Raw genomic sequence first — 57,045 nt, forward strand, 5'->3', positions numbered from 1 at the left:
CCGTCGCCGGTCATCGCGACGAGCTTGCCGCCCCCCTGCTCGCGCTTGATGAGGGCCATCTTGTCCTCGGGGGTGGCCTCGGCGAGGAAGTCGTCCACCCCTGCCTCCTCGGCGATGGCGCGCGCGGTGAGCGGGTTGTCGCCGGTGATCATGACCGTCTTGATGCCCATCCGGCGCAGCTCGTCGAACCGCGCCCGCATGCCCTCCTTGACGACGTCCTTGAGGTGGATGACACCGAGGATGCGGGCGCCGGGCGTGTCACCGTGCCGGGTCACTTCGCCGACGACCAGCGGGGTGCCACCGCTCGCGGAGATGCCGTCGACGATGCCGCCGACCTCCGCCGTGGGGTGGCCGCCGTTGTCACGGACCCAGCGCATCACGGCCGTCGCCGCTCCTTTGCGCAAGGACAGGTTCTCCTGAGGATCGTTGAGGTCGACACCGCTCATCCGGCTCTGGGCGGTGAAGGGTACGAACCGTGCCTGGGCCAGCTCTCCTTCGCTGCGGCCGCGCAGCGCGTACCGCTGCTTGGCGAGGACCACGATCGAGCGGCCTTCGGGTGTCTCGTCGGCGATCGAGGACAGTTGGGAGGCGTCCGCGAGTTCCTCGGTGCTCACACCGTTCACCGGAAGGAACTCGGCAGCCTGGCGGTTGCCGAGCGTGATGGTGCCCGTCTTGTCGAGCAGGAGGGTGTTGACGTCGCCCGCGGCCTCCACCGCGCGCCCGGACATGGCCAGCACGTTGCGCTGCACGAGCCGGTCCATGCCCGCGATGCCGATCGCCGAGAGGAGCGCACCGATCGTCGTGGGGATAAGGGCCACCACGAGGGAGACGAGGACGACGATGGTCTGCTCCGCCCCCGCGAAGATGGCGAAGGGCTGGAGGGTCGCCACCGCGACCAGGAAGATGATCGTGAGGGACGCCAGCAGGATGTTGAGCGCGATCTCGTTCGGCGTCTTCTGCCGCGCGGCCCCCTCCACGAGTGCGATCATCCGGTCGATGAAGGTCTCCCCCGGCTTGGAGGTGATCTTCACGACGATCCGGTCCGAGAGGACTTTGGTACCGCCCGTGACGGCCGACCGGTCGCCGCCGGACTCGCGGATCACCGGTGCCGACTCGCCTGTGATGGCCGATTCGTCGACGCTCGCGATGCCCTCGACCACATCTCCGTCCCCGGGGATGGTCTGCCCGGCCTCGACGACGACGTGATCACCCAGGCGGAGAGCGGCGCCCGGGACTTCCTGTTCCGCGGCGTCGGTCGCGCCCGGCCGCCAGCCGGTGAGACGGCGGGCCGTGGTGGTCGTCCTGGCACGGCGGAGCGTATCCGCCTGGGCCTTGCCGCGTCCCTCGGCCACTGCTTCGGCGAGGTTGGCGAAGACGGATGTCAGCCAGAGCCACCCCGTGATCACCCAGGCGAAGACACTGGGTGATCCGATGGCCGACAGTGTGGTCAGTACCGCCCCGACCTCCACCACGAACATGACAGGGTTGTGGACCATCACGCGCGGGTCCAGCTTGCGCAGGGCGTCGGGGAAGGACGTCAGAAGCTGCCCGGGATCGAGCAGTCCGCCCGAGACCCGGTTCTGCTGACGCCCGGCGCCCGGCGGGGTGGGAGCGGGGGTGGCGGTCGTGGTCATCGGTGCAGGCCTTCCGCGAGGGGGCCGAGCGCGAGCGCGGGGAAGTAGGTCAGGCCGACAACGATGAGGATCACCGCGCTCAGCAGTCCGACGAACTGCGGCCGGTGAGTGGGCAGGGTGCCCGCGGTGACCGGAACGGGCTGTTGTTCGGCGAGCGAGCCGGCGAGCGCCAGGACGAACACCATCGGCAGGAACCGGCCGACGAGCATGACCACACCGAGTGTCGTGTTGTACCAGACGGTGTTCGCGCTCAGCCCCGCGAACGCCGAGCCGTTGTTGTTCGCCGCCGACGCGAAGGCGTACAGGACCTCGGAGAAACCGTGCGGTCCGGAATTGAGCATGGCCGCCCTCTCCCCCGGGAGCGCCATCGCCAGCCCCGCGCCCACCAGTGCGACGACGGGTGTGGTCAGGATGTAGAGCGAGGCGAACTTCATCTCCCGGCCCCGGAGCTTCTTGCCCAGGTACTCGGGGGTCCGGCCGACCATCAGTCCGGCGACGAAGACCGCGACGATCGCCAGGATCAGGATCCCGTAGAGCCCGGACCCGGCGCCGCCGGGCGCGATCTCCCCCAGCATCATGTTGAAGATCGTCATCCCGCCGCCACCCGGCGTGTACGAGTCGTGGGAGGAGTTGGCCGCTCCGCACGACGTGAGGGTGGTGGACACGGCGAACAGGGCCGAGGCCCAGATCCCGAACCGCGTCTCCTTGCCCTCCATCATTCCGCCGGCCGCGTGACCGGCGGTGCTGCTGACGCTGTGCAACTCGTTGGCGGTGACGATGGCGGCCGATGCGCCCCAGATCAGTGCCATCACGGCGACGACGGCGTATCCCTGGCGGTTGTCGCCGGCCATCGTCCCGAAAGTCCGCGGGAGCGAGAAGGCGATGACCAGCATGAGGTAGATCTCGATCAGGTTGGTGAAGGCGTTGGGGTTCTCGAAGGGGTGCGCGGAGTTCGCGTTGTAGAAACCACCACCGTTGGTGCCCAGTTCCTTGATGGACTCCTGGGAGGCGACGGGGCCTCCGGTCACGCCCTGGTGCCCGCCCGCGATGGTGGTGATGTCGTGGATTCCGTGGAAATTCTGAACGGTACCGGCAGCCACCAGAACGATCGCGAAGACGAAGGCCAGCGGCAGCAGAACGCGAAGCACGATCCGTGTCAGGTCCACCCAGAAATTCCCGACGCGATCGGTCTTCTTCCGGTTGAAGCCCCGGATCAGTGCGGCGACGACGGCGATGCCCACGGCCGCGGAGACGAAGTTCTGCACCGCCAGGCCCGCCATCTGGACCAGATGCCCCATCGCCGACTCACCGGAATACGACTGCCAGTTGGTATTGGTGACGAAGGATGCCGCGGTGTTGAACGACTGGTCCGTGGAAACCGGCTTCATTCCCAGGGACAGCAGGAGATGGTTCTGCAGACGCAGAAACGCGTACAGGAACAACACCGATACGGCCGAGAAGGCCAGGATGCTCCGCAGGTAGACCGACCACTTCTGGTCGGCGCCGCCGTCCACCCCGCCTGCCCGGTAGATCAGGCGCTCGGCCCGCCCGTGGTGATCAGCGGTCAGGACGCGGGCCATGTAGTCGCCCAGCGGGCGAAACGAGAGACCCAGCGCGACCATCAGGGCGAGTACCTGGAGCCAGCCCGCGAGGGTGTCGTTCATCCGGGATCTCTCCTAGAACTTCTCGGGGAAGATCAGACAGATGACCAGGTAGATCACGAGGCACGCGGCGACGGTCAGGCCGACGGTGTTTTCCACGTTCACAGGCGTCCGACCCCCTTGGCGACCAGGCCGATGAGGGCGAACACCGCTACCGTGAGGCCGATGTACGCGATGTCCGACATGCGCGAAGCACCCCCGCAGAGTCATGAGGGACGGGACTTCCAGGCCCTCCCGACCGGCAAATGGGGTTGGTCCGGAGACGCGATGGATTCGCTTCTGACGCTATATCAGTTGGTGAGGCGATCACCCCGCAGCCGTGTGCGCCGATGGGATGATGCCGAAAGGCGTGTATTCACTCGTCGCGGCCGGATGTCGCGGTGCGGCCGGGCGCGGAACTCGGAAAAGTGAGCGTCACCGCGAAACCGGGGCTCTCAGCGGCCGTCTCCAGGGTCCCGTCCATGGCCTCGGCCAGGTCGCGCGACAGCCGCACGGCCAGGCTGCCGGCCCTGGGGCCCGGAGCCCGCAGTGCCTCGGGGCTCGCTCCTCGGCCCGGGTCGGACGTACCGTCCTCCACCCGAATCCTCACGCGGCCGCCGTGGACCTCGGCGGTGACGACGGGAGGCCGGTCCGGCGGGCTGTGACGCAGTGCATCGGCCCCCAGGGCGGTCACAGCACGGGTGAGGAGGGCCGCGTCGGCGATCACGTCGGGCAGGCGCTCCGGCAGGCGCACGATGATCGAGTGGCCGCCGGGCCCCAGGTCGTCCAAGGCGGCACCCAGCATCTCGTTGAGGTCGACCGGGCGGAGGTAGAGATCGAGTGCCCCGGCGTGCAGACGACTCACATCGTCGAGATCGGTGACCAGCTGCGCAGCACGGTGCACCGCCGCGCGGGCAGCTTCCAGCAACTGCGCTTCCTCCGGGACCGGCGCGCCGGTGCGCCGGCGCCGCAGGCGCACGAGCGCCGCTTCGGCCGTGTGCAGCGGTGCACGAAGATCACGTCCTGCCGCGAGGAGCAGGGACGCCCGGGTCCGTTCGGCGTCAGCGAAGGTGTCCGCGCCACCGGTACACCCGGTGATCCGTCCCCGGACATGTGCCAGCCCCAGTTCGGCGGCGCATGCGGCGAGAACGCGCCGGTCCTCCGTACTCAGTCCCGAGCCGCACACGGCCAGCGTGAGATCGTCGTCGACGGGGCTTTCCACATCCGCCTCGTAGGGCTTCTCAGGTGGCCGCTCCCCGGCGCTGGCGACCACGTACCAACGGGGCACGGGAGATGCTTCCGGATCCCTTTCGAGCAGGCTGATCGCACGGAGACCGAAGTTCTCCCGGATCTGCTCCACCAGTGCCGTCAGATCCTGGCCACGCATCATGGCGGCGGCCAGGCGGCTCAACGCCCTTGCCTCTGATGTCGCGCGCACGGCCTGATGCGTGCGCTGGGCAGCCGTTCCCGCTGCCGTACCGACGAGAGCGGCCGTGGCGATGAACACCACGAGCGCGGCAATCGCGTCAGGGCGCTCGATGGCCAGCGAGTGCACCGGTGCGATGAAGTAGTAGTCGGCGAGCAGCGCGGCGGCAAGGGCGGCGAGCAGCGCGGGGTAGAGCCCTCCGACCAGGGCGACCACGACGACGGCGAGCAGATAGATGATCAGGTCGCTGGAGAGGTCGAGGTGGCCACGCACCGCGGTCAGCAGGAACGTCAGTACAGGCAGCAGCACCACGGCTCCGGCCAGCGACGCCCAGTACCGTCTCGGGCCCGTGCCACGGCTCGGACGCGGAAGCCTCAGCACAGCCGACCCCGCCGCCTCCCTGTGGGTGACGATGTGCACGTCGATGGGGCCGGACCCCTTGATCGTCCGCTCTCCCACGCCGGCTCTCAGGAGGGAGGCGAGGCGGCCGTGCCGGCTCGCGCCCAGCACGATCTGCGTGACGTTCTCCGCCTCGGCGAACTGGAGCAAGGCATCGACCACATCCTCGCCCGTGGTCTGGTGGAAGCTGCCCCCGAGCGACTCCACAAGGGTGCGCTGGGCGTCCAGTACCGCCGGTTCGACGCCGGCGAGTCCGTCCTCCAGGACCACATGGAGGGCCAGCAGCTCGGTTCCGGGGGTACGAGTGCTGATCCGCGCGGCACGGCGGACCAGCGTCTCGCCCTCCGGCCCGCCGCTCAGGGACACCAGGATGCGCTCCCGGGTCTCCCAGGGAGCGACGATGCCGTGTTCCGCGCGGTAGCGCTGCAGCCCTTCCTCCACCCGGTCGGCCAGCCACAGCAGGGCGATTTCGCGCAGGGCGGTGAGGTTGCCGACCCGGAAGTAGTGAGTGAGGGCGGACTCGATGCGGTCCGGCGCATAGATGTCGCCGTGGACCATGCGGCGGCGGAGCGCCTCCGGCGGCAGGTCGACCAGTTCGATCTGGTCGGCACGGCGGGCCACCTCGTCGGGCAGGGTCTCCCGCTGCGTGACGCCCGTGATCTGCCGTACCACGTCGTTGAGGGACTCCAGGTGCTGGACATTGAGCGTGGTGACGACATCGATGCCTGCGTCCAGGAGCTCCTCCACGTCCTGCCACCGCTTGGCGTTGCGGGCCCCCGGAACGTTGGAGTGGGCCAGCTCGTCGACCAGCGCGACCTGAGGACGGCGGGCCAGCACCGCGTCGAGATCCATCTCGGGGAAGAGCGCACCGCGGTGGCTCAGCGTACGGCGGGCCACCGTCTCCAGACCGTCGGCCATGGCCGCGGTCGGCCGACGCCCGTGCGGTTCGACGAAGCCGACGACCACATCCGCGCCCCGCGCCCGCAGCCGCTGCCCCTCGGCGAGCATGGCGTACGTCTTCCCGACCCCGGGGGCGGCCCCGAGGTAGATCCGCAACCGTCCACGTGCCACCCGCTGACTCCTGCCCAGGTCACCCCCACTGTCGTGTTCGCGCCCTTCCATGGTGCGTCCGTCGAAGCCGTTCCACTCGACGACACCTGCGACGGGGACGCTCCGCTGTCGGCACCGGGCCCGCGACGCCTTCGGGGGTGACGCGGTGAGCGACTCGCGACGTGGCGGAAACAGCCTGGCCGGAATGGACCGTCACAGGGCGCGAACGCCTGCCGTTCACTGGGTGGAAGTGGTACGGCGGACGAGAGGTGTTCACAGTGCGGCCCACCCTGAGGTGCCTGTTATTCATGGCCGGGACCGGCCTCGCGGCCCTCGCGGCGGCGGCAGTGCACGACATCGCCGCCCCGCCGCTCGCCGTCACCGTGTACGCCGATGCCGTCATCGGCCTGTCCTGGCTCGTCGTCGTCCTTCTGCTCCTTCGCGGTCACCGTTCCCCGGACGCGCCCGGCGACCATGCCGCTGGTCCCCGTCACCACCGCGCCGTACGGTTCTCCACCGACGGCGAGCCGGTCGCCCGTTCCCACTGGAACAGCCGCCACCGCCACTGATCCGGCCAAACTCCCGGCACACCGAGGTCCGTCGGTCCGCGCTCTGCGACCATGACCGACGACCACCCCTGCCGAGGAGCGCAGAGTGACCAAGGTGACCAAGCCCCATGTGAGTTCGGCCGTCATGACCCACCCCGTACGCCTCGCCCAGGCCCAGGACCTCGCCGACCGGCTGCGGCTCGACGGCCTCGCCATGGACCCGGCCCCGACGGGCCCGCCCTCGGCCCTGCGCACCGCTCTGGTCGCCTGGTCGGCCGCGGGCCCGGAGGCCAGTCACCACCTGGTCGTCCAGGACGACGTCGACGCCCCCGCCGAGCTCCTGGAGATCGTCACCGCGTCCGCCGGCCGGTTCCCCGACGAGGCGCTGGTCTTCTACACCAACTGGCACGCCCGCAACGGTGCCGCCGCCCGCCTCGCCGCCCTCGCCGGTGCCTCCTGGGTACGGGCCGTTCCCGACGAGTTCACGCCCTCCCTCGCCGTGTGCCTGCCGGCCCGGAGCGCCGCCGGCTTCCGCGCGTACGCCCGTGACAGCACCGAACGCCATGACGACGAACTGCTCTCCGTCTTCTTCCGGGGGCACGGCCGGATGAGCCTGCTCGCCGTACCGAACATCGTCGAGCACATCGGCACGACCAGCATCAACGACCATGCCGCACAGGGCATCCGGCTCGCCGTCTGTCCCACCTCGGCCGCCGATGCCGCACCCCTGCTGGCCCGGGGCCGCGTCCTGGAGGAGCCGGGCTGGATCCCGTACATGCGGTACGGCGAGGGCTACATCCGGCTGGTCGGGCAGGAGCAGGACGCCGACGGCGGGCGCGGCCACCACCGCTGGCTCGACGCACTGCCCGCGACCGGCCTCACGCAGGACACGGTGCGTGCCGCGCGGGACGCCCATCTGCCCGAGGACCTCGCGGCGGCGGTGGCCCGGACCTTCGGCGGCGCGTTCGCGCAGGAGCTGTGGACCCACTGCCTGCTGCTCGGACGGCAGGCCGCCCATGCCTCCCGCCGCCTGGGGCCCCTGCCGGACGGGGTGCCCGCCGACGCGCTCGACCGGCTGCGGCACTCCGCCGTCGCCACCGCCGGACCCGCCGGACTCCCGCCCGGGCGCCGCCCCGAGGCGGGCCCGGACGAGGTCCGTACGATGGCCGCGTTCGCGTGGACCGCCGTCCACGCGGGCGAAGGTCTCGGCTAGGGCCTTTCGTTCGGATCAGGACGGATCAGGGAGCGGGACCCGGTGCGTGATCCACACCCCCGGCTCCCAGTACGAGGCCAGGTCCCGTGCCCGGTCGACATGGAGCGGCGCGAGGCCGCCGGGGAAGACGTACTCCCCGTCCTCCGGGAGGGCCAGACCCGTCCAGCTCTCCCACTCGGCGACCGTCCCGCTGATCCGCGAGGAACGCCCGGACGCGGCCGCGAGGGTGCCGCCCGCGCCCACCTGGGTCCGGATCCACGGGTCGAACGGCGTTCCGTCGTCCCGGGTCCATGCCGCGTACCGCTCGATCGGCACCAGCGGATAACGGTCCTTCCAGGTGGGACGCACCGGCACCAGGACCGTCGCGAGCCCGGCGCGCCGCGCCGTTTCCGCCATCGCGTCGAGCAGCACCTTGGACAGTCCCCGGCCCTGATGGTCCTCGGCGACCTCGATGCCCAGCGCGCACAGCGCGTCCGGGGCACGCCCGGCGTCGCGGTCCGCGAAGGCCCGCGCGATCGAGTCGTCCAGTCCGGGGCCGAGGTCCGCCGCGGTGCCGTCCCAGGTGCGGGGCAGCGAGCGGCCGGCGCCCGCGATCACGTCCTGCTCGTCGTCGTGGAGGACGAACTGGAACTCCGGGAAGTCGTCGAACAGCCGGTTCCAGTAGTCGCCGTTGATGTCTCCGTGCAGGTTGTACTCGGGCACCACGCCGGCGAACCGCTCGGGGATGCGGTCCCACAGCTCGGGTTGCTCCGAATGGCGTACCAGTGCCAGGGCCATGGAGGCTCCTTCCTAGGCGGGGACCTCGACGTCCCAGACGACGACGATCGGGAGGCCCTCCCAGGCGGCGCGGGCTGCGTCGGCGATGAACTCCTCGTAACCCCCGGGCGCGAGACGGCCGTTGAACAGTGGTTCGTGGCAGCCGCGCACCCGCAGTCCCGCCCGGCCGAAGGCCTCCAGATAGTGGCTCGGCAGATGGACGTGGTTGCGGACGAAGGCGAGTTCCTCGGAGCCGTGCACGAAGAGGCACTGTCCCTGGAGCGCGATCACGAACGGGTGCATGTCCGAGACGATGATCCGCCCGCCCGGCCGGACCACCCGGGCCAGCTCCTTCATGCCGGGGGCGAGGTCCGGAAGGTGCGTCATGGCCAGCGTGCAGACGGCGAGATCGACGGAGTCGTCGTCGAGCGGCAACCGTTCCAGGTGTCCGACGCGGAACTCGGCGTCCGGGGCGTGCTCGCGGGCCTTGGCGATCATCTGCGGCGACTGGTCGACGCCGATGACGTGGTGACCGAAAGCGGTCAGCGCCCTGGTCTGGCGGCCGGTGCCGCAGGCGGCGTCGAGCGCCACTCCCGGTGCGATCCCGTCCAGGATCGTGCGGACGACCGGCTCCTCCACCTCGATGTACGAGCTGGGCAGCGAGTCGTACACCGCCGACCAGGAGGCGTAGCCCGCCGCCGCATCGAGCTCGCTGACCACGGCGCCGCCGTCCGGAAGCTTCTCCCCGTCGAGGGCGAAGCGGCGGATCTCCGCCACCCGTTCCTGGAGGAATTTCTCGTCACCGTCCACGGCGTGGCGCAGCAGCGCGAGCCCCTCGATCCCCAGCACCAGTTCCCGTACACGGAATTCACCGCGGAATTCATTGCTCATGCGAGCCCCTCACCGGTCGACGGACGGCCCGTGCTCCATTCCGGATCCCGCCCTACCCAGAAGGCGGGACAGAGAGTCTCGATCCACTCGCCGTGTCCGAAAACCGGGCATGGAATGGCCGGTTGGCAGCACCGTTGTCGTACCTGTGACACCTGCCTAGCATGAGCGGCATGATTGAGGGATATCTCGGACGCGAAAGCGTCACCGTCGGCGGGGAAGTGACACTTCATCTCTCCACCGACGCCCCGCGGTTCCGTCTTCGTTTCTACCGGCTCGGCCGGGAACTCATACCCGTCGGGGAATCCGAGGAGTATCCGGGCACCCAGCACACCCCGCCCGGTCATCCCGACGGATTACCCGGACTGGCTTCGCCCGCCGACGACTGGGACTGGCCGCCGCTCACCGTTCCCGTACCGGAGGACTGGCAGCCGGGAATCCATCTGGTCGAATTCGTCGAATGCGGCCCCGGGCGCCCCGGAAATCCGCCCCTCCTCGGCGCGGAGCAGCTCGAAGGGCATGCGCGGGAGTTCTTCGTCGTACGCCCCCGGGCCCCCGGCAGCCGTTCCCGCATCCTCTACAAGAAGTCCACCTTCACCCGGCACGCCTACAACCGCTCCGACCGTCCCGGTCTGGAACGCGCCGTCAGCCTCTACGACCACCCCGTCCACCGGGCCGGCGGTGGTGGGGAACCCCGAGGCCACAAGGTCAGCCTCCACCGCCCCGGGGGCGTGATCGACCTCGCCTACTGGGACGCGCCCTTCATCGCCTGGCTGGAACGTCACGGCTACCCCGTCGAGTACTGCACCGACCTCGATCTGCACGAGGACCCCGGGCTGCTCTCCTCGTACGACCTCCTGCTCAGCGTCGGGCACGACGAATACTGGAGTGCGGCGATGCGGGCCCACGCGGAGCGATTCGTCCGCGACGGCGGGAACATCGCCTTTCTCAGCGCCAACACCTGCTGGTGGCGGGTGCATCCCACGGACCGGAACACCGCTTTCGTCTCGGACACCGACCACCACGTCGGCGACGAATACCCTCATCTGCCCGCCACCGACCAGTGGTGGGCACCCGTTCCCGACGGGGTCGGGAATCCGGAGAACGCGCTCACCGGGGTGAGTTTCCGGAACGGTGGAATGTGGCCCGCCACCGAATGGCCCGGCGACCGGCCCCGCGTCGGATACACCGTGCAGCACGCCGATCACTGGATCTACGAAGGCACAGGATTGCGCGACGGATCCGACGGGGGAACGGCGGACCGGCTGGGGGCCGGTACGCCTCTCATCGGATACGAATGCGACGGAGCAGCATTCTCGTACGACGGGGAAGGAATCGCCCGTGCCACCGGGGAGGACGGGACTCCGGACTCCTTCCTCATTCTCGGAATTCACGTCCTCGAACCGGTGCACGAGGATTTCCATCATTTCAAATGGGGTCACTGGAACGGCCCCGTGCGCGAACCGTCCATCAGCAGCCCGCGTGCCGCGACGATGGGCCTCTACACGGCCGGCGGCACCGTCTTCACCGCGGGCACCACGGACTGGCCCGTGGTCTGCGGACACGAACAGGACCCGGCCGTCGTCCGTGTCACCCGGAACCTCCTCGACCGTCTCCGTCACCGGAGTCCACTGCCGGGATGAGCTCCCGCAGGCCGGTGATCCGCGCCGCCCCCTCCGGCAGGGGCGGCGCGACACCGTCCACCGCCCGGTCGGGCCGCCACAGGTGCACCGCCCGCATCCCCGCCGCCAGTGGGCCGAGCACATCGGGCACCCACATGTCCCCGACGAACAGCACCCGGTCCGCCGGCAGCGCGCAGCGCTCCACCAGCGTGCGGTAGATCAGCGGGTGCGGCTTGCGGGCGCCCGCCCGCGCGGAGCCCACCACCACGTCCACGGCCCCGCCGATCCCCACCGCCGCGACACACTCCTCCAGGTTCCAGAACCAGTTGGAGCACACCCCGATCAGCAGGCCCCGGGCCCGCAGCTCTGCGAGCACCCCGGGCACATCCGGGTAGAGGTCGAGCCGGACCGCCTTCATCGCCCGGTCGAGCTCGGCGACCAGGCCTTCGAGCCCGGACTCCGGCACACCGCAGGCCCGCGCCCGGCGCCGCAGCCGGTCGCGCTCCCACGTCACGTACGCCGTCTCGTCGGCCGAGTGCGCGGCGTGCTCCTCGCCCTCGCCGGGGCCCACCGACCACTGGTCGCCCCAGAGTTCGGCCTGCGCCGTCAGGCCCCGGCGGGCGAAGATGCCGCGGTGGTCCGGCGGCAGCGGCTCCACCATCCGTACGAGCGTCCCGTAGAAGTCGAGGACGACCGCGCCGATCCCGTCCCTCCCCACCGCGGATCCGCCTAGAACCGGCCGTACCGCTGCGGGAAGTAGTCCTCCATGGTGCCGTCCCGCTCGATGTCGACGGTCGCGCAGTGCAGCCCGCCGCCGAACGGCCCGACCGCCCGGAACGGCACCGGCACGATCTCGAATCCGTACGAGGACAGCTGCTCGGCGAGCCGCACCTCCTTCTCCTCCACGCACAGCGTGTTCGCGTCGAGGTTCAGCATGTTCCCGGCGAGCCACGGACTGCAGAAGGACAGCTTCGGCGGATGGTCCCAGCTGGCCGGCTGCACGGCCTCCACGATCTCCCAGTCGTTGAGCTTGAAGAACTCCATCAGCTCGGCGTCGGCGAGCCGCTCCCCGCAGTGCAGCACGAGGCCGGGGCGCAACGGCACCCAGGTCGCGTCGATGTGCAGCGGATGCGTGTTGGTCGAGGTCACCGCGTGCACCCGGTGGTCGGGGAAGTGACGGCGCAGCCACTCGTAGCCGCTCCTGTTGGTGACGAACGACAGCTGCACGAAGAGGTCCTTGCCGAACCGTGCCACGTCCGCGGCGTCGAAGAGCGGCTCCGCCTCCGTGAGCACCAGGTCGTAGTCGCGGACCCGGGCCAGCTGCTCCTCGGTCGGCAGGTCGTTGTACGTGTCCCAGAACCCGGTCCTGTAGGAGGCGTCCGTGAGCCGTGGCTTGGGCGCGGCCTCCCAGCGCATCCGGTCGTCGGCGTCGAACAGGCTCTGCAGCACCGGCCGGTAGCACAGGTACTCGAACCAGCGGCTGCGGTACGACATGGTCGCTTCGAGGACCTCGTTGCCGACCGTGAGCAGCAGGTCCCGGGGCGGCATGCAGCCGAACATCGAGTCGTGCGTCCACTCCGGCGTGGACACCTCCTGGGTGAAGTCGACCGGGGTGGGGCGGTCCACCCGGATGCCGCGCCGGCGCAGCATGTCCGCGAAGTCGTCGAGCTGCTGCTCGGCCTCGGCCACCATGTCCGCCGGCATGGGGCCGTACGTCCCCAGCGGGAAGCCGTCGTCGGGGTAGTCGCGGCGCACCGCGTGTTCGGGGGCCTGCACCACGGTGCCCTCCGCGCGGCCGACGATCACATGCCGCAGCGGGTCCCAGCCGTTCCATGCGTTGACCCGCACGGGGCGCTCGGAGCCGGCGGGGGCGGAGGTGTCGGACGCGGTGGTCGTCTGCTCGGTCACGTACAAGCCCTTCGATCGGGGTCGTGGAGTGCCGCAGGGGCTCAAACTGCGGGCAGCGCACCGTCACCGTCAAGAGTCACTCGGCTACGCACCGGGGCATTCGCGTCACCGTGGCCTGAGTACGGCCCCCGTCCCCCGGGCGGCCGATGACATCGGCGCAGCGCAGCGGGGGAACGCTGGGCCCTTGGTGGGAAGCACACCGTTGTCTTCCGGCCGAAACTCCGTGTCGTGGCGGGGAGCCCCGGTCCGCGGGGTAGTGAGAAGACCGTCGCCCGAGTCCCGTACGTCTCGATGAATCCCGCACGGAGGAATCCATGACACTGCGTCTGCCCCGCCGATCCGGGATCCTGGGAGCCCTGTTGCTGTTCACGGTGGTGGGGTGCAGCTCGGGAGAGGGCGGCGCGCCGGGCGGGAGCGCGGGCGGCGATCTGAAGGTGTGGCTGACCGTGGACGCCCGCGAGAGCTGGCCGGAGATGGTCGCTTCCGCCAACAAGCGGTTCGCGGAGCAGCACCCGGGCGTGAAGGTCGATGTCCAGTACCAGCAGTGGACGACGAAGAACCAGAAGCTGGACGCCGTCCTCGCGGGCCGCAACGTGCCCGACGTGGTGGAGATGGGCAACAGCGAGACCACCAACTACATCGTCAACGACGCCTTCGCGCCACTGGACCCGAAGACCTTCGAGCGGTCCGGGCAGTGGCTGCCCGCGCTCGCCGACGCCTGTCGCCACGACAACCGGACGTACTGCGTGCCGTATTACGCGGGAGCGCGCGTCGGTGTCTACCGCACCGACTACTTCAAGGGCGCCGGGATCACCCGCGCCCCGCGCACCTACCCGGAGCTGATCTCCGGCCTGGACCGGCTCAAGGCGAAGTACGGAGCCGAGGACCGCGGCTTCTCGGCCTTCTACATGCCCGGCCGCTACTGGTACGCCGCCATGGGCTTCGTCAAGGACGCGGGGGGCGAGATGGCGGTGGAGAAGGACGGCCGCTGGCAGGGTGCCCTCTCCTCGCCGAAGTCCGTCGCCGGGCTCACCGCCTGGAAGAAGCTCCTGGACGACTACTACGTCGGAGACCGGGCGAAGGACAACGGCGACCAGCCGGCCGTCGTCGGGCAGGGCAAGGTCGGCGTCTTCTACGGCAACACCTGGGAGGCGCAGGCCGCCGCCGACGCCCGTTCCGGAGGCGACCCGCGTCTCAAGGGCAAGTTCGCCACTTTCGCCTTCCCCGGCCCCTCCGGGCAGCTGCTTCCGCCGTTCCTCGGGGGATCCACCCTGGCCGTGCCCGCCAAGTCGCGGAACCAGGAGCTGGCCGCCGACTGGATCCGTCTGTTCACCGACGGCGAGTCGCAGCGGAAGCTGATCGCCGCCAACACCCTCCCGAACAACACGGTGCAGCTGGCCGATGTCGCCGCCGGTGGTATCAACGGTCCGGCCGCCCAGGCCGCCGCGCGGGGCTGGGTCACCCCGCTCGCCCCCGGCTGGACCTCGGTGGAGAAGTCCAACGTCCTGCCCGAGATGCTGGAGCGCATCGCCACCGGAAAGGCGTCCGTGCGGGACGCCGCGCGCGAGGCGGACGGCAGGATCGACGCGGTGATCAATGAGCGCTGATCCGGCCGGGCGGAGGCCGCGCCCCCCTCTGCCCTACCTGCTGATCGCCCCGTCCTTCCTCGCCCTACTGGTGGTCCTCGGCTACCCGCTGGTCGACATGGTGACCCTGGCCTTCCAGGACATGACCCGCAAGGAGCTGTTCAGCGGTGCGACGCCGCCCTGGGCCGGTCTCGGACAGTTCCGGACGATCCTCGGCGACGGGTTTTTCTGGACGGTGGTGGCCCGCACTGCCCTGTTCACCGTCGTCTGCGTCGCCCTCACCATGGTGCTCGGCCTGATCGTCGCGCTGCTGATGCGGCGGACGTCGCCCTGGGTGCGGGCGGTCCTCGCCGGTGTGCTCGTCGCGGTGTGGGCGATGCCGGTGATGGTGGCCGCGGCCATCTTCCGCTGGCTCTTCGACGCGGACTACGGGCTCGTCAACTGGCTCCTCTCGACGCTGCCCGGAGTCGACCTCGCCCGGCACAACTGGTTCACCGATCCCTGGCAGGGCTTCGCCGTGATCACCGCGGTCGTCGTGTGGGGTGCGCTGCCGTTCGCCGCCGTCAGCCTGCACGCGGCGCTCACCCAGATCCCGCCGGAGCTGGAGGAGGCCGCCCTCATCGACGGCGCCCGCCCGTCCCAGGTGTTCCGGTACGTCACCTTCCCCGCGATCAAGCCCCTCTTCGTGATGGTCACCACCCTGATGGCGATCTGGGACTTCGGCGTCTTCAACCAGATCTGGCTGATGCGCGGCGGACAGCCGGAGCGCGAGTACTACCTGCTCGGCGTCTACTCCTTCATCGAGTCGTTCGCCGTCAACCGCTACAGCACCGGAGCCGCGATCGCCGTGGTCACCGTGGTCCTGCTGCTCGCCGGTGCCGTCGTCTACCTGCGGCAGATGCTGAGGCTGGGTGAGGCCGAATGAGCGCGGCACGCAAGGGGCACGGGGCAGCGGCCGTACGGCGGCCCCGACGCCGTTACGACCTGCTGGGCCTCGTCGTGGCCGCGATCCTCGGATTCCCGGTCTACTGGATGGTGCTCACCGCGTTCCGGCCCGCGACCGAGATCCTCAGTCTGCCGCCCGAGTTCTGGCCGAGCAGCCCCACGCTCGACAACTTCGCCCGCGCGATGGGTACGGAGACCTTCTGGCCCAACGTCCGCTCCAGCGCGGTCATCGGCCTCGGCACCGTACTCGTCTCCCTCGTGGTCGGGACCCTCGCCGCGTTCGCCCTGGCCCGTTTCCGCTTCGCCGGCCGCAAGGCCTTCGTCGTGGTGATCCTCACCGTCCAGATGATCCCGCTCGCCGCCCTGATCATCCCCGTGTACCTGCTGCTCAACGACGCCGGTCTCACCGACAGCCTCGGCGGGGTGATCCTCGTCTACCTCGTCTTCACCCTGCCGTTCACCGTGTGGATGCTGCACGGCTTCATCGCCGCGATCCCGGCGGAGCTGGAGGAAGCGGCGATGGTCGACGGCTGCGGCCGGTTCGGTGCCTTCGTCCGCATCGTCCTGCCGCTGCTCGCGCCCGGACTCGTCGCCACCTCCGTCTTCGCGATGGTGCAGGCGTGGAACGAGTACGTCCTCGTCTACGTCCTGCTGTCCACCCCGGAGAAGCAGACCCTCAGCATCTGGCTGGTCTCCTTCCAGACCAGCTTCGGCACCGACTACGGCGGGCTGATGGCGGGCGCCACGCTCACCGCCCTGCCCGTCGTCGTCTTCTTCCTGGCCGTCCAGCGCAAGATCGCCGCGGGGCTGGCCACCGGAGCGGTCAAGGGCTGAGCGCCGCCCGGCCGGATCCGCTGCGCCCCGCCGACGAACCCCGTACACCCCACAGAGGAGAACCCTGTGACGCACGACCGTCTCGACCTCGTCTCCAAGCTGTACCAGCCCACGGGCTGGCCCCGGATCCTCCAGGCAGCCGCCGGCGAGCCCTCCAGCGCCCCGCTCGTCGTGGACCTCGACCCGACCACGTTCTGCGACCTGGCCTGCCCCGAGTGCATCAGCGGAAAGCTCCTCAACCAGGGCCGGTTCACCCCGGAGCGGCTCGCCGCCCTCGCCGAGGAGCTCGTCGCCATGTCCGTACGGGCGGTGGTCCTCATAGGCGGCGGGGAACCCCTGGCCCATCGCGGCACCCGCAAGGTGTTACGCATCCTCGGTGAAGCGGGCCTGGCCGTCGGGGTCGTCACCAACGGCACGATGATCCGGCAGAACCTCGCCGAACTCGCCCGTTACGCCAGCTGGGTCCGGGTCTCCGTCGACGCCGGCACCGCCGGGACGTACGGCGTGTTCCGGCCGGACCGCAAGGGCCGCAGCGTCTTCGACAAGGTCATCGAGAACATGCGGCTGCTCGCCGCCGAGAAGACCGGTGCGCTGGGCTACTCCTTCCTCGTGATGTCCCGTCAGGAGCCCGGCGGGCAGACCGTCACCAACCACCACGAGGTGCTGCGCGCCGCCGAACTGGCCCACGACATCGGCTGCGACTACTTCGAGACCAAGGCCATGTTCGACGACGACCACCACATCGTGCAGGTCCCCGGCGAGATGCTGGAGTCCGTCGACCGCCAGCTCGCCGAGGCCGCCCGCCTGGAGAGCGAGCACTTCCAGCTCGTCAACTCCTCCACGCTCACCTCGCTGCGCGGCCACACCGGCCCCGTCCAGCCCAAGGAGTACGACCGCTGCCGGGTCGCCGAACTCCGCACGCTCATCACCCCGTCCGGGGTGTACGTGTGCGCCTACCACCGGGGCAACCCGCTCGCGAAGATCGGCGACGCCGTCACCGACGACCTCGCCACCATCTGGCAGGACGCGGACCGCCGGGGAATCGTCGACCCGAGCCGGGACTGCCGGTTCCACTGCGCGCGCCACCGCTCCAACCTGGAGCTGGAACGCATCGCCCGCGGAACCGGCGAGCTCCCGCCCGCGCAGGACTACGACCCCTTCCTCTGACCTCCCGCCACCGGCACCGGCTCCCGCCGGGCGCCCGGGGCAGCCGTGGTGGGCACGACCCGGGCGCCGGGATGGGAGACGCGCAGGACCCGCGCGAGGCGGTCCACCGTCCCGGCCGCCCCGTCCGCCGGGCAGATGCCGACCAGCGCACCGCCCCCGCCGGCCCCGCTGAGCTTCAGCGGCAGGCCGGCGGAGCGCAGTGCGACCGTCCGCAGCTCCTCCAGGAGCGGCGTCGACATCCGCTGGTGGTCCCGCATGGCCGCGTGGGCATCGGCCATCGCGGCCCCGAGCGCCGCCAGGTCCCGGCGGCGCAGCGCCTCCCACACCCGGCCCGAGGCCGCGTCGGCCGCGGACCGGTAGGCGGCCAGCGCGGGGTCGCCCGCCGCGAGCTGCGCCCGCACGTCCCGGATGTGGTGTCCGGTGTCCTTGCGGGTGCCGGAGTCCACGACGACCACCCGCCACTCCTCGGGGAACTCCAGCCGGTCCCGTACGGCAGGGAGTCCTTGCTCGCGGCCGTCGAGGAGGAGCGCACCGCCCTCGACGACCGCCAGATGGTCCATGCCGCCGCCGTTGAAGACGGCGAACTCGAACTCGTACGCCCACTGCGTGATCGTGGCGTCACCGACGCGCCGCCCGCTGAGGGAGACGTCGGCGAACGCCCGGAACAGCGCCACGATCCGTGCCGTGGACGACGACAGACCGCTGGCCGCGGGTGCCTCGCTGCGTACCGTGACGGCGGGCGGGCGCGGGCCGAGTCCGGGCAGCCGCTCGCGCAGGAACGCCCACACCTCCCGCTGCCAGCCGTCCTCGGCCCCTTCCCCCGGCGCGGGGCCGGGACCGGTCTCCACGGTCGTCATCAGGCCGAGCGCGAGACTCACCGACCGGCCCCCGCCGAGCCAGTCCAGGTCCTCGCCGGACAGGCAGGCCCGGCAGGGCGCCACCGCGCGTATCGGATCCATGGCGTTCACCGGGCTTGAAACCTGCCTTCCACGCGGAAACTCTCGTACATGGACAGCACCACCTCCGTGGGCGGGTGCAGTGGCCGGGGCGGGGCGTCGAGCGGCCGGAACAGGGCTTGGCGCACCTCGTCGGCGCCGGGCGACAGCTCCCCCGCCCAGCGCCGGGCGACGAAGCAGAGCGCGAAGCAGTGCGTCACGTCCCCGTTCGGATAGGTCAGGGTGTGCACCCGGGGGTCGGAGAGCGTCCCGAACGCCACCAGGTCCTCCCGCTCCAGCCGCAGGCCGGTCTCCTCGGCGACCTCGCGGACGGCGGCGTCGGTGAAGTCGCCGTCCTCCTCGCAGGAGCCGGCCGGGAGCTCCCAGACCCCGGTGTCCGCGCGCTGCTGGAACAGCCCGCGGCCCTCGCTGTCGATCAGCAGCACCTGTGCGCCGGGCACCAGCAGCGTCCTGGAGCCGACCTGCCGGCGCAATGACCAGATGTAGGAACCGGTGTAACTCATCGTGTGCGTGTCGCCTTCGTCGCAGTCCATGCGCCGCATGGGCGCGTCGGTGCGCAGCGTGTCACGCCCCTTCCGGATCAGCGGGCTCCTCGGCCAGCCAGCGTGGCATGGCCTCCGGCGTCTCCAGCAGCCACCGCACGTACCGGTCCACGCCCTCCGGGACCCCGATGCGGGCCTGCCAGCGCAGCAGCTCGCGGGAGCGCTCGACGCAGGCGTAGCCCCCGAGCGGATCGCCCTCGGGGCGCGGGGTGACGATCCGCCGCGATCCGGGGAAGTACGGGGCGATCAGATCGGCCACCTCGCGGACCGAAGTGGGGCGGCCCGTGCCGATGTTGACGGTCTGCCCGGCCATCTGTTCCTCGGTCAGGGCGAGCGCGGTGGCCTCGGCGATGTCGTCGACGTGGACGAGGTCGCGGACCTGGTTCCCGCCGCCGTTGAGCCGCATGGGCCGGCCGAGGCGCGCCTGGAGCGAGAGCCAGGGCACCATCCAGGAGTGGCTGCCCGGTTTGGGGATCTGGGGCTCGCCGTACACGGAGAAGTAGCGCACCACCGCGTACTCGGTACCACTGGCGGCACCGAGCATCAGGCGGGTCTGGTGCTCGGCCCAGAGCTTGCCGTTGGCGTACACGGACACCGGGTCGAGCGGCATGTCCTCGTGGAAGACCTGCGGCCCCTCGACACCGGGTGCGCCGTTGCCGTACACGGACGCCGAGGAGACGAGGACGAGCCGACGGACCGGGAATCGCGCGGCCTGCTCCAGGACGACCTGGGTTCCCTCGACGTTGGCGCGGAAGGCGATGTCCGGGCGCCGGGTGCAGGCCGCGACGTCCGCGTAGGCGGCCGCGTGGACCACGAAGTCGGCGTCCCGCAGCAGTGTCCCGACGGTGTCGGCGTCGCGGATGTCACCGACGACCAGCCGGGCGCCGCTGCGCGCCACGCCGAAGGTCTCGTGGCCGGACTCGGGGTAGGCGTCCATGCGGTCCAGGACGGTGACGGCGCATCCGGCGCTCCGGAGCAGCGCGACCAGTCTGCTGCCGACGAGTCCGCCGCCGCCGGTCACGACGACGCGGGCATCGCGGAGCTTGTCGAGCCGGGAGCGGACGGTCTCCTCGGCGGCGACAGTGGTCGGGTGGGGTAACGCAGGCATGAAAGCCTCTTTCCGGCGTCGGGGGAGATGCACGCGGTTCACGGACCCGGCGTGCCGGGCCCAGCATCCATGGGCCCGTCGCCCGCCTGCCAGAGGGCCATTTCGGCACTCTTGCGGGCCGTCGGCACCGCCCGTACTGTCCGAATCCGGCTGGCGGACGGGCTCCGGACGGATACCCCGGTGCGGTCCGGGCCGATCCGGACAGAGGGAGGACGTATGGCACGCCAACGGCTCAGCGCGGTGGTCATGACCCATCCCAGACGCCGGGCGGCGGCCGAGAAACTGGCCCTGAGCGCGCCTTCCGGCCTTCTGCGGGTCGTCATGGACCCCGACCCCACCGGCACTCCGTCGGTGCTGCGCACCGCTCTCGCCGCTTGGTCGGCGATCGAGGAAGGGGCCACACATCAATTGGTGGTCCAGGACGACATGGTGTTGTCCGAATCCTTCCTGGACCGGGTCCGGCTCGCGATCGAGGAACTGCCCGACGCGGCGCTGGCCCTGTTCGCCCTCTGGGACTCCCGCAACGGGGCGGCCGTCCGGCTGGGGGCGATGGCGGGCGCCCGCTGGGTGGGCGCCGTCAACGAGTACTTCCCGTGCGTGGCGATCGTGCTGCCGCGCCGGATCGCCGAGGGCTTCGTCGCCTACGGCAGACGGCGGCTCGGCGGCTGGCCCGACGACATCCTGATGCACCGCTATCTCAGCGCCCTCGGTGTTCCTCGCTATGTCGCCGTGCCCAGTCTCGCCGAGCACGAGGACCGTGGCTCGATCTCCGGGAACGCCTTCCGCGGCCCGCGCCGGTCGGTCTGTTTCGTACCGCGGGACCGGCCCGGGAAGGAGGGCGCGACCCTCACCGGTCTGTCGGTGCTGCCGTTCTTCAAGCACGGCGTCGCGCAGTGCGCGGTACGGGTCCCGGGCCCCGGGCCGGAACGGTGGCTGCATCTGGAGGCGGAGCAGTACCTCCGCGGTGCCGGACTGCCCGCCGCGCTGCTGCGCCCGCCCGGCGCCGCGTCGGCCGAGGCGGATGTGCGAGGGACCTGGCTGACGGCTCTGGCCATGGGCTTCGAGGCCGCCCGCACCGGACTCGCCGCGCCGCCCGCTGCCTCGGAGGCGTACGCGGAGGCGGTGGCGACGATCGGCCCGGGCGGCATCAGCAACGCCAGTACGGAGGACCACATCGCACGCCGCCGCGAGCCCTTGGCCGAGGTGGCGCGGCGCGCGCTGCTGGCCGGGCGCGAAGCGGCCGCAGAGCACCGCACCCGCCCGGGACGGCCGGGCGGCCTCGTCTGGCGCGGGGCGGCGACCCCGCTCGGTGAACACCTGGCGCGCAGGCTGGCCGACCGGCACGAGCGGTCCGCCGCCGTGATCGATCTGACGCGGCTCCAGGATGCCGAACGGGAGGTGACGGTCCATCCGCGGGGCGCCCCGGCCCCCTACCGCCTGCGCGTGGGTGAGCTGTACGGCCCCGGCTGCTCACGCCGCACGCCGATCGGCCGCATGGTGTGGGACGCGCTGCGCAGCCACCCGCTCGCGGCCGAGGGCGATCCGGACGCCGAGGTGTGGCCCGTCCACGTGAACGACCTCGCCGACGCGATCGAGGCGGTGCTGCGTTCCCGGCCGGAGCACCACCGCATCGCGGTCGTCGCCGAGAAACCGTGCACGGCCGCCGAACTGGCGCAGGCCGTGCACGGTGCCGTACGGCCCGTACCGGTACGGGCCGTGCCGGACGCCGAGCCCGGGTGGCACACCCCGGCCGGCACGGTGCGGCCCCCCGGCTGGACGCCCGCGACGGGCCTGGCTCGTGGGCTGCACTCCTTCGCCCAGTGGCTCGCCTACGAGGGAGTGCTGCTCGAATCGGACTGACCGTCACCCGGTGCTCCCGGGGGCGGCCCGCTCAGCCGAGGACGAGTTCGGGCTCGTACAGCTCCAGCCACGTGGCGAGGTCCAGGGTGCGTTCCAGGCCGCGGCGGGATGCCGCGGTGATCTGCGGGGCGCCGTGGTCGGCGGCCTTGCGGAGGCGGTCGCGGTCGATGAGCTCGAAGACGCGGTGGTCCGGGCGGGCGAGCAGTGCGCGTGCCTGCTCCTGCAGCGCGACGGCGTACTTGGGGTCCTGGGTCGACGGATAGGGGCTCTTCGTCCTGTCGTACACCGAGCGGGGCAGCACATCGGCGGTTGCCTCGCGCAGCAGGCTCTTCTCCCTGCCGTCGAAGGACTTGAGGGACCAGGGTGCGTTGTAGACGTACTCGACGAGCCGGTGGTCGCAGAACGGCACCCGGACCTCCAGGCCGACCGCCATGCTCGCGCGGTCCTTCCGGTCGAGCAGGACGCGCACGAACCGGGTCAGGTGGAGGTGGCAGATCCTGCGCATGCGGTACTCGAAGTCGCTCTCGCCGGCGAGCCGTTCGATGCCGGCGACGGCGGTCTCGTAGCTGCTGCGGATGTATGCCCCCAGGTCGAGGGCCCGGTTGAGGTCGTCGCGGAGTATGTCCGAGTCCTCGCCGAAGTCCTCGGCGAACCGCACCAGCCAGGGGAAGGTGTCGGCGTTGCGGGCCCGCTCGTCGAAGAACTGGAGGTAGCCGCCGAAGACCTCGTCGGCGGATTCGCCGGACAGTGCGACGGTCGAGTGCTCGCGGATGGCCCGGAAGAGCAGATAGAGCGAGGCGTCCATGTCGCCGAGGCCCATGGGGATGTCCCGGGCCCGGATCATCCGGGCCCGTACCTCCGGGTCGGCGAGGGTGTCGGGGTCGAGCACGATGTCCCGGTGGAGGGTGCCCGACTGCTGGGCCACGTCGTGCACGAACGGGGTGTCGGGGGTGGTGCGCAGTTCGTCGGCGACGAAGTTCTCCGTGCGTCCCACGAAGTCGACGGCGAAGGTGCGGACCTTCTCGCCGCTCTCGGCGAGCTGCCGGGCGGCGAGCGCGGTGACGGCCGACGAGTCGAGTCCGCCGGACAGCAGGACGCAGCGGGGGACGTCGGAGACCAGCTGCCGGCGCACGATGTCGTCGAGCAGCGACCGTACGGTGGCGACCGAGGTGTCCTGGTCGTCGGTGTGCGGGCGGGTCTCCAGCCGCCAGTAGACGTGCCGGCGCAGGCCGCCGCGGTCCACGGTGACGACCGTGCCGGGCTCCACCTCGTACATGCCGTCCCACACGGCGTGGCCGGGGGTCTTGACCATGGTGAAGAGCTCCCGCAGCCCGTCGAGGGTGACCCGGGGCCGGGCCAGCGGATTGGCGAGGACGGCCTTGGGCTCCGAGCCGAAGAGCACACCGTCGGAGGTCGGCCAGTAGTAGAAGGGCTTGACGCCCATCCGGTCGCGGATCATGACGAGCCGGTCGTGGCGGCCGTCCCAGATCGCGAAGGCGTACATGCCGTTGAGCCGCTCGGCGAGGGCCTCGCCCCACTCCAGATAGCCGCGCAGCACCACCTCGGTGTCCGAGTCGGTGGTGAACCGGTGCCCGCGGGCGGTCAGTTCGTCACGGAGTTCGGTGTAGTTGTACGCCTCCCCGGAGTAGACGAGCGCGACCGCCCCCTCCGGTGTGTCGACGGTCATCGGCTGGCGCCCGCCGGGCAGGTCGATGATCGCGAGCCGCCGGTGTCCGAGCGAGGCGTGAGCGGCGGTCCAGGTACCCCGGTCGTCGGGGCCCCGGCAGGACATGGTCTGCGTCATCGCGTCCAGTTTCGCGACCTCCTCGGCCGCCCGCAGATCGCGGTCGAAGGAGACCCAGCCGGTGATGCCACACATGTGCGTCCTCCCGATCCGGTCCCGCCCGGGAGCCTCGTACGCACGGTGCCGCCCGCACCATCCGGGCGGTGTGCCGGAGGCGCAGCCCGGCAGAACCAGTTGTATCTAGCATCTATATTACGAGCGTCCACCCGGGATTGCCTGCGGTCAACACGACCGTTACGTGGACGGGGAGGCGCACCTGCCGCTTTCGGCCGCGGCTTTCCGCTTCCTGTACACGCCGCCGCGCCCCGGATCCCTTGCGGGAGCGGCTCGTGGGCCCGCCGGGGGTGCCGATTCGGCCATCGGTAAAGACTTGCTCAACCCGGGGTCGGCCGGTGGAGTGGACCGGCCCGGGCGCCGCGGTACCCGGCCCGCGTCCGGGGCCTTCTATGCGTTCTCGTCGGTCATCCCGGCGGTGATGGCCCACCGCTCGTGGTCGCGCCAGGCTCCGTCGATGAAGAGGAAGTCCGGCGAGAAGCCTTCGAGGCGGAAGCCGGCCCGGCGGACCAGGGCGAGCGAGCCCTCGTTGCCGGGCTGGATGTTGGCTTCGAGGCGGTGCAGACCGAGCGGCCCGAAGGCGTACCGCAGGACGAGGCCCAGGCCTTCGCCCATCAGGCCGCGTCCTGCCGCGTGGGCGAAGGCCCCGTATCCGAGCGCACCGCAGCGGAAGGCCCCGGCGACGATGTTGTTGATGTTGATGAATCCCGCGATCGCGCCTCCGGGTCCGCATCCGTCGCCGCGTTCGCAGACGAGGAAGCCCGCCCTCGTGGGGTCCTCGGTCAGCCGGCCCGCGTAGGCGGCGTACGCGCGGATCTCGTCGGGCGGGAAGAGCCAGGGACGGTGCAGCTCCCGGCTCTCCCGCGCCCGGGTGGTGAACTCCTCGGCATCGGCCTGCGTGAAGGGGCGGATCGCCGCACGCCGCCCCTCGGCCAGATAGTCGCTTTCAGACATCCGGCAACCCTAGGGGCTGAGGACTGTCCCTGATGCCGCAGTGCCGGCCCCGGGCTCCCTCGCTGACCAGGCGGGGCGAGCGGCCGTCCGGATGGACCGCGTACAGGCCGCGCGGTCCCGCCTCTCTCTCGCCGTACGCGCACACCACGGCACCCAGGTCGTGGAACATCCAGCGCTCGTGGCCCACGGCGAGGGTTCCGCGCTCCGTCGCCCGACGAAGACGCAACGACCCTCCGGTGCCCGTGTGGGGTGCCGGGCCCAGATCCGGTCCGGGACCTCCCGGGCGGGCCCTTCGCGGGCGAAGGTCAGCCAGGCCCCGTCGTGCGGGCTGTGAGCCGGGTGGTTGGCGAACCAGTCCCTGCCGAACAGCTCGACGGCCCTCCCGGTGGACACCGAGACCGCCAGACAGGTCACCGGCGCCTCCCGGCCCTCGGGGTGTTCCCTTCACGACCACCCGGTCCCCCGACGCCGTGAGGGAGCACAGGTCCTGCAGGGTGTGCCCGGGAGCGGGCGTGTACAGCCGCTCGGGGGTGCCGGAGTCCAGGTCGAGAACGTGGAGGGCACCGTTCCTGGCCCAGGCCGCTCGTTCGGAGGCCAGCGACACATCGGGCCAGAGCATCTGCTCGGGACCCGTGGTGCTGAGCGATGCCTCGTACAGGGTGCGAGCGGCCCGCTCCTCGCCGCGCCAGCGGATGCCGACGAGTCCGGTGGCGCCGGTGGCCGGTGCGTACCGGGTCAGCACCAGTCGCTCACCCTCGGCGTGGAATCCGTCGGTGCGGGGGTAGGGCAGGTGCGCGCCGGCGAGCAGCAGGGTCATCGCACGAGCCCCCCGGACCGGAACAGGGCCGCCCGAACCCGGCCCGTCCGCGTCACTTCAGCCGGCCGCCGACCACCGGAAGCTCCAGCACTCCGGTGTCCTCCGGGGCACTGACCACGGTGACCGGCTTGATCCCCCGGTTGCCGGAGTACGCGCTGTCGCTCGCCGCGATCACGAATTCGAGCCGGTGGCCGGCTTCGTACCGGTGGACGATGCCCGGGAGCTGCACGGTGAACGAGCGCGTGACGTCCGGCACCCGCACCGGGGAGACCAGCCGGTTCACGAGCGTCCTGCCGCCGTCCGGGGCGACGTCGTAGACCTTGGCGAACAGTACGAGCTTGTCGGCGGCGTCGCCGCTGTTCTGGACCCGCTCCGTCTTCGGCGAGACGACCTTCAGGGTGGCCTTCGGCGCGCCGACCACATCGACGGGCGACGTCAGCGGGGCGCTGGTCCAGCCGAGGTAGGTGCCCTTGGTGTCATAGGGCTTGGGGTCGGGCAGTCCGAGGATTCCGGCCAGCGAGCTCTCCGAATGGCTGGTGGGGATCAGCCAGTTGGCGTACTGGCGACTGCCCCGGGTGACCTCGGACCGGTTGTCGACGAGCTTGCCGTCGCCGGACAGGTACACCTTCTGCGAGAGGGCCGGTACGGAGCCGGCGGTGCCGTAACCGCTCTGCCAGTCGCGGTAGTACGCGAAGTCGGGCCCGGTGTCGGTGTTCTTCCTGTGCTGGAGGTAGCGGTCGAACCAGGCGAGGACACGCTGCCCCACGTAGCTGGTCTCCAGGTTGCCCTTGCCCAGGTCGAGTTCACCGGGCACCTGCCCGCCGCTGTGGCCCCAGGACTGCCAGATCATCTTGGCCGTGGTGCCCTGCGCCTTGAGGGTCTCGTACGTGGCGGTGGCCTCGTTCAGGTTGAACAGGCTGTCGGTCTGGCCCTGGACGAGCAGTGTGGGGGCCTTGACCTTGCCGAGGTAGTCGACGGGCGAGACGCTGCGCGCGTAGTCGAGCATCTCGGCGGTCCGGTCGGCCGGGTAGCGGCCGGAGTTGAGCAGCCGGATGGTGTCACAGGCCCGGGACGCGAAGTGCAGGCAGCCGAGGTTGTTGAACCGGGACGGGTCGAGGCTCGCGTTCAGGACCGTCTGCCCCTCCCCCATCAGGTAGAAGCCGTTGGTCCACTGCCACTTGAAGACCCCGGCGGTGTCGGACGAAACCCCCTTGCGCGTACCGGCGTTGTTCGGGGCGAGCGCGTACGCCAGGTCGTTCCAGGTGATCAGCGGCACGAGGGCGTCGACGCGGCGGTCGACGGCCGCGGTGGCCATCTGGACGGCGCCGCCGTACGATCCGCCGATCATGCCGACCCTGGGGTCGCCGCTGCCGTCCCGCGTGACGTAGTCGGCCTCGGTCCCGTCGTCGGCGGCGCGGGTCCCGGCGAGGAAGTCGATGAGCCCGGCGGCCGCCTTGCCGTCGACGGCCGGGTCGTCGAGGGTGATGAGACAGCCCGACTTGCCGAAACCGAGGCCGGAGTAGACGAGTCCGACATAGCCGCGGGAGGCGAAGGCCCTGCCGATGGCGTCGGTCGAGCCGTCGGACTTGCTGCCGCCGAATCCGTTGGTGGCGAGTACGGCGGGAGCCGGGTGCCGCGCGTCGACCCCGGTGGGGCGGTACAGATCGGCGTCGACGGTGCAGGAGCGGCCGCCCGCCTGGAGGGTGAACTTCAGCGGCGAGACGGTGTACGGGGACTGCTCGGCAGCGGTCGCCCGTGCCGCACCGGTGAGGACCAGCGGTGCGGCGAGCGCGGCTCCGGCGACGTAGGCGGCCGACTTCCGGGAGAACGTCCGATAGCCGGACCGGGGGCGGGAAACAGCACGCGACACGAGGACCTCCACACCGAGAGCGCCTTACCGACCGGTAAGTAATGAGCCGCGCTCATGCTGTGACATGCGTCATAGTGCTGTCAACGATCAGGGCGGCGTTTCCTGAACGATGCTCAACTTCTTTACGATTCGGCGCCGTTCAGCTCAGCGCGGGCTCCTCGACGGTGAGTGTGGCGGGGCCGCCGTCGGCCGGGGCGTCCAGCACGGCGGGCACACCGAGCGGAATCGTCAGCGTCGTCGGTCCGTGCCCGAAGCCCAGCTCCTCCACCACGGGCACGCCCAGCGGGCCCAGCCGGTCGGCGAGCACCGCCCGGACCTTCTCGTACGGGCCGCAGCCCGCCCAGGAGCCGCAGGCCACCCCGGCCACGCCGTCGAGCGCGCCGGCCCGCAGCAGCTGGGTGAGGATGCGGTCGATGCTGTACGGGTCCTCGGTGGTGTCCTCGATCACCAGCAGCCCGCCCCGGGCCGAGGTCCGGACGTGCGGGGTGCCGAGTTCGGCGGCGAGCAGGCTCACACAGCCGCCGTAGGTGATCCCGCGGGCCCGGCCGGGGACCAGCGCCCGCGCGGCGGGCAGGCCGAGGGTCCGTACCGACTCGGGCTCGAACAGGGTGGCCCGCAGGGACTCCTGGGTGTCCGGGTCCTTGAGGAAGGTCTCGGTGCCGGCCATGGGGCCGTGCAGGGTGGCGAGCCCCATGCGCCGCGCGAACGCCTCGTGGAGCACGGTGATGTCGCTGTAGCCGATGAACACCTTGGGCCCGGCCGCGCGCATCGCCGCCCAGTCGATCAGGTCGACCATCCGGTGCACGCCGTATCCGCCGCGGGCGCAGATCACCGCGTCCACGGCCGGATCGCACCAGGCCTCCTGAAGGTCCCTGGCCCGCGCCTCGTCCGTGCCGGCGAGGTAGTCCAGCTCGGGGTGGACCTCGCGCGCGTGCGGCGCCTCGACGGGCTCCAGGCCCCAGCCGCGCAGTACGTCCAGGCCCGCCTCCATCCGCTCGGCGGGCACCGGGCCGCTCGGTGACACGACGGCGATCCTTGCTCCCGGGCGCAGCCGGGCCGGGCGGGTCAGTGGTACGAGGGTCACTTCTTCAGCTCCAGCCGCGGTACGTCGGTGCGCTCGATCCCGAAGGTCTGGGCGTACAGGGAGAGTTCGGCCTCCAGTGCGCGGATCATGGTGTCGGCGCGCCGGAACCCGTGCCCCTCGCCCTCGAAGGTGAGATACGCGTGCGGGACGCCGCGTCCGTCGAGCGCGGCCAGGAACCGCTCGCACTGGACGGGCGGGCAGATCGGGTCGTCCAGCCCCTGGAGCAGGAGGAAGGGGGTGGTCAGCCGGTCGGTGCGGTTGGCCGGCGAGCGTTCGCGGTAGCGCTCGGGGACCTCGGCGAGCGGGCCGACCAGGGACTCCAGGTACTGCGACTCGAAGTCATGGGTCTCGTCGGTGCCCCAGCCGGTCAGGTCGAGGATGGGGTAGATGATCGTCCCGCAGGCGTACACGTCGGTTCCGGTCAGCGAGGCCGCGGTGGTCCAGCCGCCGGCGCTGCCGCCCCGGACGGCCAGCCGCCGCCGGTCGGCCGTGCCCTCGTCGGCCAGCGCCGCGGCCACGGCCGCGCAGTCCTCGATGTCGACGACGCCCCACTGTTCGCGCAGCCGGTTGCGGTAGGCCCTGCCGTAGCCGGTGGAGCCGCCGTAGTTCACCTCGGCGACACCGATGCCGCGCGAGGTGAAGTAGGCGATCTCCAGGTCGAGCACGAGCGCGGCGTGGCCGGTCGGGCCGCCGTGCGCCCAGACCACGTAGGGCGGCCGTTCGTCCTTCGGGCCGGACCGGTCGGGGCTGCGCGGCGGGTAGATGTGGGCGTGGATCTCGCGTCCGTCGGGCCCGGTGAAGGTGCGGTTCTCGGGCCGGGGGTAGTACGCCGGGTCGACGGCGTCCCGGTGCGGTGCGCCGATGACGCGGGTGCGTCCGGTCGCGGTGTCCAGCTCCACCACCTCGAACGCGCTGTGCGGGCTCGCCGCGACGCCGACGACCCGGCTGCCGTGCACGGCGAGCGTCTCGGCCCATTCGGTCCAGTCCCCGGCGACGTCGACCAGTTCGCCGGTCTGCGGATCGAGGATGCCGAGTGTGGTGGTGCCCTTGCCGTGGATGGTGGCGATCAGGCCGTTGTCCAGTGGCCGGAACCAGCTGAGTCCGATCTTCCAGAGCGGTCCGGCGAACTCCTGCTCGCGGGGACAGAGCGCGACGGCGCCCCGCCGCGGATCGGCGCGGTACAGATTCCACCAGCCGCTGCGGTCACTGGCGAAGAGCAGCTGCCCGTCGGTCCCCCACTCGATCTGCGGCACCGACTCCTCGGGGCCGCCACCGACGGACCGGGGGCGGTCGAAGGTGCCGTCCCCGGTGACGTCCGCGAGCATCACCTCGGTGCCGTCCCATGGCATCCGGGGGTGGTCCCAGGCGATCCAGGCGGCCTGCCGTCCGTCGGGCGAGAGCTTCGGCCCGGTGACGAACCGGTGGCTGTCGTCGGTGAGTTCACGCACCGCCGAGCGGTCGTCGGCGGCCGAGCCGTCCAGGGGCACGGCGGCGATCACCCGGCGCAGCTCGGTGGGGCCCTCGCCGGTGAACTCCTCCAGGACGCACCACACTTCGCCCCGGTCGGGGTGGAGCTGCGGGTCGGCCCAGCGCAGTCCGCCGCCGACGGCCGAGACCGGGGTGAGCGGCCGTGGCTCGTCGGGCCCGTCCGGGGCGTAGGCGTAGAGCCGCTGGTCGGCGAAGTGGACGAAGACGATCAGCGGGCCGCCCTCGGCCCGCCCGGTCCCGGCCCAGGGCACTCCGCCGTACTCGATGACCCGGCTCCGTACGTTCCACGGAGCGGGCAGCACGCAGTCGGTGCTCCCGTCCGCGCGGCGGCGGATCAGGGCGCGGCGGCCCGCCTCGGCGGGGCGCGGCTCGGTCCACCACACCTCGTCGCCGACGGTGCCGGCGTACTCCGGGCGGCCGTCGCGGGAGGCGGCGAGCGCGGCGTCGATCGGCGACGGCCAGGTTCCGTAAGCCCCGGTGGGCAGCATGGTCGATTCCCCCTGTTGCGGTCAGGCAGTACGCAGATAGTGGTCGAGGACACGGACGCCGAAGTGCAGGGCCTCGACGGGGACGCGTTCGTCGACGCCGTGGAACAGCGCCTGGTAGTCGAATCCGGCGGGCAGTTTCAGCGGTGAGAAGCCGTAGCCGGTGATGCCGAGCCGGGAGAACTGCTTGGCGTCGGTGCCGCCCGACATGCAGTACGGCACGACGTGGCCGGCCGGGTCGAAGCGTTCGATCGCGGCGCGCAGCTTGGCGAACGTCGGCGAGTCGACCGGGGCCTGGAGCGGGACCTCGCGGTGGTGGAACTCCCAGTCGACGTCGGGACCGGTCAGCCGGTCCAGGGTGGCGTGGAACTCGTCCTCGCCGCCGGGCACCATCCGGCCGTCGATGAAGGCGGTGGCATGGCCGGGGATCACATTGACCTTGTACCCGGCCTCCAGCATGGTCGGGTTGGAGCTGTTGCGGACGGTCGGAGCGACCAGGTCGGCGGCGGGGCCGAGCTTGCCGAGCAGTTCGTCGATGTCGAAGCCGGGGGCGTCGAGGTCGGGGTGGATGCCGTGCAGTGCGGCGAGTTCGGTGAGCGCGGCGCGGACCGTCGGGGTGAGCCGGACGGGCCATTCGTGCTCGCCGATCCGGGCGACGGCGGCGGCGAGCGCGCTGACCGCGTTGTCCTTGTTGACCTTGGAGCCGTGGCCGGCCTTGCCGTGCGCGGTGAGCTTCAGCCAGGCGGTGCCGCGCTCGCCCGCGGCGATCGGGTAGAGCGGCAGGTCCGGTCCGGCGTGGAAGGTGAAGGCGCCGGATTCGCTGATGCCCTCCGTACAGCCTTCGAAGAGCCCTGCGTGCCGGTCGGCGAGGAAGCCGGAGCCGTCGTCGGCGCTGGCCTCCTCGTCGGCGGTGTACGCGATCACGATGTCGCGGCGGGGCCGGACCCCGGCCCGGGCCCAGGCGCGTACGACCGCCAGGACCATCGCGTCCATGTTCTTCATGTCGATGGCGCCGCGCCCCCAGACGACGCCGTCGCGGACCTCGCCGGAGAAGGGGTGCACGGTCCAGTCGGCCGCCTCGGCCGGGACCACGTCGAGGTGGCCGTGGACGAGCAGGGCGTCGGCGGACGGGTCGGTGCCGGGAATCCGCGCGACCACATTGGTGCGTCCGGGGGTCCGCTCCAGCAGGACGGGTTCCAGTCCGGCGGCGGCCAGCCGCTCGGCGACGTACTCGGCGGCCGGGCGTTCGCGGCAGTCGCCGCCGCCTCGGTTGGTGGTGTCGATCCGGATCAGTTCGGAGGTGAACGTCACCGATTCGTCGAGCGCCCGCTGGTCGACGCTCTCCTGGGGACCGGTCGCCTCAGCCATACTGCTCCTCCACGGCGGACGACACGATCGTCGTCACCGCCTTGAACGTGCGGATACCTTCGTACATCGTCGCGCTGGTGTAGGCGACGCGCCGTTCGCCGCTCGGCGCCACACCGGGGACGACGGTGGCCGCCTGGGCCAGGTGCTCGGCGTCGAACTCCAGCTCCACGGTGAAGGGTCCGCCCTCCACCGGTGTGTGCCGCACGGCGAGCGCGGTGGCCGCCTTCGCGGCGGCGCGGATGTCGGCGGCGGTACGGGCCGGGGTGCGGCAGACCGCCGCATACCGCGACACGTAGTCCTTGACCGCGACCTTGCGGGCCCGGGGGGCGTAGCCCTCGGCGTCCACGCAGGTCAGATCGTCACCGGTGACGAGGACGACGGGCACCCCGTACTCGGCCACGACATGGGCGTTGAGCAGTCCCTCGCTCGCGCGGGCGCCGTTGAGCCAGACCCCGGTGATGGAGTTCGCCAGATAGGTGTGGGCGAGGACCCCCTCCGCGCCGGCGCCCGTGTGGTAGCCGACGAAGGCGATGGCGTCGACATCGCCGTGCTGGATTCCCTCGACCATGGAGAGGGACTTGTGCCGGCCGGTGAGCATCTGGACCCGGTCGTCGAGCCGCTCCAGCAGGAGGTTGCGCATGGACCAGTGGGCCTCGTTGACGAGGACCTCGTCGGCGCCGCCGTCGTAGAAGCCGAGCGCCGCCGCGTTCACGTCGGAGGTGAACATGGCACGGCACCGCTCCCATTGGGCAGTGCCGGGCAGCACATCGGCCGGCCAGGTCACACCGGTGGCGCCTTCCATGTCCGCGCTGATCAGGATCTTCATGCCGGATCACGGTACGCGCCCGTGAACCGGCAGGCCAGAGCCACAGAGACGTTCAATGGTCCAGTCCTCCGAAGAGAGTGCGACGCACACCCCGAACAGGCTCATCACGGACATCCGCACGGGGTCCCACCGTGCGCTCCTTGACACTTTCCACTACCCCAGACCATGATTCCATTAATTGACTAATGGAATTGAGGCTAGGTGCATGGCAGACGCATTCACTCCGGACGGCGCGTCCGGCGCATGGGCCCTGGAGGCCCGCGGACTGGGTAAGCGCTACGGTCGCGGCTGGGCGCTGCAGGACGTCTCGTTCCGGCTGCCGGCCGGACGGATCTGCGGTCTCGTCGGCCCCAACGGCGCCGGGAAGAGCACCCTGCTGGGGATCGCGACCCGTCAGATCCAGCCCACGGGAGGTGACCTCCGGGTCTTCGGCGTGCCTGTGGACGACCCCGAGGTGATGCCCAAGTTCGCGTTCCTCGGGCAGGACAAGCCGCTGTTCAAGCGGTTCACCGTGGCCGAGACGCTGCGCATGGGCGCCGAACTCAACCCCGGCTGGGACATGGCCGCGGCGGAGCGGATCGTGCGATCGGGCCAGGTGCCGATGGAGGCCCGCGTGGGCACGCTCTCCGGCGGGCAGCGCACCCGCGTCGCGTTCGCGCTGGCCTTCGGCAAGCGGCCCGATCTGCTGCTGCTCGACGAGCCGATGTCCGACCTCGACCCGCTGGCCCGCCACGACATGAGCACCCTGCTGATGTCGGAGGCCGTCGAGCGCGGCACCACGGTCGTGATGTCCTCCCACATGCTCACCGAGCTGGAGGACATGTGCGACTACCTGCTCGTCCTCGCGGGCGGCAGGATCCGGATGGCGGGCGACGCGGACGCGCTCGTCCCGGCCCACGCGCTGGTGACCGGGCTCGCCACGGACACGGACCCGGCCGCCGCACTGGCCCCGCACACCGTGATCGAGTGCCGGGTCCAGGGCCGTCAGTTCCACGCCCTGGTGCGGACGAACGGCCCCCTGTCGGGTGACTGGGTGATCTCCGAACCCAGCCTGGAAGAGGTGCTGCTGGCGCATCTCCGCTCGCCGGACGCGCCCCCGTTGTACACACCCGGTGCCCGTACCGAGGCCGAAGGGAGCCACACCTCATGAGCACCACCCTGACCGACGCCCCCCGCACCGGGCGCACCCCCGGGCCCCGCATGCTGCGCGGGCTGAGCTGGCTCGTGGTGCGCCAGCACCGGGCCGCCCTGCTCAGCCTCCTCGCGGCAACCGTCCTCGGCTCGATCTGGATCGTCTACGAGCGCAGCCACATGAAGGACCTCCTGGACGCCGCGGGCTGGCCGGGGAAGGAACTGGCGCAGCCGACGTTCGACTCGGACGGTGTGGGTCTCGTCTTCACCGTGCTGGGCGGACTGCCGCTGATCCTCGCCGTCTTCATCGGCGCCCCGCTCATCTCGGGAGATCAGGAACAGGGCACGGCGCAGCTGGTCACCACCCAGTCCGTGTCACGCAGCCGCTGGGTGGCGACGAAGTTCGCCTGGGTCTACGCGGCGGTGCTCGTGACCGCCGCGGTGCTCTCGGCGCTGTTCACCTGGTGGTGGAAGCCCTACCGTTCGGTGTTCGCCAACCAGTGGGCGGACGGGTCGGTGTTCGATGCCACCGGCCCGGTGCTCCCCGCACTCTGTCTCTTCATGACCGCCGCGGGCATCACCATCGGTGTGCTGGTCCGCCGCGTCCTGATGTCCATGGCGGTCACCTTCGTCTTCGCCGGGGCCGTCGGGGTCGCCTGGGACATGGTGATCCCCCACCTCGCCCCGACCCGCACGATCACCTACCCGCTCACCTCGGACATGCCCGCGCGGCTGCACGAATCGCTCGAGGTGGACCGCTGGATCGGTTCCGCCGACGGCCATCTCTACGGCTGGGGCCTGTGCGCCAAGACGACCGAGGCGGCCTCCGACGCGTGCGTCAAGGAACACGGCATCGTCAACAATGTGTACGAGTACCTCGGCTTCGACCAGATGCCGGCCATGCAGTGGACCGGGGCGGGCATCCTGCTCGCGGGTACCGCGGTACTCACCGCGTTCGTCCTGTGGCGGGTGTCCCGTCGCCCCCTCTAGGACCCGCCACCGCGGGTACACAGGGTTCCGGCAGTCGAAGGGGAGGTGAAGGCAGTGGTCGTGTTCCGTATCGACCGGCGCAGCGGAGTGGCGACGTACCTCCAGATCGTGCGGCAGGTCGAACAGGCGCTGCGCATGGGTGCCCTGGAGGAGGGTGACCGGCTGCCCACGGCCGCTCAGGTGGCGGCCGAGACCAAGGTCAACCCGAACACCACCCTCAAGGCGTACCGCGAGCTGGAGCGCGCGGGCCTCGCCGAGGTCCGGCAGGGGGCGGGCACCTTCATCACCCGCTCCCTCGTCCCGCCCCAGGCGGCCGCCGACTCCCCCTTGCGCACGTCGCTCGTCGAGTGGCTGGACCAGGCACGGGCGCAGGGGCTCAGCGGCCAGGAGGCCGACGCCCTGTTCCGGTCGGCCTTCGCGGCCGTGTATCCGGCCGGGGCCGACGGCGGCTGAGGCGCGGCGCCGTACACATCGTGGACGAGTGGTGGCCGGTCCCCCGGTGGGGGCCGGCCACCGTCATCGCGCTGCGGGGTAGTCACCCGTGGCGCCGTCGGTGCGCTCGCGCAGCAGGTCCGCGTGCCCGTTGTGGCGCGCGTACTCCTGGATCATCACCAGGTACACCCAGCGCAGGCTGACGGTCCGGCCGCGGGTGGCGTTCACGAAGGTCTCGTCGAGGCCGCGCCCCGCCACGGCGGCCTCGCACGCCCCGACCTCGGCGCGGTAGGCGGCGAAGTCGCGCTCGGCATGCGCGGCGTCGACGCCCTCGATACCCTCGTCGCCGTCTCCGGGACCGGTGAAGACATCGCCGATCGGCTCACCCGCGAAGCTCCGGCGGAACCACCAGCGTTCGACCTCCGCCATGTGCCGCACCAGGCCGAGGAGGGTGAGACCGGAGGGCTCGGCGGCGGTGCGGGCGAGCTGCGCCGCGGTCAGCCCCGCGCACTTGGTGAGCAGCGTCTCCCGGTGCCATCGGAGCCAGCCCTCCAGCATGGCCCGCTCGTCCGCGGTGCTCGGAACGTTCAGCTGCTCGCCGTCGGCCGTCGTACGTGCGATGCGAGGTGCGGTCCATGTCATGACGGCCATCCTCACACCTCCGGGCCCACCGCCCGGGTCAGTTCGCGCAGGAGCGGCTCCGGGTCCGCGAGCAGGAACAGATGACCGCCGTCGGGGACGGTGCGCAGCTCGGCGCCGGGAATCCGCGCGTGCGCCCAGCGCGCCACCTCGACGGGGACGTTGCCGTCCGCCTCGCCGTGCAGGAAGAGGGTCGGCACCGAGACCGAACCCAGCGGGTCCGGCAGTGGGCGGGAGTAGCCGGCGAGGTCGGTGATGGCCGCGTCCACTCCCTGGCGCTCGCCCTCGGCGGTGTCCACCTCGGACAGGGCCCGGAAGGCGGGGGTGCTCATGATCAGCCGGTCGGAGGGCGGCCAGGCGTCGAGGTTCGGCTCGCGCCTGGTCTTCTTGAAGACGCCCTTCCCGGCGAGCATCGGCCGGGCGATCGCCGGGGCCCAGACGACGATCCGGTTCAGCCACTTGACCAGCGGAATCCGGCGCGCGTACGCCGAACGGGGCGCTCCGGGGACGGCGGCGCACGCGAGGATCAGCCGCGTGACCCGCGCGGGGTGCTTCTGGGCCGCCGAGAGCGCGTACCCGCCGCCGCCCGAGATCGCCACGAGGGTGGCCCGCTCGTGGCCGAGGTGGTCGAGCAGGGCCACGAAGTCGTCGTTCCAGCGGTGGAAGCCGCGACCGGGTACGGGATCCGTCGCGCCGTAGCCCGGACGGTCCGGGAAGACCAGGTGCAGGCCCGCGTCCGTCGCCGCCTGCCGCAGCGCGAGGCCCTCGTAGCGGCTGCCGGGGGTGCCGTGGAGCACGATCACGGGCGGGGCGGCGGGGTCGCCGTACGAGCAGTACGCGATGCGGCGCCCGCCCGGGGCCGTCAGGCGGTGCGTCTCGGGCAGATCGGTCCCGGCCGGGCCGGTCCCGGACCGTTCCGTCTCCGGCGTCTCCGGCAGGTCCTGCGGGGAGGGGGTCATCTCTGCTCCTCGTGGGATACGGGGGTGGCGGCAGCGGCGGCGATCCCGCCGATGACGAAGTCGAGGCCGAAGGAGAACCGGCGGTCGTAGTCGTGGTGGTCGGCGAACACCGACGCGGCCCGTCGTTCCGGCGGCAGATGGTGCAGTTCCAGATCGCCGCGGCCGAGGCGGATCGCCACATGGCCGGTGACGAAGTCGTGCAGGGTGCCGTACGCGTACGCGGCGGCCTCCTCGTCGAGCCCCGCGCCGCGCAGCGCCGCCACGACCCGGTAGGCGACGTCGTCGGCGCCGGGCCCGACGAGCGAGGCGCGGCGGTGCGCATCGAGGATGACCGGGTGCCGCATGAGCAGGTCGTGGAGGGTATCCGCGAAGAGCCGGACGATGCCGCGCCAGTCCTGCGGCCAGTCCACCGACCGGGTCACCTCGCCGACGATCCGGGACACCAGCGCGTGCTGGAGCGCGTCGATGCCGCCCGTCGTGCGGTGGATCGCCATCGGTGACACGTGCAGCCGGTCGGCCAGCGCCCGGAAGCTCACGGCATCGAGCCCCTGGTCGTCGGCCAGTTCGGTCGCCGCGTCCAGGATCGCGTCGAGCGTCACCGCCCGGGGACGGCCGTTCCTGGGAGTGCTTGCCTTCTCGACCACCATGCCCGCACCATATCGATACGCGTAACGAAACAGCAATGGGAGCACCCATGACGGAGTTGCACGACCTCACCGCTCTTCAACTGGCCGCCGCCTACGAGCGCGGTGAAACGAGTCCGACCGAGGTGGTGGACCATCTGCTGGCCCGGATCGGGGACGGCGACCGGGTGGGGGCGTTCACCACCGTGTCGGCCGCCCCGGCCCGCGCCGCGGCGGCCGAGGCCGAGCGTGTCCTGCGCTCGTCGGACCGCGCCGGCCTGCCGCGCCTGTTCGGTGTACCCACCGCGATCAAGGACCTGGAGGCCACGGCGGGGGTGCGCACCACACTGGGCTCCGCGCTGTTCCGCGACTGGATTCCCGGGCACGACGACGAGATCGTCGAGGTCATGGCCGACGCCGGACTGATCAGTCTCGGCAAGACCACCGTTCCCGAGTTCGGGGCGGCCTGCTACACCGAGCCCGAGGTGTCCGCCCCGGCACGCAGCCCCTTCGACCCGTCCCGCAGCGCGGCCGGCAGCAGTGGTGGCGCGGCCGCGGCGGTCGGCGCGCTGCTGGTGCCGATCGCGCAGGGCAGCGACACCGCCGGTTCGGTTCGCTCCCCCGCGAGCGCCTGCGGGGTGGTCGGACTCAAGCCCAGCCGCGGGCTCGTCACCGCGGGCCCGGCCGGCAACGACGGGATGGGGCTCTCCGTACGGGGCCCGCTGGCCCGCACCGTGCGCGACACCGCCGCGTTCCTGGACGCGCTGACCACCCGTACCGGCGTCGGCACCGTGCATCCGCCCCGGGTCGACAGCTACGAGCGGGCCTGCGACGCACCCGTGCCACGACTGCGGATCGCGCTCGCCCAGGGATCGGTCTCGGGCTCCCCGGTGGATCCCGAGGTCGCCGCGGCCGCCGAACTCACCGCCCGTACGCTGGCGGGGCTGGGCCATGAGGTGTTCGCCCGGGAGCAGGCTCCGGACCCCGAGCTCACCGAGGGTTTCCGGGTGATGTTCACGGCGCTGGTCGGGTCCAGGACCATGGCGTTCGACGATGCGCCCCTGCGTCCGATCGTCCGCCATCTCCGTTCCCGCTCAATGGAGTTGACATCGGCCGAGCTGGCCGCCTCGATCGGTTCCGTGCAGGCCCGCGCCCGCGCCTGGGCACTCGGCCACGCGGATGCGGACGTGGTGATCACCCCGACCGTGACGACTCCGCCGATGCCGGTCGGCCGGCTCCGCAACGACACGGACCCGGCGGCGGAGCTGGCCGCGATGACCGCGTTCACGGGCAACACCGTCCTGGCGAACGCCACCGGGTTCCCGGCCATCAGCCTTCCGCTGGGCTGGAGTTCGCAGGGCCTGCCGCTCGGTGTCTCGCTCACGGCCGGATGGGGCCGCGAGGATCTCCTGCTCGGCGTATCGGCCCAGCTGGAGGAGGCCCTGCCATGGGCCCATCGCTACGGCGAGCGGGCCGAGGCACGGACACCGGTGGCGGACCCGGTCTGACCGCCGCCGGGCTCCGGGCGCGGACCGGCTATTCGCCGGTGACGCCGTCGATACGCTCCCGGAGCAGGTCCGCCTGGCCGTTGTGGCGCGCGTACTCCTCGATCATGTGCGTGAGGATGTAACGCAGCGAGAACACCTCGTCGCCGTAACTCCCGGCGAAATCAAGGGACTCGGCCGCCTCGACAGTGGCCCGGGAGCGCGCGCACTCCTCGCGCCAGATCCTGAACGCCTCCTCGGGATCGGCGTCCGCCACATCGAACTCGGCGAACTCTCCGGGGTTCGGCCCGGGCCAGTGCGGCGGCGCCACCTCGTCCTTCAGCACCCGCCGGAACCAGGAGCGTTCGACCTCGGCGAGATGCCGGACGAGCCCGAGCAGGGTCAGGCCCGAAGGGGGCACGGCCGCCTCCCGCAGCTGCGCCGCGGTGAGCCCGGCGCACTTCATGGCCAGGGTCTCGCGCTGGTACTGGAGGAAACCGCTCAGTGACGCACGCTCGCCGCCCACCTGCGGGGGCTTGTTTCTCGTGTCTTCAGACATGGCGTCATCATGCCGAGCGCGGCAGTGCGTGCGCCCGTGATTTCCGCCGGGGCCGATCACACTCCCGCGAATCCGCCCGGAGCCCCGGCGCCGCGCAGCAGGGTGTCCACGACGCGGGTGGCTAGTGCGTCGGCGTCCCCGCCCCCCGCCCCCTCCTTCGCCGCCTCGTGGATGAGGGCGTAGTAGCCGGCCGGCCCTGGCCGCCGCGGCGCGGCGGCGCGGGCCCTTCCGCTGACCCGCCGCGGCCCCCTTCCCCGCCGGGCCGGAATCAGGATCGCCGCACTATCGCCGGTCTCCGCCCCGGTGCTCCGCGAGCGCCAGCACGAACCAGCGTGACGGCAGCTCGACCCTGGTGCCGTCGGGCAGGAACTCGGTCTGGGCCAGGGCGGTCGCACCGCCGGCCAGTGCGGTGAGCCCGGCCTCCTGGAGCAGTCGCCGTACCTCCTCCTCCGTGGCGCTCGCGGGCTTGAGCCCGTGGGCCAGGACCCGGCGCAGCTTCTCCGGCGGGCCGTCCGGGCCCTGCGCCACCTGCTGGAGCACGTCCTTGGAGGCCGGGGTCGGCTCGACGACGAAGGCACGTCCGCGCTCCCCCACCAGCGCCGCGACCGCCGCGGCGACGGCGGGCCGCGCCTCGGGCTCGCTCTGGTGGATCACCGCACGCATATAGACATTGGTGTCACCGATCCGCTTGCGCAGGGCCGCCACCGCGTCCGCGTCGACAAGGTCGAGCCGATCGAACTCGGCGACGCCCTTGGGGTCCGCGCGGCGGGCGTGCCCGATGGCCGCGTGCGAGAGGTCCACACCGATCGCGCGGGCGAACCGGGTGGCCAGGTAGCGGGTCTGGGTGCCGTTGCCGCAGCCGAGGTCGACGATCGGCAGCGAGGCATCGGCGTACGGCAGCAGCAGCTCGGTGTGGGGTATGGCGGTGAGGGACGGGTCGGAGTCCCAGATCGCCTCGCCGGGTGTGTCCGAGGTGGCGGACCAGTAGCCCTCCCACGCCTCGCGGTAACGCTGTGACACGTCCATGCGCACTCCCGGGTCCGTTCGTCCTGCGGCGTTCGTTCAGGACCGGACTACCGTCCCGGGACGGCCCCGGCAAGAGCGCGCACAGCATCCGGCCTCTCGGGGCGACTCCTTCACCAGGTGTGCGACCGGGGACGCGGGATCCCGCCGAGTGCCTGTTCGAACCAGACGGTCTTGCCGTGCGCCGTGGTGCTGGTGCCCCACTCACGGGCGAGGCTGCTCACCAGGAGCAGGCCGCGGCCGGACTCGTCGTGGGAGGCCGCGTCGAGCAGCGTGGCCGGGGCGGGTTCGTCGTCGCTGACCTCGCACAGCAGAGCGCCGGTGCGGACCAGACGGAGCCCGATGTGATGGCTCCGGCCGTGCTTCACCGCGTTGGTCACGAGCTCGCTGACCATCAGCTCCGCCGCCTCGACCGCGTCCGGCAGCTCCCAGTCGAGCAGCTTCCCTTGCACCAGGCGCCGCGCCCGGGCCACTTCGCGCGGGTCCAGGGCGAGTTGCCATTCGGCGACATCCGCGTCCGGGATTCCGTTGAGCCGGGCCATCAGCAGCGCCACGTCGTCCTTGCGGCCGCCGCGCGGGTTCAGGGCCCGGATGATCGTGTCGCAGGCGTCGTCCATGGAGGCGGCGGGGTGGGCCGCCGAGGCGCAGAGCGCGGCGAGCCCGGCTCCGATGTCCTGGCCGCGGACCTCGACGAGGCCGTCGGTGCACAGGATCAGACGGTCTCCTGGCCGCACCCGCACGGTCGCGGTCTCGAAGGCGACGCCGCCCACACCGATCGGGGCACCGGTGGGCAGCGTCAGGAGTTCGGCCCGGCCGTCCTCGGCGCGGACGAGCACGGGCGGGATGTGCCCGGCGTTGGCGATCTGGACCTCGGAACGGATCGGGTCGTAGACGGCGTGGAGACAGGTTGCCAGATGCTGCTCGCCGAGGCGCTGTGCCAGGTCGTCGAGGTTGCGCAGCAGTCGGGCCGGTGGCATCTCCATGGTGGCCATGGTCAGCACAGCGGTGCGCAACTGGCCCATCATTGCTGCCGAGTTGAGGCCGTGCCCCATGACGTCGCCGACGACGAGCGCGGTCCGGGAGCCGGGCAGCTTCACCGCGTCGAACCAGTCGCCGCCGATCCTTCCGAGCCGGGCGCCGGGCAGGTAGCGGGTTGCGATGTCGCAGCCGGCCATCCGGGACGGCACCTGGGGCAGCATGCTGTCCTGGAGGGTCTCCGCGACGTTCTCCTGGTAGGTGTACATGCGGGCGTTGTCGAGTACGAGCCCCGCGCGGGCGGCCAGTTCGGCGCCGGTGGTGCGGTCCATGTCGTCGAAGGGCTCGCGGTCCGGGCGGCGCATGAGGACCATGAAGCCGAGGACCACGTCGCGAGCCTTGAGCGGGACGATCAGCAGGGAGCGGTGGGTGATCAGCGGGCGCAGGTCGCGTTTTTCGAACTCGCCCGAGATCCGGTTGCTCATCTCCTCGGTGACGTGCGGGACGAGGACCGGTTCGCCGGTGACCATGCACTGGAAGAACGGGGTGTGTTCGGGGAAGGCGATGGACTCGCCGACCGGGACGGTGTCGTCCCAGCGGCCCGGTTCGTCGTTGTGCTCGACCCAGACCCGGTGCCAGACGGTGGTGACGTCGGGCGGCCCGTCGGGGAAGCCCTCGCCGGCCAGGACGGCGGCGCGCAGGTGCGTACCGGCGAAGTCGGTGAAGCGGGGTACGGCGGCGCTGGTGACCTCGCGGATGGTGCGTTCCAGGTCGAGGGAGGTGCCGATGCGGCCGCTGACCTCGTTGAGGAATTCCAGCCGCTCGCGGACCGCCGCGTATTCGAGGTCCAGCTCTGGGCGGGGCGCGGTCCGGGGCGCGGGCGATCCGCCGGATTCGCTCCGCGGGTCCTGGGCGGGGTGCCGGGAGGTGCGTCGCGGCACGCCCCAGTCGGGGGTGACCGGGACCTGGCTGCGGTGACTGAACTCCAGGACGGGATAGCCGAGTTCGAGTACCTGGGCGACGATTCCGGTCGCCTCGCCGACACTCATGCTGGGCAGGATCTCGGGCAGCCGGCCCGCGAGCTCCCGGTAGCCGGGGAAGTCGGTGTGGAGCGCGAAGGCGGGGGCGACCGTCCCGGTGGCCCGGCCGTCGCCCCGGTCGCCCTCGCCCAGCCGGCCGGCGTCCGCGGCGAGCACCAGGAGGCGCTCGGCACCGGGGCCGACCAGCGGATAGGCCCACCACAGCACGTCGATCCGGCCGCGCTCCGGTTCGTCCACCCGGGCCCGCCCCGCCGCCGGGCAGGAGAGGCTCCCGCCCGGTGCGCCGTCGAGTTCGGGACCGAATCCGGCGCCCTCCTCCGCCCTGCCCAACACGCCTGATACCGGAAGGAGTTCACCGGCCGGGCTGCCGACCGCGGCCTGTCGGGAGACGCCGAAGAGCCGTCTCGCGCCGCTCGACCAGTGGGAGACGAGCCCGTCCCCGTCGACCACCGCGACGGCCAGCGGGACGCGGCCCGTCACGGCGTCGGACGGCAGTGGTGTCCGCTGCGTCGGCACATCGTGATCCATGGGTGGAGGGCTCCTTCCCCACCGCAACGTTCTGCGGTTCGTGACTCCACGGTACGACTCCGTGTCCGGCGCCCGCCGGTCATCGGCCCAATCGCCCCCGGGTGGTGCGCCCGGCGCAGCGGGACGCGCCCCCCGGGTCCTGCGGCGGGCCGGCCCGGCGGACCACCGGCCGTCCCGCCGCCTCCCCGACGGTCAGTCCTCGTGGCCCAGTTGGAGGTCACGTTCGGTACGTCCGCCGCCCGCGACCTGGAGAACGGTGGCGACCGGCGGGTACCCGGCCGCGATCACCGTGTACTCGCCGGTGGACAGGTCCACGAACCGGAAGGCCCCGTCGGGCCCGGTGGTGAGTGTGTCGACCACATTGCCCGCCGCGTCCAGGAGCGTGACCCGGGCGTCCTCGACGGGCCGGCCGCCGGTCGCCCGTACGATGCCGCGCAGCACCGCGCCGCCGGCGAGTTCGATGTCCTGCCGGGTCTCCCTTGCCGCCTGCACGCTCACCGGCAGCGCGGCGGGCCGGAAGGCGGGGGCGCTGGCGGCGAGGGTGTACTCGCCCGCCACCAGTTCCGTGATCACATAGCCGCCTTCGCGGCCGCTGCGGGTGGACGAGACGACCTCGCCGCGGACATCGGTGAGGGTGACGGCGGCATCGCGCACCGGGATGCCGTCGGCGGTCAGAACGGTCCCGGCCAGGCGCCCGGCCCCGCCGAGCACCACATCGAGTTCGACGGGCCGTTCGCCGACGGTGACGCTGACGGCCTGCGGCTGGTGTCCGCCTGCCGCGGCGATGAGGACGTACGAACCGGCGCCGGGCACGCTCAGCGCGTACCGTCCGTCGTCGCCGCTCGCGCCCCGTCCGACCTGTTGGCCCTGGCCGTCGATGAGGGTGAGGGCGGCGCGCGGCACCTTCGTGCCGTCGGGGTGCTGGACGCTGCCGCACACCGGCACGCCCGACAGGTAGACGGGCGGCGGCACGGCGGCCTCGGTGGTCGTGGTGATGCGGGCGGCCGGCACGGTCACGGACTCGGCGGCGTTTTCGGGGCTGTGGTGGGACACCAGCGGTTTCTCCTTGAGGAAGAAGGCGAAGAACAGGCCGAGCGCGAGCACCGGCACGAGGTAGAGGAAGATCCGCGGCATCGCGTCGGCGTACGCCTGGACGTAACTGTCGCGCAGCGCGGGCTCCATGGCATGGACCAGCTGCGGGGTGATCGACTCGGGGTCGGGCAGGTCGGCACCGGACGGCAGGCGGACGGCGAGCGCGTCCGCGAGGCGGCCGGCGAAGAGCGTTCCGAAGACGGCGGCGCCGACGCTGCCGCCGATCTGCCGGAAATAGTTGTTGGCACTGGTGGCCGAGCCGATGTCGGCGGGCTCGACGGAGTTCTGCACGGCGAGCACCAGCACCGGCATGATCAGCCCGATCCCGATGCCGAGCACGGCCTGCGCGATGCTGTACTCGTAGCGCGGGGTGTCGGTTTCGAGGCGGGAGAGCAACCACATCCCGACCGTCGAGACCGCACCGCCGACAATCGGGTGGATGCGGTAGCGGCCGGTGCGGGAGATCATCTGCCCGGAGACGACGGACGCGATGACGATGCCGCCCATCATCGGGAGCATCAGCAGTCCGGATTCGGTGGCCGTGGCGCCGTCGACCATCTGGAGGAAGGTCGGCAGATAGCTGGCGGCTCCGAACAGCCCCACTCCGACGACCGCCCCGACGAGCGCGGTGACATTGAAGATCGAGTCGCGGAAGAGCCGCAGCGGAATGATGGGTTCGGCCGCCCGGTGCTCGACGAACAGGAACAGCAGAGTCGTTCCGGCGGCTCCGGCCCCCAGCCCCAGGATGGTGCGCGATCCCCACGCGTACTCCGTGCCGCCCCAACTGGTCAGCAGCACCAGGCAGGTGGAGGCGGCCGCGAGCAGCAGCGCGCCCAGGACGTCGAGGCGGGGCCGGACCGTGGGCCTGGGGAGTTTCAGCACGACGGTGATGACGGCGAGCGTGACCAGACCGAAGGGGACGTTGATGTAGAAGCACCAGCGCCATGAGGCATGGTCGGTGAAGAAGCCGCCGAGCAGTGGGCCCGCCACGGACGCGAGGCCGAACGCGGCACCGATGAGCCCCATGAACCGGCCGCGTTCCCGGGGCGGCACGACATCCGCGATGATCGCCTGGACCCCGATCATCAGCCCTCCGCCACCGACGCCCTGGACAGCACGGAAGGCGATCAGCTCGTCCATGGTGCGGGACCAGCCGGCGAGCGCGGAGCCGATGACGAAGACGACGATGGCGAACTGGAAGACGCCCTTGCGGCCGAAGAGGTCGCCGAGCTTTCCGTAGATCGGCAGGCCGATCGTGGAGGCGAGCAGATACGCGGTGACGGCCCAGGACATCTTCTCCAGGCCGTGCAGCTCACCGACGATCTTCGGCAGCGCGGTGGCGACGATCATCTGGTCGAGCGCCGCGAGCAACAGCGTGAGCATCAGCCCGAGGAAGATCAGCCGGATGCGGCGGGGGCTGGTGTCCGGTGCGCCGGGGGCCCCTGCGTGTACCGGTTCCGCCTCGGCAGGGCGTGGCGGGGGCGGCGCGGCAGCCGTCCGGGCGGTCCCCGTACCGCCCGGCTCCTCCTCCAACAGAGTGATCCCACCCACCACGTGCCGCTCCCCTCGTCGCGTCTGCGCCGCCCATTTCTGCCATTGCGAAAGAAGGGAGAGCAAACGCGACGGGGAGCGCCGGCAGCGCACTCGGGGGGCTTAGCCCCCGGTGAGAGCCACTACGGCGCACCACCGGGCGGGCCGGGAAAACCACCCGAACCGGTGAGGCCGGTCAAGAGCGGGGCGGGCTACTTCTCGACCTCGGCGGCGAGGTTCTGCAGCAGCTCGTCGTAGATCCGGCCGAGCCCCTTGGGTGCGAAGGTCTTCTCGAAGAATCCGCCGATGCCTCCGGCACCGTTCCAGACGGTCGAGACGACGGCCTTCGACCGGCCCTCACCGGCCGGCGTGACGGTCCAGGTGGTGACCATCGAGGAGTTGCGGTCCTTCTCCACGAGCTGGCCGTCGGTGGGCTCGGTGACCTCCAGCAGGCAGTCGCGCACCCGCTTGCTGGTGGCCTGGAGCTTCCAGTGGACGAGGGTGCCCTCGCCGTCACCGCCCTCGCGCACCTCGTACTCGCTGAAGTGTCCGGGCAGCACCCTGCCCCGGACCTCCTTGTAGTCGGCCAGCGCGTCGAACACCGTCTCCGCGTCCGCCGCGATGACTCGCTCTGTCGTGGCCTCGACCTGCGCCATGGCTGTTCCTCCAGCACTCGGTTGTTCGGGGGTGTGCTGAGCCAACCACCTCCGGCACGCCGCTCAAAATCCGGTCCGGGACGAAGGGGAGAAAACGATCAAGGGAACAAGTGTTCTATTCTCTGTCCAGTACTACCGAGGAGGCGTCCATGCGCTGGGACAATCTGGTCGAGAACCCCGCCACGACCGGGGACAGCGCGCTCTTCACCGCCGGAGCGGTGACCACGCGCACCTTTGACACTCCCGAGTTCCGGGGGATCACCTTCCACGAGGTCCGGGCCCGCTCGATCGTGAACCGGGTGCCGGGCGCATCGCGGATGCCGTTCGAATGGACCGTCAATCCGTACCGGGGCTGTTCGCACGCCTGTGTCTACTGCTTCGCGCGCAGGACCCACAGCTATCTGGATCTCGACGCCGGCCTCGGCTTCGACTCCCAGATCGTCGTCAAGACCAACGCCCCGGAGCTGCTGCGCAGCCGGCTCGCGTCCGGCCACTGGGACGGCGCGCACATCGCGATGGGCACCAACGTCGACTGCTACCAGCGCGCCGAGGGCCGCTACCGCCTGATGCCCGGCATCATCTCGGCGCTGCGCGACCACGCGAACCCGTTCTCGATCCTGACCAAGGGCACGCTGATCCTGCGCGATCTGGAACTGCTCCGGCAGGCGACCGAGGTCACCGATGTCGGCATCTCCGTCTCGGTCGGCTTCGTCGACGACGCGCTGTGGCGCACCGTCGAGCCCGGCACCCCCTCCCCCGGGCGCCGCCTCGACGCCGTCCGCACCCTGAGCGAGAACGGCATCGACTGCGGCGTGCTGATGGCCCCCGTCATCCCGTTCCTCGGCGACCATCCCGACCAGCTGCGCGCCACGGTCCGCGCGATCGCCGGCGCCGGGGCGACCTCGGTGACCCCGCTCGTCCTCCATCTGCGGCCCGGCGCGCGGGAGTGGTACATGCAGTGGCTCGGCAACCACCACCCCCATCTGGTGCGGCGGTACGAGCGGCTGTACGCCGAGGGGCCCTACGCACCCAAGTGGTACCAGCGCCGCATCACCCGGTACGTCCACGAGCTGGCGGCCGAATTCGGCATCGGACCCTCGCACCGCGGCGCGGCCCGGCGGCTCCCGGTGCGGAAGGAACAGCGGGCGCCGCTCGACGGCCCCGGGCCAACCCAGCTGACCCTGCTCTGATCCGCCGGAACCGTCGCGTCGGTCCCGGCGGAGCCAACGCGGGCAAACGGGTCAACTCTTGACATAACAGGTCCTTCCTGGCGCGAATGCGGGGAGCATGCGGCGGGGGCTGCGCCACCCGCAGCCGTGTTTCCCCCACCACGGGAGGCCATATGACGAAACGTCCAGGAATTCTGTTCGCCGTCGGTGCGACGGTCGCCGGTCTGGTGACCGCCGCGCCGTCACCGGCAACCGCCGACAACGGCGCGCGGCCCGCCGCGACGAAGCTCGAATGGACCGACTGCGGCACCAAGTCCTATCCGCGGCTGCAGTGCTCATCGGTCAGTGCTCCGCTCGATCATGACGATCCGTCGGGCCGGCGGATCACCCTCGCGCTGTCCCGCATCCCGCACACCGCGAAGACCTTCCAGGGCCCCCTGCTCGTCAACCCGGGCGGCCCCGGGGGCAGCGGCCTGACCATGGCGGGATTCGTGGCGTCCTCGCTGCCGAAGGCGGTCGCCGCCCAGTACGACGTGATCGGCTTCGACCCGCGCGGCGTCGGCAGGAGCCGGCCGGCGCTGGACTGCGTACCGAACTACTTCGATCCGCTGCGCCCCGATTCGGTGCCGGACTCGCCCGGCACCGAGCAGGCCAACCGGAACCGGGCCCGTTCGTTCGCCGAGGCGTGCGGGCGCGCGTACCCGGATCTGCTGCCCCACATGGACACGGTCAGCGCCGCGAAGGACCTCGACGTGATCCGCCGGGCCACCGGCGCCCGGCAGCTCAACTACTTCGGGTACTCGTACGGCACCTACCTCGGCGCGGTGTACGCCAAGCTGTTCCCGGACCGGGTGCGGCGCTTCGTCCTCGACTCGAACGTCGACCCGGACGGTGTCTGGTACGACGACAACATCGGCCAGGACTACGCCTTCGACGCCCGCCACAAGGCGTTCGCCGCCTGGGTGGCGAAGCACGACTCCACGTACCGGCTCGGCACCGACCCGGCGGAGGTCGAGAGCGCCTGGTACGCGATGCGTGCGGCCGTCAAGGCGCATCCCGCGGGCGGGAAGGTCGGCCCGAGCGAACTGGAGGACACCTTCCTGCCGGGCGGCTACTACGACGGGTACTGGCCGCGTCTGGCCGAGGCGTTCGCCGCGTACACCAACGACGGCGACCAGAACGCGCTGGTGAAGGCGTACAAGAGGTTCGGCGCGGTCGACGCCGAGGGCGACAACGGGTACTCGGTCTACACGGCCGTGCAGTGCCGCGACGCCCAGTGGCCCCGGCAGTGGAACACCTGGCGCGGCGACAGCCGGAGGGTGCACGCCAAGGCGCCCTTCTTCACCTGGAACAACAGCTGGTACAACGCCCCGTGTGCCGACTGGCCGGTGGAACCGCTCAATCCGGTGCGTGTCTCCAACAGCGCGCTCCCGCCGGTGCTGCTCTTCCAGGCCACCGACGACGCTGCCACACCGTACGAGGGCGGCGTCACCCTGCACCGCAGGCTGCGCGGCTCCAGCCTGGTCGTCGAGCAGGGCGGCGGCAACCACGGCATCACGCTGAGCGGCAACGACTGCCTGGACACCTACCTGGCGGACTATCTCGCCAAGGGCATCGTCCCGCGCGGCGAGGGCAGCAGGGCCGACGCGGACGCGGTGTGCGCCAAGTCCCCCGACCCGCAGCCGCTGACCGGTGAGGCGGCGGCGAAGTCGGTACGGCGGGCGGCCTCCGGCAGCAGGGGCGCCGTCCTGCACGGGCTGCTCGGCTTCCGCGGCTGACCGGCCCGGCCCGCCTCGCGTACGGGCCGTCCCGGCGGATGCGCCAGGATGGCCCGTATGACGACACGGACCGCGCCCGCCGGAATACACGTCCGGGACATGACCGTCGACGACTGCGAGGCGGTCGCCCGGCTCCGGATGCGCGGCTGGCAGGCGGCGTACGCGGGACTGGTGCCGCGGTCCTACCTGGACGGCATGGACCACACCCTCGCCGAGGACGTGGAGCGGCGCCGGGCGTCCCTGGCCCGGGGCACCACGCTCGTGAACGTGGTGGCCGAACGGCCGGAGCCCGGAGTGATCGGCTGGGCCTGCTACGGCCCGTACCGGGAGAACGGCGGACCGTCGGCGCGGGGAGAGCTGTACGCGGTCTATGTGACGCCCGAACAGATCGGGACCGGGGCGGGCCGCGCCCTGATGGCGGAGGTGCTCGCCCGCGCCGCGGCGGACGGCTTCCCGGACCTGGCGCTGTGGGTGCTGAAGGAGAACGCCCGGGCCCGCCGCTTCTACGAGCGCGCGGGCTTCCGTCCCGACGGCGCCGAGGAGTCCTTCGAGGCGGACGGCGCGCTGGTGCCCGAGGTGCGGTACGTGCGTCCCCTCGGTGGTCCCGCCGCCTGACGGGCCCGGCGCTTCCTCAGGCCGTGTCCAGCCGGACGAGCGCGTCGCGGGCCGCGCCACCGAGCCTCGGGTGCGGCAGAGCGGCCGCCAGGAGCGGACGGGCCCGCTCGTCCCCCAGCTGCCCGAGCCCCTCCACACAGGCCAGCGCCACCCGCCAGTGCGGGTCGCCCGGGGCGAGCAGCCGTTCCAGGGTGCTCATCAGCGCCGGTACGGACTCCGGGGCGCGCAGCGCGGTGAGCAGCCGCACCGGGTGCAGGGCGTACGCGGTGCGCAGGGCGTTGGTCGCGAGGGCCGCGGCGGCCCGGGGTGTGCGGGGGTCGCCGAGGCACACCAGGGCGTGGGCGGCGGAGACACAGCGTTCCGGGTCGCGGTGGTTGAGCAGCAGGACCAGCGCCTCGAAGGCCCGCCGGTCTCCGTCGCAGCCGAGCCGGAAGGCGGCCATCTCGCGGGCCCAGAGAGGGCGTTCGCGTTCCACCAGGACGCGGGCCAGCTCCTCCCCGTCCTCGGCGGCGAGCAGTGCGCGGTACGCAGCCGACTCCCCCGCCGCGTCCGCCTCGTCAGCAAGCCGGTCCGCCAGTGACCGGAACTCCTCGTCCATGACCGTCAGCGTATCGGCGGGAACTCTGTGTATCGAGGGGCGGGGGAAATGTGGCATGGGGCACAGCGGCCGGGGGCTGGCGCGCTCGTTACCCGACAGTTAACCTCATGTGAGCGGGACACGATCCCCGCTTGCTCCGGTGGCCTGGTGACGCAGCCACCCGGAGTGCTTGTCGGTTCGGCAGTTTTGCGAGACGTGACTCCGGGACAGAGTCCGTCGCCCCTTCCGGGTCCTGGCGTGCTCATCGCGCCCCGCCCCGAGCACCACGACACGCAATTCCCGCACGTGTCGCGCCGGTTCTCCCTCTCAGCGCGCGCCGTGCTCCCTCACAGTCGTCACTCATTCTCTGGAGTCCCGTGATGGACACCCCTCTCAGCACCATCGCCGTCGTCGGTCTCGGCACCATGGGCACCGGCATCGCCGAGGTCCTGGCCCTCGCCGGCCACGAGGTCGTCGGCATCGACATCAGCGACGCGGCCGCCCGCCAGGCCGTCGCCGCCCTGGACGCCTCGACCGCCCGCGCCGTGCGGCGCGGGCGGATCACCGAGGAGGAGCGGGGCGAGGTCCTCGCCCGGTTCCGTACCTTCGCCGACCTCCGGGCCGCCGCGGAGGCGGAGCTGGTCATCGAGGTCGTGCCCGAGTCGTACGAGATCAAGCAGCAGGTCTTCCGGGAGCTCGACGGGATCGTCTCCCCCACCGCGATCCTGGCGACCGGCACCAACGCCCTGTCGGTGACCCGGCTGGCCGCCGAATCGCTGCGCCCCGAGCGTGTGCTCGGTCTGCACTTCTTCAACCCGGCACCGGCGATGAAGCTGGTCGAGGTGGTCTCCTCGGTGCTGACCGCGCCGCCGGCCGTCGAGGCCGTCACCGCGCTCGCCCGCAGCCTGGGCAAGGAGCCGGTCGCGGTCGGCGACCGGCCGGGCTTCGTCGCCGACGGGCTGCTGTTCGGTTACCTCAACCAGGCCGCCGCGATGTACGAGGCCAACTACGCCTCCCGGGAGGACATCGACGCGGCGATGAAGCTCGGCTGCGGCCTGCCGATGGGCCCGCTCGCCCTGCTCGACCTGATCGGGATCGACACCGCCCGCACCGTCCTGGAGGCCATGTACGCCGAGACGCACGACCGGCTGCACGCCCCGGCCCCGGTGCTCCGGCAGCTCAGCGAGGCGGGGCTGACCGGCCGCAAGTCGGGGCGTGGCTTCTACACGTACCTGGAGGCCGGCAGCCGGACCGTGGTGCCGGACGCGCTGACCCCGGGGGACGCCGGGTCGGCGGTGGCCGGGCGCACGGTGCGTTCGGTGGGTGTCGCGGGTTCCGGGACGATGGCCTCGGGGATCGCCGAGGTCTTCGCCAAGGCCGGGTACGACGTGGTGCTCGCCGCCCGCGGCCAGGAGAAGGCGGACACGGCGAAGGGCCGGATCGCCAAGTCGCTGGAGCGTTCCGTCGCCAAGGGGCGACTGACGGCCGAGGCGCGGGACGGGGCCCTGGCCCGGATCACCGCGGCCGGTTCGCTGGACGCCTTCGCCGATGTCGATCTGGCGGTGGAGGCCGTCGCCGAGGACCTGGCGGTCAAGCAGCAGCTGTTCGGGACCCTGGACAAGGTCTGCAAGCCGGGTGCCGTCCTCGCCACCACCACCTCGTCGCTGCCGGTCGTGGCGATCGCGCGGGCCACCGCGCGCCCGCAGGACGTGATCGGGATGCACTTCTTCAACCCTGCGCCGGCGATGAAACTGGTCGAGGTGGTCCGTACGGTGCTCACCGCCGACGATGTCCACGCCACCGTCCGGGAGGTGTGCGGCAAGGTCCGCAAGCACCCGGTGGACTGCGGCGACCGGGCCGGTTTCATCGTGAACGCGCTGCTGTTCCCGTACCTCAACAACGCGATCAAGATGGTCGAGGAGCACTACGCGACGCTCGACGACATCGACGCCGCGATGAAGCTGGGCGGCGGCTACCCGATGGGCCCGTTCGAGCTGCTCGACGTCGTCGGGCTCGATGTCTCGCTGGCCATCGAGAAGGTGCTGCACAGCGAGTTCCGCGACCCGGGCCTGGCCCCGGCCCCGCTGCTCGAACACCTGGTGGCCGCCGGCTGCCTCGGCCGCAAGACGGGGCGCGGCTTCCGCGAATATGCCCGGCGCTGAGCGGGCTCAGCCGGGAGCCGGGTGGGGAGGGCTGCTCGATCCGTCGGGCGGCCCGCCCCCGCGGGCGCACTCCCCCGACGTCATGCAGTACGTTCACACCATGTCCCAGCCCGCCAGGTCCCCCCGTGTCTCCGCCGCGCCCGACACCCAGGAAAGTGCCGCAGGCACGCGCGCCGCCGCCCAACGGCTCAAAATGCGCCGTGAACTGGCCGCCGCGGCGATGGAACTCTTCGCCACGAAGGGGTACGAGGCGACGACGGTCGACGAGATCGCGGGCGCCGCCGGAGTCGCCCGGCGGACCTTCTTCCGCCACTTCCGCTCCAAGGAAGAGGCGATCTTCCCGGACCACGACGACACCCTCGTCAGGGCCGAGGCCGTCCTCAATGCCGCACCGGCGCACGAGCACCCCCTCGACACCGTCTGCCGCGGCATCAAGGAAGTCATGAAGATGTACGCGGCGAAGCCCGCGGTCTCCGTGGCCCGTTACAAACTGACCCGCGAGGTGCCCACCCTGCGCGAGGCGGAGATCGCCTCGGTGGCCCGCTACGAGCGACTGTTCACCCGCTACCTGCTGGGCCACTTCGACGAGCGCGACCACCATGTCGGCAACGACGACCCGCTGCTGGCGGAGGTCGCGGCGTCCGCCGTCGTCACCGCGCACAACCATGTACTGCGCCGCTGGCTGCGGGCGGGCGGCGAGGGCGATGTGGAGACGCAGCTCGACCATGCCTTCGCGATCGTCCGCGACACCTTCGGGACCGGCATCGGGGCCGGCCGCGCCGTCGGCGCCGAGCCCGCGAAGCAGCCGGCCGCCTCGGTGTCGTCCCAGGGCGAGGTGCTGGTCGCCGTGGCGCGCACGGACGCACCGCTCGACGAAGTGATGCGGACGATCCAGCAGGCGCTCCAGGACCGCTGAGCGGGGGGGCGTGCCGCCGGCACGCCCCCCACCGAAACCTGGTTGCCGCGCCCCCACGCCCATGCTGTGGTGGGCGGATGAATCGTGATCCCGAAGCACTGCTGGCCCTTTTCGACCGCGAGATGCGCGAGCACGCCCGCCCCGACGGCCCCGGCGTCCGGGTCGAGCGCACCGGCGACGTCGTACGGCAGGTCGGCGCGGCCGACGACTGGAACGGCGTCGTCTGGTCGGCCCCGGACCTGGACCCCGCGCGGACGGACGCGGTGATCGCGGCCCAGGTGGCGCACTACACGGCGCTCGGGCACGGCGAGTTCGAGTGGAAGCTGTACGCGCACGACCGGCCGGCCGGTCTGGCGCACCGGCTGCTGGCGGCCGGTTTCGAGGCGGAGGAGCCGGAGACCCTGCTGGTCGCCCCCGTCGAGGAGCTCTCGACGGCGGTGGAGCTGCCCGAGGGCGTGCGGTTGCGCACCGTGCGGGACGCGGACGACGTGGAGCTGATGGCCCGCGCCCATGAGCGGGCGTTCGGCTCGGACTGGTCGCGGCTGCGGCATCAGGTGCTGGCCAGGCTGGCCGAGGACCCGGACGGTTTCGTCGGCGTCCTCGCCATGGTGGGCGACGAGCCGGTGAGCTCGGCCCGGATGGAGCTGTACCCGGGCACGGGCTTCGCGGGGCTCTGGGGCGGCGGAACGGTCGAGGCGTGGCGCGGCAAGGGCGTCTACCGGGCCCTGGTGGCCTTCCGCGCCCGGATCGCGGCGGAGCGCGGGTGGCGCTACCTTCAGGTCGACGCCTCCGAGATGAGCAGCCCCATCCTCCGACGGCTCGGATTCGTGGCCCTGAGCACCACGACCCCCTATGTGTACCGGTCGCGCTGATCGATCATTCGCGGTTCTTTCCGGGGCGTATCCCCGCAGAACACCCTCCATGCCGCTCATCGGTGCCCTGCGGGTGACAAGTGAGAGAAATTGTTGGCACCGAGTGCCTTGCCAGGTGTCACGGAGTGCCATACGTTGAAGTTGTCCGGGCGGCCGGCGTGCCGGGATCTCTCGTACGCCGGCTGTCCCCGCAAGCGATGTGCCTGCGCGCCCGGACGCCTGCGTCACAGGCGAACCCTTCTGCTCCACAGAGCAAGCCGAAGCTTTGACAGCCGAACCGACGGCACCACCTCCACACCACACCGCTCCCCTCTTGCTCGCAGGGACTCCCAAGCGATCCCGCAGCGCCCCCATCCGCCGGAGGCACACCGTGAAGGAAATCCTGGACGCGATCCAATCGCCGGACAGCACAGCCGCAGACTTCGCGGCCCTGCCCATTCCTGAGTCGTACCGCGCGGTGACCGTGCACAAGGACGAGACCGAGATGTTCCACGGGCTCGCCACTCGCGACAAGGACCCCCGCAAGTCACTGCACCTCGACGAGGTCCCGGTGCCCGAACTCGGGCCGGGCGAGGCCCTGGTCGCCGTCATGGCGAGCTCGGTGAACTACAACTCGGTCTGGACCTCGATCTTCGAGCCGATGTCCACCTTCGGCTTCCTGGAGCGCTACGGAAAGCTCAGCGAGCTCACCAGGCGCCACGACCTGCCCTACCACGTCATCGGCTCGGACCTGGCCGGCGTCGTCCTGCGCACCGGTCCCGGCGTCAACGCCTGGCACCCCGGCGACGAGGTCGTCGCGCACTGCCTCTCGGTCGAACTGGAGTCCTCGGACGGCCACAACGACACGATGCTCGACCCCGAGCAGCGCATCTGGGGCTTCGAGACCAACTTCGGCGGCCTGGCCGAGATCGCGCTCGTCAAGTCCAACCAGCTGATGCCGAAGCCGCAGCACCTCAGCTGGGAGGAGGCCGCCGCCCCGGGCCTGGTCAACTCCACCGCGTACCGCCAGCTCGTCTCGCGCAACGGCGCGGGCATGAAGCAGGGCGACAACGTGCTGATCTGGGGCGCCAGCGGCGGACTCGGCTCGTACGCCACGCAGTTCGCCCTGGCGGGCGGCGCCAACCCGATCTGTGTCGTCTCCAGCGAGCAGAAGGCCGACATCTGCCGGAAGATGGGCGCCGAGGCGATCATCGACCGCACCGCCGAGGGCTACACGTTCTGGAAGGACGAGCACAACCAGGACCCGCGCGAGTGGAAGCGGTTCGGCAAGCGCATCCGTGAACTCACCGGCGGCGAGGACGTGGACATCGTCTTCGAGCACCCGGGCCGGGAAACCTTCGGTGCCTCGGTGTACGTGACCCGCAAGGGCGGCACGATCGTCACCTGCGCCTCCACCTCCGGATACAACCACGAGTACGACAACCGCTACCTGTGGATGTCGCTGAAGAGGATCGTGGGCTCGCACTTCGCCAACTACCGCGAGGCGTGGGAGGCCAACCGGCTGATCGCCAAGGGCAGGATCCACCCCACGCTGTCGAAGGTCTACTCCCTGGAGGAGACCGGCCAGGCCGCGTACGACGTCCACCGCAACCTGCACCAGGGCAAGGTCGGCGTACTGGCGCTGGCACCGCGCGAAGGACTGGGCGTGCGCAACGAGGAACTGCGCGAGCGGCACATCGACGCCATCAACCTGTTCCGTGACACACCGGCGGAGCGGACCGACAAGCACACCGGGAACGTCTGACATGAGCGGGCGTCAGAAGGACCGCCCGTGGCTCATGCGGACGTACGCCGGCCACTCGACCGCCGAGGCGTCCAACGAGCTCTACCGGCGCAACCTCGCCAAGGGCCAGACCGGCCTGTCGGTCGCCTTCGACCTGCCGACGCAGACCGGGTACGACCCCGACCACATCCTCGCCCGCGGCGAGGTCGGCCGGGTCGGCGTACCCGTCTCGCACCTCGGTGACATGCGCCGGCTGTTCCAGGACATCCCCCTGGAACAGATGAACACCTCGATGACGATCAACGCCACCGCGATGTGGCTGCTGGCTCTCTACCAGGTGGTCGCCGAGGAACAGGGGGCCGATCCGACCAGACTCCAGGGCACCACGCAGAACGACATCGTCAAGGAGTACCTCTCGCGCGGGACGCACGTCTTCCCGCCCGGTCCCTCGCTGCGGCTGACCACCGACATGATCACGTACACGGTCAACCGCATCCCGAAGTGGAACCCGATCAACATCTGCAGCTATCACCTGCAGGAGGCGGGGGCCACTCCGGTCCAGGAGATCGCGTACGCCATGTCGACGGCGATCGCCGTGCTCGACGCGGTCCGTGACTCGGGACAGGTGCCGAAGGAGAGGTTCGGCGATGTCGTCGCCCGCATCTCCTTCTTCGTGAACGCGGGCGTCCGCTTCATCGAGGAGATGTGCAAGATGCGCGCCTTCGGCCGCATCTGGGACC

Annotated in this window: 48 protein-coding genes (1 of these 48 only partly in view); 20 read left to right on the forward strand and 28 right to left on the reverse strand. The window is 71.4% G+C overall.

The features are described from left to right. The 4 genes from kdpB to ACWCPY_RS21455 form a co-directional block, all read right to left on the reverse strand. A partial coding sequence (kdpB, locus tag ACWCPY_RS21440) for a potassium-transporting ATPase subunit KdpB (RefSeq protein WP_451267193.1) occupies positions 1–1,634 on the reverse strand: 1,634 nt, incomplete at its 3' end. Further along, positions 1,631–3,298: a potassium-transporting ATPase subunit KdpA gene (kdpA, locus tag ACWCPY_RS21445; protein ID WP_451267195.1), complete on the reverse strand. Its 1,668-nt coding sequence runs from the start codon at positions 3,296–3,298 to the stop codon at positions 1,631–1,633. The genes kdpB and kdpA, both read right to left, overlap by 4 nt. Positions 3,299–3,310: 12 nt before the next feature. Further along, entirely contained in the window at positions 3,311–3,400 is a 90-nt protein-coding gene (locus ACWCPY_RS21450; protein WP_451267197.1) for a potassium-transporting ATPase subunit F, read from the reverse strand. A 250-nt stretch (positions 3,401–3,650) separates the two neighbouring features. Beyond that, the gene (locus ACWCPY_RS21455; protein WP_451267199.1) at positions 3,651–6,170 is read right to left on the reverse strand and encodes a DUF4118 domain-containing protein; all 2,520 of its coding nucleotides are present in this window, start codon (positions 6,168–6,170) and stop codon (positions 3,651–3,653) included. A gap of 287 nt (positions 6,171–6,457) precedes the next feature. Here ACWCPY_RS21455 and ACWCPY_RS21460 point away from each other — a divergent pair, with 287 nt between their 5' ends. Next, a complete protein-coding gene (locus ACWCPY_RS21460) occupies positions 6,458–6,718 on the forward strand; it encodes a hypothetical protein (RefSeq protein WP_451267201.1) in 261 nt (86 codons plus the stop codon). 85 nt (positions 6,719–6,803) lie between these two features. Beyond that, positions 6,804–7,910, forward strand: coding sequence for a hypothetical protein (locus ACWCPY_RS21465; protein ID WP_451267203.1), 1,107 nt, complete (start codon positions 6,804–6,806; stop codon positions 7,908–7,910). A 15-nt stretch (positions 7,911–7,925) separates the two neighbouring features. On the opposite strand, the gene ACWCPY_RS21470 is transcribed toward ACWCPY_RS21465, so the two are convergent. After that, complete coding sequence (locus ACWCPY_RS21470) at positions 7,926–8,687, reverse strand: GNAT family N-acetyltransferase (protein ID WP_451267205.1); 762 nt, start codon at positions 8,685–8,687, stop codon at positions 7,926–7,928. Between the two features lie 12 nt (positions 8,688–8,699). After that, the gene (locus ACWCPY_RS21475; RefSeq protein ID WP_451267207.1) at positions 8,700–9,557 is read right to left on the reverse strand and encodes a class I SAM-dependent methyltransferase; all 858 of its coding nucleotides are present in this window, start codon (positions 9,555–9,557) and stop codon (positions 8,700–8,702) included. Between the two features lie 170 nt (positions 9,558–9,727). On the opposite strand from ACWCPY_RS21475, the gene ACWCPY_RS21480 reads away from it, so the two are divergent. After that, positions 9,728–11,197 carry a N,N-dimethylformamidase beta subunit family domain-containing protein gene (locus tag ACWCPY_RS21480; RefSeq protein WP_451267209.1) on the forward strand — a complete coding sequence of 490 codons (1,470 nt, stop codon included), beginning with the start codon at positions 9,728–9,730 and terminating at the stop codon, positions 11,195–11,197. Here ACWCPY_RS21480 and ACWCPY_RS21485 read toward each other — a convergent pair. Both ACWCPY_RS21485 and ACWCPY_RS21490 read right to left on the reverse strand, forming a co-directional pair. Continuing rightward, complete coding sequence (locus ACWCPY_RS21485; RefSeq protein ID WP_451267211.1) at positions 11,145–11,894, reverse strand: HAD family hydrolase; 750 nt, start codon at positions 11,892–11,894, stop codon at positions 11,145–11,147. The two genes, ACWCPY_RS21480 and ACWCPY_RS21485, sit on opposite strands and share 53 nt — an antisense overlap. Positions 11,895–11,905: 11 nt before the next feature. Further along, on the reverse strand, positions 11,906–13,084 hold the full coding sequence (locus ACWCPY_RS21490) for a serine/threonine protein kinase (RefSeq protein WP_451267213.1): 1,179 nt from the start codon (positions 13,082–13,084) through the stop codon (positions 11,906–11,908). A 314-nt stretch (positions 13,085–13,398) separates the two neighbouring features. Between ACWCPY_RS21490 and ACWCPY_RS21495 the strand changes: the two genes are divergently transcribed. The 4 genes from ACWCPY_RS21495 to ACWCPY_RS21510 all read left to right on the forward strand — a co-directional run bounded on the left by ACWCPY_RS21495 (position 13,399) and on the right by ACWCPY_RS21510 (position 17,616). Beyond that, positions 13,399–14,691 (forward strand): extracellular solute-binding protein, encoded by a 1,293-nt coding sequence (locus ACWCPY_RS21495; protein WP_451267215.1) that lies wholly within the window; start codon positions 13,399–13,401, stop codon positions 14,689–14,691. After that, a complete protein-coding gene (locus ACWCPY_RS21500) occupies positions 14,681–15,595 on the forward strand; it encodes a carbohydrate ABC transporter permease (RefSeq protein WP_451267217.1) in 915 nt (304 codons plus the stop codon). Before ACWCPY_RS21495 ends, ACWCPY_RS21500 begins: the two co-directional genes overlap by 11 nt. Beyond that, on the forward strand, positions 15,592–16,449 hold the full coding sequence (locus ACWCPY_RS21505; protein WP_451267219.1) for a carbohydrate ABC transporter permease: 858 nt from the start codon (positions 15,592–15,594) through the stop codon (positions 16,447–16,449). The genes ACWCPY_RS21500 and ACWCPY_RS21505 overlap by 4 nt, the downstream gene beginning before the upstream one ends. Positions 16,450–16,515: 66 nt before the next feature. Then, positions 16,516–17,616, forward strand: a complete 1,101-nt coding sequence (locus ACWCPY_RS21510; protein ID WP_451267221.1) for a radical SAM protein — start codon at positions 16,516–16,518, stop codon at positions 17,614–17,616. Here ACWCPY_RS21510 and ACWCPY_RS21515 read toward each other — a convergent pair. From ACWCPY_RS21515 to ACWCPY_RS21525, 3 genes are read right to left on the reverse strand one after another with little or no spacing between them, the layout of a single operon-like run. Continuing rightward, complete coding sequence (locus ACWCPY_RS21515) at positions 17,598–18,575, reverse strand: GHMP family kinase ATP-binding protein (protein ID WP_451267223.1); 978 nt, start codon at positions 18,573–18,575, stop codon at positions 17,598–17,600. The genes ACWCPY_RS21510 and ACWCPY_RS21515 overlap by 19 nt on opposite strands. A gap of 5 nt (positions 18,576–18,580) precedes the next feature. Next, the gene (locus tag ACWCPY_RS21520) at positions 18,581–19,105 is read right to left on the reverse strand and encodes an NUDIX domain-containing protein (protein ID WP_451267225.1); all 525 of its coding nucleotides are present in this window, start codon (positions 19,103–19,105) and stop codon (positions 18,581–18,583) included. A 31-nt stretch (positions 19,106–19,136) separates the two neighbouring features. Further along, on the reverse strand, positions 19,137–20,222 hold the full coding sequence (locus tag ACWCPY_RS21525) for an NAD-dependent epimerase/dehydratase family protein (protein WP_451267227.1): 1,086 nt from the start codon (positions 20,220–20,222) through the stop codon (positions 19,137–19,139). Between the two features lie 216 nt (positions 20,223–20,438). Here ACWCPY_RS21525 and ACWCPY_RS21530 point away from each other — a divergent pair, with 216 nt between their 5' ends. Continuing rightward, positions 20,439–22,082 carry a hypothetical protein gene (locus ACWCPY_RS21530; protein WP_451267229.1) on the forward strand — a complete coding sequence of 548 codons (1,644 nt, stop codon included), beginning with the start codon at positions 20,439–20,441 and terminating at the stop codon, positions 22,080–22,082. A gap of 31 nt (positions 22,083–22,113) precedes the next feature. On the opposite strand, the gene asnB is transcribed toward ACWCPY_RS21530, so the two are convergent. The 8 genes from asnB to ACWCPY_RS21570 form a co-directional block, all read right to left on the reverse strand. Beyond that, the gene (gene asnB / locus ACWCPY_RS21535) at positions 22,114–23,961 is read right to left on the reverse strand and encodes an asparagine synthase (glutamine-hydrolyzing) (protein ID WP_451267231.1); all 1,848 of its coding nucleotides are present in this window, start codon (positions 23,959–23,961) and stop codon (positions 22,114–22,116) included. A gap of 369 nt (positions 23,962–24,330) precedes the next feature. Next, positions 24,331–24,894: a GNAT family N-acetyltransferase gene (locus ACWCPY_RS21540; protein WP_451267233.1), complete on the reverse strand. Its 564-nt coding sequence runs from the start codon at positions 24,892–24,894 to the stop codon at positions 24,331–24,333. Beyond that, positions 24,887–25,711, reverse strand: coding sequence for a hypothetical protein (locus tag ACWCPY_RS21545; protein WP_451267235.1), 825 nt, complete (start codon positions 25,709–25,711; stop codon positions 24,887–24,889). Before ACWCPY_RS21545 ends, ACWCPY_RS21540 begins: the two co-directional genes overlap by 8 nt. Before the next feature lie 52 nt (positions 25,712–25,763). Next, positions 25,764–27,593 (reverse strand): CocE/NonD family hydrolase, encoded by a 1,830-nt coding sequence (locus ACWCPY_RS21550; protein WP_451267237.1) that lies wholly within the window; start codon positions 27,591–27,593, stop codon positions 25,764–25,766. A gap of 127 nt (positions 27,594–27,720) precedes the next feature. Then, positions 27,721–28,665 (reverse strand): S66 peptidase family protein, encoded by a 945-nt coding sequence (locus ACWCPY_RS21555; RefSeq protein ID WP_451267239.1) that lies wholly within the window; start codon positions 28,663–28,665, stop codon positions 27,721–27,723. Beyond that, complete coding sequence (locus ACWCPY_RS21560; RefSeq protein ID WP_451267241.1) at positions 28,662–30,641, reverse strand: prolyl oligopeptidase family serine peptidase; 1,980 nt, start codon at positions 30,639–30,641, stop codon at positions 28,662–28,664. The genes ACWCPY_RS21555 and ACWCPY_RS21560 overlap by 4 nt, the downstream gene beginning before the upstream one ends. Positions 30,642–30,662: 21 nt before the next feature. Continuing rightward, positions 30,663–32,006 carry a M20/M25/M40 family metallo-hydrolase gene (locus ACWCPY_RS21565; RefSeq protein ID WP_451267243.1) on the reverse strand — a complete coding sequence of 448 codons (1,344 nt, stop codon included), beginning with the start codon at positions 32,004–32,006 and terminating at the stop codon, positions 30,663–30,665. After that, positions 31,999–32,832, reverse strand: coding sequence for a M55 family metallopeptidase (locus ACWCPY_RS21570; RefSeq protein ID WP_451267245.1), 834 nt, complete (start codon positions 32,830–32,832; stop codon positions 31,999–32,001). Before ACWCPY_RS21570 ends, ACWCPY_RS21565 begins: the two co-directional genes overlap by 8 nt. A gap of 205 nt (positions 32,833–33,037) precedes the next feature. On the opposite strand from ACWCPY_RS21570, the gene ACWCPY_RS21575 reads away from it, so the two are divergent. The 3 genes from ACWCPY_RS21575 to ACWCPY_RS21585 are packed head-to-tail and all read left to right on the forward strand — an operon-like array spanning position 33,038 to position 35,406. Further along, positions 33,038–33,982 (forward strand): ABC transporter ATP-binding protein, encoded by a 945-nt coding sequence (locus ACWCPY_RS21575; protein ID WP_451267247.1) that lies wholly within the window; start codon positions 33,038–33,040, stop codon positions 33,980–33,982. Then, on the forward strand, positions 33,979–34,953 hold the full coding sequence (locus tag ACWCPY_RS21580; protein WP_451267249.1) for an ABC transporter permease: 975 nt from the start codon (positions 33,979–33,981) through the stop codon (positions 34,951–34,953). Before ACWCPY_RS21575 ends, ACWCPY_RS21580 begins: the two co-directional genes overlap by 4 nt. 45 nt (positions 34,954–34,998) lie before the next feature. Continuing rightward, a complete protein-coding gene (locus ACWCPY_RS21585; RefSeq protein ID WP_451267251.1) occupies positions 34,999–35,406 on the forward strand; it encodes a GntR family transcriptional regulator in 408 nt (135 codons plus the stop codon). A gap of 63 nt (positions 35,407–35,469) precedes the next feature. On the opposite strand, the gene ACWCPY_RS21590 is transcribed toward ACWCPY_RS21585, so the two are convergent. The 3 genes from ACWCPY_RS21590 to ACWCPY_RS21600 are packed head-to-tail and all read right to left on the reverse strand — an operon-like array spanning position 35,470 to position 37,630. Continuing rightward, entirely contained in the window at positions 35,470–36,027 is a 558-nt protein-coding gene (locus ACWCPY_RS21590) for a DinB family protein (protein ID WP_451267253.1), read from the reverse strand. Between the two features lie 11 nt (positions 36,028–36,038). Next, entirely contained in the window at positions 36,039–36,983 is a 945-nt protein-coding gene (locus ACWCPY_RS21595) for an alpha/beta fold hydrolase (protein WP_451267255.1), read from the reverse strand. After that, positions 36,980–37,630 carry a TetR/AcrR family transcriptional regulator gene (locus ACWCPY_RS21600; protein WP_451267257.1) on the reverse strand — a complete coding sequence of 217 codons (651 nt, stop codon included), beginning with the start codon at positions 37,628–37,630 and terminating at the stop codon, positions 36,980–36,982. The genes ACWCPY_RS21595 and ACWCPY_RS21600 overlap by 4 nt, the downstream gene beginning before the upstream one ends. A 47-nt stretch (positions 37,631–37,677) precedes the next feature. Between ACWCPY_RS21600 and ACWCPY_RS21605 the strand changes: the two genes are divergently transcribed. Next, a complete protein-coding gene (locus ACWCPY_RS21605; protein ID WP_451267259.1) occupies positions 37,678–39,114 on the forward strand; it encodes an amidase in 1,437 nt (478 codons plus the stop codon). 28 nt (positions 39,115–39,142) lie between these two features. On the opposite strand, the gene ACWCPY_RS21610 is transcribed toward ACWCPY_RS21605, so the two are convergent. The 5 genes from ACWCPY_RS21610 to ACWCPY_RS21630 form a co-directional block, all read right to left on the reverse strand. Then, entirely contained in the window at positions 39,143–39,649 is a 507-nt protein-coding gene (locus ACWCPY_RS21610; protein ID WP_451267261.1) for a DinB family protein, read from the reverse strand. Positions 39,650–39,931: 282 nt separating this feature from the next. Further along, positions 39,932–40,675 carry a class I SAM-dependent methyltransferase gene (locus ACWCPY_RS21615; protein ID WP_451267263.1) on the reverse strand — a complete coding sequence of 248 codons (744 nt, stop codon included), beginning with the start codon at positions 40,673–40,675 and terminating at the stop codon, positions 39,932–39,934. A 110-nt stretch (positions 40,676–40,785) separates the two neighbouring features. Then, a complete protein-coding gene (locus ACWCPY_RS21620) occupies positions 40,786–43,215 on the reverse strand; it encodes a SpoIIE family protein phosphatase (protein WP_451267265.1) in 2,430 nt (809 codons plus the stop codon). Positions 43,216–43,407: 192 nt separating this feature from the next. Next, positions 43,408–45,861 (reverse strand): MFS transporter, encoded by a 2,454-nt coding sequence (locus tag ACWCPY_RS21625; protein WP_451267267.1) that lies wholly within the window; start codon positions 45,859–45,861, stop codon positions 43,408–43,410. Between the two features lie 188 nt (positions 45,862–46,049). Then, positions 46,050–46,493 carry an SRPBCC family protein gene (locus tag ACWCPY_RS21630; RefSeq protein ID WP_451267269.1) on the reverse strand — a complete coding sequence of 148 codons (444 nt, stop codon included), beginning with the start codon at positions 46,491–46,493 and terminating at the stop codon, positions 46,050–46,052. A 149-nt stretch (positions 46,494–46,642) separates the two neighbouring features. Here ACWCPY_RS21630 and ACWCPY_RS21635 point away from each other — a divergent pair, with 149 nt between their 5' ends. The 3 genes from ACWCPY_RS21635 (at position 46,643) to ACWCPY_RS21645 (ending at position 50,055) form a co-directional block, all read left to right on the forward strand. Beyond that, positions 46,643–47,683, forward strand: coding sequence for an Rv2578c family radical SAM protein (locus ACWCPY_RS21635; protein WP_451267271.1), 1,041 nt, complete (start codon positions 46,643–46,645; stop codon positions 47,681–47,683). Positions 47,684–47,835: 152 nt separating this feature from the next. Continuing rightward, positions 47,836–49,440 (forward strand): alpha/beta hydrolase, encoded by a 1,605-nt coding sequence (locus ACWCPY_RS21640; protein ID WP_451267273.1) that lies wholly within the window; start codon positions 47,836–47,838, stop codon positions 49,438–49,440. Between the two features lie 48 nt (positions 49,441–49,488). Then, positions 49,489–50,055, forward strand: coding sequence for an N-acetyltransferase family protein (locus ACWCPY_RS21645; protein ID WP_451267275.1), 567 nt, complete (start codon positions 49,489–49,491; stop codon positions 50,053–50,055). A 16-nt stretch (positions 50,056–50,071) separates the two neighbouring features. On the opposite strand, the gene ACWCPY_RS21650 is transcribed toward ACWCPY_RS21645, so the two are convergent. Then, positions 50,072–50,653: a HEAT repeat domain-containing protein gene (locus tag ACWCPY_RS21650; RefSeq protein WP_451267277.1), complete on the reverse strand. Its 582-nt coding sequence runs from the start codon at positions 50,651–50,653 to the stop codon at positions 50,072–50,074. Between the two features lie 359 nt (positions 50,654–51,012). Between ACWCPY_RS21650 and ACWCPY_RS21655 the strand changes: the two genes are divergently transcribed. From ACWCPY_RS21655 to ACWCPY_RS21675, 5 genes are all read left to right on the forward strand, one after another. Then, positions 51,013–52,794: a 3-hydroxyacyl-CoA dehydrogenase family protein gene (locus ACWCPY_RS21655; protein WP_451267279.1), complete on the forward strand. Its 1,782-nt coding sequence runs from the start codon at positions 51,013–51,015 to the stop codon at positions 52,792–52,794. A gap of 100 nt (positions 52,795–52,894) precedes the next feature. After that, positions 52,895–53,710 (forward strand): TetR family transcriptional regulator, encoded by an 816-nt coding sequence (locus ACWCPY_RS21660; RefSeq protein ID WP_451267281.1) that lies wholly within the window; start codon positions 52,895–52,897, stop codon positions 53,708–53,710. 77 nt (positions 53,711–53,787) lie between these two features. Beyond that, a complete protein-coding gene (locus ACWCPY_RS21665) occupies positions 53,788–54,582 on the forward strand; it encodes a GNAT family N-acetyltransferase (RefSeq protein WP_451267283.1) in 795 nt (264 codons plus the stop codon). A 370-nt stretch (positions 54,583–54,952) separates the two neighbouring features. Further along, positions 54,953–56,326, forward strand: a complete 1,374-nt coding sequence (gene ccrA / locus ACWCPY_RS21670) for a crotonyl-CoA carboxylase/reductase (RefSeq protein WP_451267285.1) — start codon at positions 54,953–54,955, stop codon at positions 56,324–56,326. 1 nt (position 56,327) lies between these two features. Continuing rightward, positions 56,328–57,045 carry the 5' end (the start) of a protein meaA gene (locus tag ACWCPY_RS21675; protein WP_451267287.1) on the forward strand. 1,295 nt of this gene lie beyond the right edge of the window, so only the first 718 of its 2,013 coding nucleotides appear in the window; its start codon is at positions 56,328–56,330; its stop codon lies off the right edge, out of view.

It is taken from the genome of Streptomyces sp. NPDC002403 (assembly GCF_053593015.1).

What these genes read in the sequence shown, in the direction of transcription:
- ACWCPY_RS21470 (WP_451267205.1), bottom strand. Translation starts at nt 8,687, where the DNA reads ATGGCCCTGGCACTGGTACGCCATTCGGAGCAACCCGAGCTGTGGGAC.
- ACWCPY_RS21460 (WP_451267201.1), top strand. Translation starts at nt 6,458, where the DNA reads ATGGCCGGGACCGGCCTCGCGGCCCTCGCGGCGGCGGCAGTGCACGAC.
- ACWCPY_RS21545 (WP_451267235.1), bottom strand. Translation starts at nt 25,711, where the DNA reads ATGACCCTGCTGCTCGCCGGCGCGCACCTGCCCTACCCCCGCACCGAC.
- ACWCPY_RS21570 (WP_451267245.1), bottom strand. Translation starts at nt 32,832, where the DNA reads ATGAAGATCCTGATCAGCGCGGACATGGAAGGCGCCACCGGTGTGACC.
- ACWCPY_RS21475 (WP_451267207.1), bottom strand. Translation starts at nt 9,557, where the DNA reads ATGAGCAATGAATTCCGCGGTGAATTCCGTGTACGGGAACTGGTGCTG.
- ACWCPY_RS21525 (WP_451267227.1), bottom strand. Translation starts at nt 20,222, where the DNA reads ATGCCTGCGTTACCCCACCCGACCACTGTCGCCGCCGAGGAGACCGTC.
- ACWCPY_RS21515 (WP_451267223.1), bottom strand. Translation starts at nt 18,575, where the DNA reads ATGGATCCGATACGCGCGGTGGCGCCCTGCCGGGCCTGCCTGTCCGGC.
- ACWCPY_RS21655 (WP_451267279.1), top strand. Translation starts at nt 51,013, where the DNA reads ATGGACACCCCTCTCAGCACCATCGCCGTCGTCGGTCTCGGCACCATG.
- ACWCPY_RS21530 (WP_451267229.1), top strand. Translation starts at nt 20,439, where the DNA reads ATGGCACGCCAACGGCTCAGCGCGGTGGTCATGACCCATCCCAGACGC.
- ACWCPY_RS21650 (WP_451267277.1), bottom strand. Translation starts at nt 50,653, where the DNA reads ATGGACGAGGAGTTCCGGTCACTGGCGGACCGGCTTGCTGACGAGGCG.
- ACWCPY_RS21640 (WP_451267273.1), top strand. Translation starts at nt 47,836, where the DNA reads ATGACGAAACGTCCAGGAATTCTGTTCGCCGTCGGTGCGACGGTCGCC.
- asnB (WP_451267231.1), bottom strand. Translation starts at nt 23,961, where the DNA reads ATGTGTGGCATCACCGGCTGGGTCTCCTTCGACCGCGATCTGCGGGCG.
- ACWCPY_RS21615 (WP_451267263.1), bottom strand. Translation starts at nt 40,675, where the DNA reads ATGGACGTGTCACAGCGTTACCGCGAGGCGTGGGAGGGCTACTGGTCC.
- ACWCPY_RS21540 (WP_451267233.1), bottom strand. Translation starts at nt 24,894, where the DNA reads ATGTCTGAAAGCGACTATCTGGCCGAGGGGCGGCGTGCGGCGATCCGC.
- ACWCPY_RS21520 (WP_451267225.1), bottom strand. Translation starts at nt 19,105, where the DNA reads ATGGACTGCGACGAAGGCGACACGCACACGATGAGTTACACCGGTTCC.
- ACWCPY_RS21595 (WP_451267255.1), bottom strand. Translation starts at nt 36,983, where the DNA reads ATGACCCCCTCCCCGCAGGACCTGCCGGAGACGCCGGAGACGGAACGG.
- ACWCPY_RS21500 (WP_451267217.1), top strand. Translation starts at nt 14,681, where the DNA reads ATGAGCGCTGATCCGGCCGGGCGGAGGCCGCGCCCCCCTCTGCCCTAC.
- ACWCPY_RS21635 (WP_451267271.1), top strand. Translation starts at nt 46,643, where the DNA reads ATGCGCTGGGACAATCTGGTCGAGAACCCCGCCACGACCGGGGACAGC.
- ACWCPY_RS21565 (WP_451267243.1), bottom strand. Translation starts at nt 32,006, where the DNA reads ATGGCTGAGGCGACCGGTCCCCAGGAGAGCGTCGACCAGCGGGCGCTC.
- ACWCPY_RS21480 (WP_451267209.1), top strand. Translation starts at nt 9,728, where the DNA reads ATGATTGAGGGATATCTCGGACGCGAAAGCGTCACCGTCGGCGGGGAA.
- ACWCPY_RS21610 (WP_451267261.1), bottom strand. Translation starts at nt 39,649, where the DNA reads ATGTCTGAAGACACGAGAAACAAGCCCCCGCAGGTGGGCGGCGAGCGT.
- ACWCPY_RS21590 (WP_451267253.1), bottom strand. Translation starts at nt 36,027, where the DNA reads ATGACATGGACCGCACCTCGCATCGCACGTACGACGGCCGACGGCGAG.
- ACWCPY_RS21505 (WP_451267219.1), top strand. Translation starts at nt 15,592, where the DNA reads ATGAGCGCGGCACGCAAGGGGCACGGGGCAGCGGCCGTACGGCGGCCC.
- ACWCPY_RS21575 (WP_451267247.1), top strand. Translation starts at nt 33,038, where the DNA reads ATGGCAGACGCATTCACTCCGGACGGCGCGTCCGGCGCATGGGCCCTG.
- ACWCPY_RS21580 (WP_451267249.1), top strand. Translation starts at nt 33,979, where the DNA reads ATGAGCACCACCCTGACCGACGCCCCCCGCACCGGGCGCACCCCCGGG.
- ACWCPY_RS21620 (WP_451267265.1), bottom strand. Translation starts at nt 43,215, where the DNA reads ATGGATCACGATGTGCCGACGCAGCGGACACCACTGCCGTCCGACGCC.
- ACWCPY_RS21605 (WP_451267259.1), top strand. Translation starts at nt 37,678, where the DNA reads ATGACGGAGTTGCACGACCTCACCGCTCTTCAACTGGCCGCCGCCTAC.
- ACWCPY_RS21630 (WP_451267269.1), bottom strand. Translation starts at nt 46,493, where the DNA reads ATGGCGCAGGTCGAGGCCACGACAGAGCGAGTCATCGCGGCGGACGCG.
- ACWCPY_RS21600 (WP_451267257.1), bottom strand. Translation starts at nt 37,630, where the DNA reads ATGGTGGTCGAGAAGGCAAGCACTCCCAGGAACGGCCGTCCCCGGGCG.
- ACWCPY_RS21495 (WP_451267215.1), top strand. Translation starts at nt 13,399, where the DNA reads ATGACACTGCGTCTGCCCCGCCGATCCGGGATCCTGGGAGCCCTGTTG.
- ACWCPY_RS21660 (WP_451267281.1), top strand. Translation starts at nt 52,895, where the DNA reads ATGTCCCAGCCCGCCAGGTCCCCCCGTGTCTCCGCCGCGCCCGACACC.
- ACWCPY_RS21665 (WP_451267283.1), top strand. Translation starts at nt 53,788, where the DNA reads ATGAATCGTGATCCCGAAGCACTGCTGGCCCTTTTCGACCGCGAGATG.
- ACWCPY_RS21645 (WP_451267275.1), top strand. Translation starts at nt 49,489, where the DNA reads ATGGCCCGTATGACGACACGGACCGCGCCCGCCGGAATACACGTCCGG.
- ACWCPY_RS21560 (WP_451267241.1), bottom strand. Translation starts at nt 30,641, where the DNA reads ATGCTGCCCACCGGGGCTTACGGAACCTGGCCGTCGCCGATCGACGCC.
- kdpA (WP_451267195.1), bottom strand. Translation starts at nt 3,298, where the DNA reads ATGAACGACACCCTCGCGGGCTGGCTCCAGGTACTCGCCCTGATGGTC.